40 protein-coding genes (2 of these 40 cut by a window edge) are annotated in these 57671 nt (G+C 72.5%); 26 read left to right on the top strand and 14 right to left on the bottom strand.

Features of this window, described 5'->3' with window-relative positions:
• The 3 genes in view from ACIQCH_RS20655 to ACIQCH_RS20645 are tightly spaced (at most 14 nt apart) and all read left to right on the top strand, a layout consistent with a single transcriptional unit that may run on beyond the window.
• Nucleotides 1-693 carry the 3' end of an SDR family NAD(P)-dependent oxidoreductase gene (locus ACIQCH_RS20655; protein WP_402582783.1) on the top strand. Its footprint begins 6399 nt before the window's first position, so 693 of the gene's 7092 nt are visible here — the last part of the coding sequence; its start codon lies off the left edge, out of view; the stop codon is at nucleotides 691-693.
• Entirely contained in the window at nucleotides 677-3439 is a 2763-nt protein-coding gene (locus ACIQCH_RS20650) for an amino acid adenylation domain-containing protein (RefSeq protein WP_402582781.1), read from the top strand. Before ACIQCH_RS20655 ends, ACIQCH_RS20650 begins: the two co-directional genes overlap by 17 nt.
• A 14-nt stretch (nucleotides 3440-3453) precedes the next feature.
• Nucleotides 3454-4290, top strand: a complete 837-nt coding sequence (locus ACIQCH_RS20645; RefSeq protein ID WP_402582780.1) for a 4'-phosphopantetheinyl transferase — start codon at nucleotides 3454-3456, stop codon at nucleotides 4288-4290.
• Between the two features lie 462 nt (nucleotides 4291-4752).
• Here the strand turns inward: ACIQCH_RS20645 and ACIQCH_RS20640 are convergent, their stop codons facing one another.
• Nucleotides 4753-6282, bottom strand: coding sequence for a helix-turn-helix domain-containing protein (locus ACIQCH_RS20640; protein ID WP_402582778.1), 1530 nt, complete (start codon nucleotides 6280-6282; stop codon nucleotides 4753-4755).
• A gap of 137 nt (nucleotides 6283-6419) precedes the next feature.
• Nucleotides 6420-8435 (bottom strand): amidohydrolase, encoded by a 2016-nt coding sequence (locus ACIQCH_RS20635; RefSeq protein WP_402582776.1) that lies wholly within the window; start codon nucleotides 8433-8435, stop codon nucleotides 6420-6422.
• A gap of 242 nt (nucleotides 8436-8677) precedes the next feature.
• On the opposite strand from ACIQCH_RS20635, the gene ACIQCH_RS20630 reads away from it, so the two are divergent.
• The 7 genes from ACIQCH_RS20630 to ACIQCH_RS20600 all read left to right on the top strand — a co-directional run bounded on the left by ACIQCH_RS20630 (nucleotide 8678) and on the right by ACIQCH_RS20600 (nucleotide 17778).
• The gene (locus ACIQCH_RS20630; RefSeq protein WP_402582774.1) at nucleotides 8678-9676 is read left to right on the top strand and encodes a LacI family DNA-binding transcriptional regulator; all 999 of its coding nucleotides are present in this window, start codon (nucleotides 8678-8680) and stop codon (nucleotides 9674-9676) included.
• Nucleotides 9677-9755: 79 nt separating this feature from the next.
• Nucleotides 9756-10622: a hypothetical protein gene (locus ACIQCH_RS20625; protein ID WP_402582773.1), complete on the top strand. Its 867-nt coding sequence runs from the start codon at nucleotides 9756-9758 to the stop codon at nucleotides 10620-10622.
• Nucleotides 10623-10687: 65 nt separating this feature from the next.
• Nucleotides 10688-10966: a hypothetical protein gene (locus tag ACIQCH_RS20620; RefSeq protein ID WP_402582771.1), complete on the top strand. Its 279-nt coding sequence runs from the start codon at nucleotides 10688-10690 to the stop codon at nucleotides 10964-10966.
• A gap of 343 nt (nucleotides 10967-11309) precedes the next feature.
• On the top strand, nucleotides 11310-14024 hold the full coding sequence (gene acnA, locus ACIQCH_RS20615) for an aconitate hydratase AcnA (RefSeq protein ID WP_402582769.1): 2715 nt from the start codon (nucleotides 11310-11312) through the stop codon (nucleotides 14022-14024).
• A 378-nt stretch (nucleotides 14025-14402) separates the two neighbouring features.
• Nucleotides 14403-15860, top strand: a complete 1458-nt coding sequence (gene ngcE / locus ACIQCH_RS20610) for an N-acetylglucosamine/diacetylchitobiose ABC transporter substrate-binding protein (RefSeq protein ID WP_402582768.1) — start codon at nucleotides 14403-14405, stop codon at nucleotides 15858-15860.
• Between the two features lie 27 nt (nucleotides 15861-15887).
• Nucleotides 15888-16832 carry a carbohydrate ABC transporter permease gene (locus tag ACIQCH_RS20605; protein WP_402582766.1) on the top strand — a complete coding sequence of 315 codons (945 nt, stop codon included), beginning with the start codon at nucleotides 15888-15890 and terminating at the stop codon, nucleotides 16830-16832.
• Between the two features lie 19 nt (nucleotides 16833-16851).
• Entirely contained in the window at nucleotides 16852-17778 is a 927-nt protein-coding gene (locus ACIQCH_RS20600) for a carbohydrate ABC transporter permease (protein WP_402582764.1), read from the top strand.
• A gap of 67 nt (nucleotides 17779-17845) precedes the next feature.
• On the opposite strand, the gene ACIQCH_RS20595 is transcribed toward ACIQCH_RS20600, so the two are convergent.
• Nucleotides 17846-18085, bottom strand: coding sequence for a hypothetical protein (locus tag ACIQCH_RS20595; RefSeq protein ID WP_402582763.1), 240 nt, complete (start codon nucleotides 18083-18085; stop codon nucleotides 17846-17848).
• Nucleotides 18086-18490: 405 nt separating this feature from the next.
• On the opposite strand from ACIQCH_RS20595, the gene ACIQCH_RS20590 reads away from it, so the two are divergent.
• The 6 genes from ACIQCH_RS20590 to ACIQCH_RS20565 all read left to right on the top strand — a co-directional run bounded on the left by ACIQCH_RS20590 (nucleotide 18491) and on the right by ACIQCH_RS20565 (nucleotide 27005).
• The gene (locus ACIQCH_RS20590; protein WP_030202444.1) at nucleotides 18491-19711 is read left to right on the top strand and encodes an ROK family transcriptional regulator; all 1221 of its coding nucleotides are present in this window, start codon (nucleotides 18491-18493) and stop codon (nucleotides 19709-19711) included.
• A 117-nt stretch (nucleotides 19712-19828) separates the two neighbouring features.
• Nucleotides 19829-20941, top strand: coding sequence for a sugar ABC transporter substrate-binding protein (locus tag ACIQCH_RS20585; protein WP_402582762.1), 1113 nt, complete (start codon nucleotides 19829-19831; stop codon nucleotides 20939-20941).
• A 258-nt stretch (nucleotides 20942-21199) separates the two neighbouring features.
• A complete protein-coding gene (locus tag ACIQCH_RS20580) occupies nucleotides 21200-21988 on the top strand; it encodes an ATP-binding cassette domain-containing protein (protein WP_402582760.1) in 789 nt (262 codons plus the stop codon).
• A gap of 20 nt (nucleotides 21989-22008) precedes the next feature.
• On the top strand, nucleotides 22009-23289 hold the full coding sequence (locus tag ACIQCH_RS20575; RefSeq protein ID WP_402582811.1) for a sugar ABC transporter permease: 1281 nt from the start codon (nucleotides 22009-22011) through the stop codon (nucleotides 23287-23289).
• Between the two features lie 109 nt (nucleotides 23290-23398).
• Complete coding sequence (gene dxs / locus ACIQCH_RS20570; protein WP_402582758.1) at nucleotides 23399-25312, top strand: 1-deoxy-D-xylulose-5-phosphate synthase; 1914 nt, start codon at nucleotides 23399-23401, stop codon at nucleotides 25310-25312.
• A gap of 175 nt (nucleotides 25313-25487) precedes the next feature.
• The gene (locus ACIQCH_RS20565; protein ID WP_402582757.1) at nucleotides 25488-27005 is read left to right on the top strand and encodes an amino acid permease; all 1518 of its coding nucleotides are present in this window, start codon (nucleotides 25488-25490) and stop codon (nucleotides 27003-27005) included.
• Between the two features lie 91 nt (nucleotides 27006-27096).
• Here ACIQCH_RS20565 and ACIQCH_RS20560 read toward each other — a convergent pair whose 3' ends face one another.
• Nucleotides 27097-28164 (bottom strand): LCP family protein, encoded by a 1068-nt coding sequence (locus ACIQCH_RS20560; RefSeq protein WP_402582755.1) that lies wholly within the window; start codon nucleotides 28162-28164, stop codon nucleotides 27097-27099.
• A 238-nt stretch (nucleotides 28165-28402) separates the two neighbouring features.
• Between ACIQCH_RS20560 and ACIQCH_RS20555 the strand changes: the two genes are divergently transcribed.
• The 6 genes from ACIQCH_RS20555 (at nucleotide 28403) to ACIQCH_RS20530 (ending at nucleotide 37294) form a co-directional block, all read left to right on the top strand.
• Entirely contained in the window at nucleotides 28403-29977 is a 1575-nt protein-coding gene (locus tag ACIQCH_RS20555; RefSeq protein ID WP_402582753.1) for a hypothetical protein, read from the top strand.
• 245 nt (nucleotides 29978-30222) lie between these two features.
• On the top strand, nucleotides 30223-32331 hold the full coding sequence (locus ACIQCH_RS20550; protein ID WP_402582751.1) for a hypothetical protein: 2109 nt from the start codon (nucleotides 30223-30225) through the stop codon (nucleotides 32329-32331).
• Nucleotides 32332-32405: 74 nt separating this feature from the next.
• A complete protein-coding gene (locus ACIQCH_RS20545; RefSeq protein WP_402582749.1) occupies nucleotides 32406-33890 on the top strand; it encodes an SDR family NAD(P)-dependent oxidoreductase in 1485 nt (494 codons plus the stop codon).
• Nucleotides 33891-33906: 16 nt separating this feature from the next.
• On the top strand, nucleotides 33907-34746 hold the full coding sequence (locus ACIQCH_RS20540; RefSeq protein WP_402582747.1) for a rhamnogalacturonan acetylesterase: 840 nt from the start codon (nucleotides 33907-33909) through the stop codon (nucleotides 34744-34746).
• A complete protein-coding gene (locus ACIQCH_RS20535) occupies nucleotides 34743-35567 on the top strand; it encodes an Ig-like domain-containing protein (RefSeq protein ID WP_402582745.1) in 825 nt (274 codons plus the stop codon). The genes ACIQCH_RS20540 and ACIQCH_RS20535 overlap by 4 nt, the downstream gene beginning before the upstream one ends.
• Nucleotides 35568-35689: 122 nt before the next feature.
• Nucleotides 35690-37294: a glycosyltransferase family 2 protein gene (locus ACIQCH_RS20530; protein ID WP_402582743.1), complete on the top strand. Its 1605-nt coding sequence runs from the start codon at nucleotides 35690-35692 to the stop codon at nucleotides 37292-37294.
• 10 nt (nucleotides 37295-37304) lie between these two features.
• Here the strand turns inward: ACIQCH_RS20530 and ACIQCH_RS20525 are convergent, their stop codons facing one another.
• The 4 genes from ACIQCH_RS20525 to ACIQCH_RS20510 form a co-directional block, all read right to left on the bottom strand.
• Nucleotides 37305-38906, bottom strand: a complete 1602-nt coding sequence (locus ACIQCH_RS20525; RefSeq protein ID WP_402582741.1) for a protein kinase — start codon at nucleotides 38904-38906, stop codon at nucleotides 37305-37307.
• Nucleotides 38907-39039: 133 nt separating this feature from the next.
• On the bottom strand, nucleotides 39040-40086 hold the full coding sequence (locus tag ACIQCH_RS20520; protein WP_402582739.1) for a signaling protein: 1047 nt from the start codon (nucleotides 40084-40086) through the stop codon (nucleotides 39040-39042).
• A 143-nt stretch (nucleotides 40087-40229) separates the two neighbouring features.
• Complete coding sequence (locus tag ACIQCH_RS20515; RefSeq protein WP_402582737.1) at nucleotides 40230-42368, bottom strand: 3-hydroxyacyl-CoA dehydrogenase NAD-binding domain-containing protein; 2139 nt, start codon at nucleotides 42366-42368, stop codon at nucleotides 40230-40232.
• Nucleotides 42365-43585: a thiolase family protein gene (locus tag ACIQCH_RS20510; RefSeq protein ID WP_402582735.1), complete on the bottom strand. Its 1221-nt coding sequence runs from the start codon at nucleotides 43583-43585 to the stop codon at nucleotides 42365-42367. The genes ACIQCH_RS20515 and ACIQCH_RS20510 overlap by 4 nt, the downstream gene beginning before the upstream one ends.
• Nucleotides 43586-43920: 335 nt before the next feature.
• Between ACIQCH_RS20510 and ACIQCH_RS20505 the strand changes: the two genes are divergently transcribed.
• Nucleotides 43921-45096: an alpha/beta hydrolase gene (locus tag ACIQCH_RS20505; RefSeq protein ID WP_402582733.1), complete on the top strand. Its 1176-nt coding sequence runs from the start codon at nucleotides 43921-43923 to the stop codon at nucleotides 45094-45096.
• 29 nt (nucleotides 45097-45125) lie between these two features.
• Here the strand turns inward: ACIQCH_RS20505 and ACIQCH_RS20500 are convergent, their stop codons facing one another.
• The 3 genes from ACIQCH_RS20500 to ACIQCH_RS20490 form a co-directional block, all read right to left on the bottom strand.
• Complete coding sequence (locus ACIQCH_RS20500) at nucleotides 45126-46406, bottom strand: HRDC domain-containing protein (protein ID WP_402582732.1); 1281 nt, start codon at nucleotides 46404-46406, stop codon at nucleotides 45126-45128.
• Between the two features lie 175 nt (nucleotides 46407-46581).
• Nucleotides 46582-47244 carry a response regulator transcription factor gene (locus tag ACIQCH_RS20495; RefSeq protein ID WP_030202492.1) on the bottom strand — a complete coding sequence of 221 codons (663 nt, stop codon included), beginning with the start codon at nucleotides 47242-47244 and terminating at the stop codon, nucleotides 46582-46584.
• A gap of 312 nt (nucleotides 47245-47556) precedes the next feature.
• Nucleotides 47557-48216 (bottom strand): DUF3000 domain-containing protein, encoded by a 660-nt coding sequence (locus tag ACIQCH_RS20490; RefSeq protein ID WP_402582729.1) that lies wholly within the window; start codon nucleotides 48214-48216, stop codon nucleotides 47557-47559.
• A 91-nt stretch (nucleotides 48217-48307) separates the two neighbouring features.
• Between ACIQCH_RS20490 and hemE the strand changes: the two genes are divergently transcribed.
• A complete protein-coding gene (hemE, locus tag ACIQCH_RS20485; protein WP_402582727.1) occupies nucleotides 48308-49372 on the top strand; it encodes a uroporphyrinogen decarboxylase in 1065 nt (354 codons plus the stop codon).
• A gap of 39 nt (nucleotides 49373-49411) precedes the next feature.
• Here hemE and ACIQCH_RS20480 read toward each other — a convergent pair whose 3' ends face one another.
• The 3 genes from ACIQCH_RS20480 to ACIQCH_RS20470 form a co-directional block, all read right to left on the bottom strand.
• The gene (locus tag ACIQCH_RS20480) at nucleotides 49412-52891 is read right to left on the bottom strand and encodes an NACHT domain-containing protein (protein ID WP_402582725.1); all 3480 of its coding nucleotides are present in this window, start codon (nucleotides 52889-52891) and stop codon (nucleotides 49412-49414) included.
• Nucleotides 52892-52969: 78 nt separating this feature from the next.
• Nucleotides 52970-54352: an FAD-dependent oxidoreductase gene (locus tag ACIQCH_RS20475; RefSeq protein ID WP_402582723.1), complete on the bottom strand. Its 1383-nt coding sequence runs from the start codon at nucleotides 54350-54352 to the stop codon at nucleotides 52970-52972.
• Nucleotides 54353-54413: 61 nt separating this feature from the next.
• Complete coding sequence (locus ACIQCH_RS20470; protein WP_402582721.1) at nucleotides 54414-55556, bottom strand: DUF4349 domain-containing protein; 1143 nt, start codon at nucleotides 55554-55556, stop codon at nucleotides 54414-54416.
• Nucleotides 55557-55728: 172 nt separating this feature from the next.
• On the opposite strand from ACIQCH_RS20470, the gene hemG reads away from it, so the two are divergent.
• Both hemG and hemQ read left to right on the top strand, forming a co-directional pair.
• The gene (hemG, locus tag ACIQCH_RS20465) at nucleotides 55729-57219 is read left to right on the top strand and encodes a protoporphyrinogen oxidase (protein WP_402582719.1); all 1491 of its coding nucleotides are present in this window, start codon (nucleotides 55729-55731) and stop codon (nucleotides 57217-57219) included.
• Nucleotides 57220-57288: 69 nt separating this feature from the next.
• Nucleotides 57289-57671, top strand: partial view of a hydrogen peroxide-dependent heme synthase gene (hemQ, locus tag ACIQCH_RS20460; RefSeq protein ID WP_030202513.1) — the 5' portion only. 331 nt of this gene lie beyond the right edge of the window; 383 of the gene's 714 nt are visible here — the first part of the coding sequence; it begins with the start codon at nucleotides 57289-57291; its stop codon lies beyond the right edge, outside the window.

Here is a 57671-nt window from a genome sequence, read left to right as displayed (position 1 = left end):
GCACCGCTGTGCGACGTCGGCCGGCCCGTCTTCGGCAACCGGTTCATCCGGGTCGAGGCACCCCAGTGGCAGCGCTTCAAGAAGAACGCGGCGGCCGCCGGGCTGACCGCCTCCGGCGCCGTGCTCGCCGCCTACTGCCAGGTCCTCGCCCGCTGGTCCAAGTGCCCGGACTTCACGCTCACCGTCCTGGTCTCCCAGCGCTCCGCCTTCGCCGGGGAGGACATGTCCACGGTGGTCGGCAACTTCTCCTCCACCACCCTGCTCGAGGTGCACGTCGACGAGGCGGCCCCGTTCCGCGCGGTCGCCGCGGGCATCCAGCGGCAGCTGATCCAGGACATGGAGCACGTCGCGTACACCGGCCTCGACGTCCTGCGCGACCTGAGCCGGCTGGACGGGGAGGCGGGCCGGGCCCGGCTGCCCGTCGTGTTCAACAGCACCATCGGCGGCGGCGCACCCGCACCCGACGCCCCGCGCACGGCCGGCCCGGTGGGCGCGCTGTGCCTGCTCGGCGACTCGGGCACCCCCGTGTGGAGCGGGGTCCGCACGCCCCAGGTCGTCCTGGACCACCAGGCGTTCGAGGAGGACGGCGCGCTCGTCCTCAACTGGGACGTGGTCGAAGAGGTGTTTCCCGAGGGTGTCGTGGACGCCATGCTCGCCGCTTACGAAGGACTGATCCGTGAACTCTGTGCCTGAGTCCGCCTGGACCCTGCCCCCGTGGACCGGGACCGTCGCCGACCTCCCGGCCACGGCCGGCGACCCGGACCCCGTCGCCGCCCTCCCGGCCGACGCCCTGCTGCACCTGGCCTTCCTCGACCGGGCCGCGGAGACCCCGGACGCCGTGGCCGTCATCGCCGCCGACCGCACCCTCACCTACGCCGAACTCGCCGACGAGTCGGCCCGGATCGCGGTGCTCCTCGCGGCCCGCGGCGTGGGCCGCGAGTCGCTCGTCGCCGTCGTCATGGACAAGGGCTGGGAACAGGTCGTGGGCTGCCTCGGCATCCTGCGCGCCGGCGCCGCGTACGTCCCCCTGGACCCGCACTGGCCGGCCCGCCGCCTGGCCGACGTGCTCGGCTCCGCCGGCATCACCGAGGCGCTCACCCGGCCCGGCCCCGCCGACGGCGTGACCTGGCCCGAAGGGGTCACGGTCACCCCCGTCGTCCCGCCGGCGGCCGACGCCCCGGCAGCCCCCGACGCGCCGGCCGTCGACACCGCGCCCGGCGACCTCGCGTACGTCATCTACACCTCCGGCTCCACCGGCGTGCCCAAGGGCGTGATGATCGAGCACGGGCCCGCCGTCAACACGGTCCGGGACGTGAACCGGGAGCTCGGCTGCACGGCCGCCGACCGGGTCCTGGGCCTCTCGGCGCTCAACTTCGACCTCTCGGTCTACGACCTCTTCGGCCCCCTGTCGGTCGGCGGCGCCCTGGTGCTCCCGGCCCCCGGCGACGCCCGCGAACCCGGCGCCTGGCTACGCCTCATGACGGAGGCCGGCGTCACCGTCTGGAACAGCGTGCCGGCCCTGATGGCCATGCTCACCGAGTACGCCAGGAGCGCCCCGCCGGCGCCGCTGCCGCCGCTGCGCGCGGTCCTGATGAGCGGTGACTGGATCCCGGTGGGCCTGCCGGGCGAGGTGCGGGAGCTGTTCGCCGACGCCCGCCAGTGGTCGCTCGGCGGCGCCACGGAGGCCTCCATCTGGTCCGTCTGGCACCCCATCACGCCGGCGGACGCCGAGCTCCCCTCCGTCCCGTACGGCCGTTCGATGAGCGGCCAGCACGTCTACGTCGGCGACGGGCTGATGCGGCCCCGGCCGTGCTGGGTGCCCGGCGAGATCTACATCGCCGGCGTGGGCCTGGCCCGCGGCTACCTCGGCGACGCCGAGCGCACGGCGCGCAGCTTCGTCACCGACCCGGCCACCGGCGCCCGCCGCTACCGGACCGGCGACTGGGGGCGGCTGCTGCCGAGCGGCGAGATCGAGTTCCTGGGCCGGGAGGACATGCAGGTCAAGGTCGGCGGCCACCGCATCGAACTCGGCGACGTCGAGGCCGCGTTGCTGGCCTGCCCCGGCGTACGGGGCGCGGTGGCCGGCGTGCAGGGCGGCCGCCACCGCACCCGGCTCACGGCCCAGGTGCTGCTGGAGCCGGGCGCCGGCCACGCGGCCGAGGACGTGCGGGCGCTGCTGGCCGAGCGCGTGCCGGCGTACATGGTGCCCACGGCCGTCGCGGTCCTGGACGAGTTCCCGCTCACCCCGAACGGCAAGGTCGACCGCAAGGCGCTCGCCGCCCTCGCCGACGACCTGGCCGCCGCGCACGTCGTCGAGCACCCCGCGGACGCCGAGGAGGAGCTCCTCCTCACCATCTGGCGCGGCTTCTTCGCCGACCATCGCCCCGGCCCCGGGCCGGAGGCCGGTGACGGGGCGGCGGACGGGGTCGCCGACGGGCAGCCGGTGCCCGGCGTGGCGGACCTCTCCGTCACGGACAACTTCTTCGAACTGGGCGGTGACTCGCTGCGCGCCGTGCGCCTGATGTCCGTCCTGCGGCGCGAGACCGGAGTGGAGCTGCCGGTGTCCGCCCTCTTCGGGGCGCCCACCGTGCGCGCCCTGGCGCAGCGGCTGCGCGAGGCCCGGGACTCGGCCCGGGACGGCGTCGGCCGGCCGGTCGTGGTCCCCGTCCGCACCACGGGCGAGGCGGTCCCCCTGGTGTTCGCCCACCCGGTGGGCGGCGACGTCCTGTGCTACTCGGAGCTCGCCCGGGCGCTCGGCGACGACCAGCCGTTCTACGCCCTCCAGTCGCCCTGCCACGACGGCACGGCGCCGGGGTTCCTCGACCTCGTCGGCACGTACGCGCAGGCCGTCCTCGACGAGGTGCCGGGCCGCCGGTACCGGCTCGGCGGCTGGTCGATGGGCGGAGTGCTGGCCCTCGAACTGGCCCGGGAGCTGACCGCCCGCGGCTGCACGGTGGACCTGGTCGCGGCGGTCGACGTCCTCGAGACGCCGCAGGACCTGGCCCGTGCCGAGATCAGCCGCGACCGCCTGCTCGGCTGGCTGGCCCGCGACCTCGCGGGCCTGACCGGCAGCTCCTGGCCCGAGCCGCCGGGACCGTTCGAGACCCTGGAGGAGCTGTACGAGGCGGTGCGCGGAGCCGGGATCCTGCCCGCCGACATCGCGTTCGCCGAGTTCGCGGCGGTCTACGAGCGCTTCGAGGTGAACGCGCGGGCGCTGTGCGGCTACCGGCCCGCCGAGCCGCTGACCGGCACGGCCGTGCACTTCCTGCAGGCAGGGGCGGGCGGCGGCCCGGCGGCCGCCGAGGGCTGGCGCCCCCTGTGCGCGGGCGGGTTCACCCACACGGAGGTCCCCGGCGACCACTACACCGTCCTCAAGGGCACCGGCGCCGAAGCCGTGGCCACCCACCTGCACGGCCTCCTGACGGCCACGACGCACTGACCGGCCCCCACCCCGTGCCCACCACCCCCACCCCGCCCACGGCCGGCGCGGAAGCCTCCTCCCCGGAGGGGCCCCGCCCGGCTCCCGGGACCGGCCACCCGGCCGGACCCTTCCCGGCCCCGGCCCGCGCCACGGGGCTGTTCGCGGGGCTCCTGCCCGCCGGGGTCGCCGTGGCCGAGTTCGCCGGGGAGGCACCGTACGCGGAACTCGCGGCCGGGCTCTTCCCGGCGGAGCGGGCGGCGGTGGCGCGCGCGTACCCGTCGCGGCGGCGGGAGTTCGCCGCCGTCCGGGCCTGCGCCCGGGCGGCCATGGCCCGGCTCGGTGTGCCGCCCCTCCCCGTGCTCCCCCACGGGGAGGGGCCCACCTGGGCGCGCAACGCCCCCCGCTGGCCCGAGGGCCTGACCGGCAGCATGACCCACTGCACCGGCTACCGGGCCGCGGCCCTGACCCGCACCGGCCCTGGCCATCCGCTGCTCTCCCTCGGCATCGACGCCGAGCCGAACGCCCCGCTCCCCGACGGCGTACGCTCCCTGGCCCTGCGCCCCGAGGAGGAGAGCGCCCTGCCCGCCCTCACGGCCGGCCGGCCCGGCGTGGCCTGGGACCGCGTCGTCTTCAGCGCCAAGGAGAGCGTCTTCAAGGCCTGGTACCCCCTGACCGGCCGCTGGCTGGGCTTCGAGGACTGCCACATCACCCTCACCCCCGACACCACCACGTTCACGGCCCACCTCCACACCGAGCCCCCACCCCCCTTCCCCACCACCCCCCTCACGGGCCACTGGCGCCTCCACCCCGACCCCCGAACACCCCTGCTCGCCACCGCCGTGACGGTCGCCCGGCCTCCGCGCCCGTAGCGGCCCGGCCCTTCGGTACGCGAACGCCGAGGCGCCCCACCTCCGGGGGGAAGCTCCGGCCAGCTACCGCTGACCTCGGGCCCCCGCGCGCACGCCTCCGGAGCTGCAGGCCGTGCGGCCGGGATCATGCGGTCGCCTCCACGAGCAGCGTGCCGATCGTGAACCACACGGCTCCGAAGACGGAGTACACGGAGTCGAATTCCGCCTCGTGCTCCGCCAGGTACTCCTCCGACCGGCCCACGTGGATGTCGAGCAGGCCGCCGAACCGTGTCCTGGCCCGCTCCGCCTGGACGGCCGCAGCATGCCGGACGGCCCGCGTCCGAGCCAGAACGCCGCAGCCGAGGGGCTCGCCCCGGTCACAGCCCTGTTTTGGGCCTTTCCGGACGAACCCGCATGAAAGACTGAGGCCCCGCCACTCTCCGTGAAGAGCGACGGGGCCTCGGTCCCGGTGTGTCTGCTGTCCTAGATGTCGCGGAAGATCTCGATCTGGGCGCCGACCGAGTTGAGGCGCTCGGCGAGTTCCTCGTAGCCGCGGTTGATGACGTAGACGTTGCGGAGCACCGAGGTGCCCTCGGCGGCCATCATCGCGAGGAGGACGACCACGGCCGGGCGCAGGGCCGGCGGGCACATCATCTCGGCCGCGCGCCAGCGGGTCGGGCCCTCGACCAGGACGCGGTGCGGGTCCAGGAGCTGGAGGCGGCCGCCGAGGCGGTTGAGGTCGGTGAGGTAGATGGCCCGGTTGTCGTACACCCAGTCGTGGATCAGGGTCTTGCCCTGGGCGACCGCGGCGATGGCCGCGAAGAAGGGCACGTTGTCGATGTTCAGGCCCGGGAAGGGCATCGGGTGGATCTTGTCGATCGGGGCCTCGAGCTTGGACGGGCGGACCGTGAGGTCGACCAGCCGGGTACGGCCGTTGTCGGCCACGTACTCCGCCGAGCGGTCGTGGTCGAGGCCCATCTCCTCGAGCACCGCGAGCTCGATCTCCATGAACTCGATCGGCACCCGGCGGATCGTCAGCTCCGACTCCGTCACGACCGCCGCGGCGAGCAGGCTCATCGCCTCGACCGGGTCCTCGGAGGGGGAGTAGTCCACGTCCACGTCGATGTTCGGCACGCCGTGCACCGTCAGGGTCGTGGTGCCGATGCCCTCGACCCGCACGCCCAGCGCCTCGAGGAAGAAGCACAGGTCCTGGACCATGTAGTTCGAGGAGGCGTTGCGGATGACGGTCACGCCGTCGTGGCGGGCGGCCGCGAGGAGCGCGTTCTCGGTGACGGTGTCCCCGCGCTCGGTCAGGACGATGGGCCGCTCGGGGGAGACCCCGGCCTCGACCTGCGCGTGGTACAGGCCCTCGGTGGCCGTGATGTCCAGGCCGAACCGGCGCAGCGCGATCATGTGCGGTTCGATGGTGCGGGTGCCGAGGTCGCAGCCGCCGGCGTACGGCAGCCGGAAGCGGTCCATGCGGTGCAGCAGCGGGCCGAGGAACATGATGATGCTGCGGGTGCGGCGGGCCGCGTCCGCGTCGATGGCGTCCATGTCGAGCTGGGTCGGCGGTACGAGCTCCAGGTCGACGCCGCCGTTGATCCAGCGGGAGCGCACGCCGATGGAGTTGAGCACCTCGAGCAGGCGGTAGACCTCCTCGATGCGGGCCACCCGGCGCAGCACCGTGCGGCCCTTGTTGAGCAGGGTGGCGCACAGCAGTGCGACACAGGCGTTCTTGCTGGTCTTGACGTCGATGGCGCCGGAGAGCCGACGGCCGCCGACCACGCGCAGGTGCATCGGGCCGGCGTAGCCGAGGGACACGATCTCGCTGTCGAGCGCCTCGCCGATCCGGGCGATCATCTCAAGGCTGATGTTCTGGTTGCCGCGCTCGATGCGGTTGACGGCGCTCTGGCTGGTGCCGAGCGCATCGGCGAGCTGACTCTGCGTCCAGCCGCGGTGCTGCCGGGCGTCACGAATGAGCTTGCCGATGCGTACGAGGTAATCGTCTGCCATGGGGGAACGTTATCTCAGATATGAGATGTCGCTCGCGCTGGGCGTGTCATTCGGGTGGTCCCCGGTCGGCGACGGTCCGGCACCGACTCCTCCCGGCGCCGGTGCCGGACCGTCAACTCCGTTGCCGGCCCCCGGCCTCAGCTCCCGCAGCCGCAGGCCCCGTGCCGGCCGCCGTGCAGGGCCGCGTACGCGTCCGGACGCGGGGCGGAGGTGCCGCGCGACAGGCGTGCGGCAGCCCCCCGACCCGTGGCGGAATGTACATCATGCACCGTTTTGCCCCCGACGAGGGTGAGTTCCACCCGCGTGTCGCTGATGTCCCTGACCGGGCACCGCGTCACATCCCGGTCCAGCAGGACCAGATCGGCCGCCTTGCCCTTCTCCAGGGTGCCGGTGAGGTGGTCCTGGCGGAGCTGCCACGCCGTGCCCGAGGTGTGCATGAGCAGGGACGACGTACGGCTGAGGCCCTCCAGCTCCCGGTGCAGCGGCCCGTCCCCGTACGCACCCTGACGGTCGATGGCCGTGCGGACCTGGTTCCAGACCTGCAGGGCGTCCACCGGCCAGTCCGAACCGGCGGTCAGGCGCGCCCCGGCCTTCTCGAGGCTGCGTGCCGGATACATCCAGCGGTGCCGCTCCTTCCCGATGTACGGCAGCAGCGCGTCCATCGTCCAGGTGTCCTCGGCGGCCCACTGGAGCTGGAGGCAGGCGGCCACCCCGAGTTGCGCGAAACGCCGCAGATCGGACGGATCGACCAGCTGGAGGTGCGCGACGGTGTTGCGAAGGTCACGCAGCCCGGTCGTCCGGCGGGCGTACGCGTACCCGTCCAACGCGGTGCGCACCGCCCGGTCGCCCAGCCCGTGCGCGTGCATCTGCCAGCCGGCCTTGTTGAACGCGGCCGTGAGCCGGCCGTAGTCGTGCGCGGAGACGTACAGCTCCCCGCGGTTGTCGGTCGGCCGGCCGTGCCCGTCCAGGTACGGCTTCAACAGGGCCGCCGTCTGCGCCGGGTACTCGATGACCCCGTCGAGGAACACCTTGACGGTGCCGAACCGCAGCCCCCGTACGCCCTCGAACTCGCGCCGCAGCCCCTTCGCGAACGCCAGTGCCGCGGCCGGGTCCTTCGCCTGCACCGCGTCCACCCGGACGGCGGGCACGATGCGCTGCGGGAGCTTGTGCGCCGCCGAGAGGGCCTTGTACAGCACGAGCTCGTCGCGGGTCGCCCAGGCGTCCATCATCGTCGTCACGCCGGAGGCGGCCGCGGTGGCCAGCACCTGCGCGCAGGCGGTCACCAGTTCGGCCCGGGTGGGCTCCGGTACGTGCCGGGTGACCAGCACCTGGGCGTCGTCCTTCAGCACGCCGGTGGGCCGGCCGTCCGAGCCCTTGACGATCTGCCCGCCCACCGGGTCGGGGGTGCCGGCCGTGATGCCCGCGACGTCCAGTGCGCGCTGGTTCGCCCACAGGTTGTGCCCGTCGCCCCCCACCAGGGCGATCGGCCGCCGGGTGGGCAGCGCGTCCAGCATGGTGTGGTGCGGGAGGGTGCCGTGCGGCAGCAGGCCGACCGGGTTCCAGTCCTCGACCACCAGCCAGCGGTCCGGCTCCGCCGCCGCGCCGCCGGTGTCGGCCAGGAAGCCCTTGAGGATCTCCAGCAGCTCGTCGAGGGTGGTCTCGGCGCCGGCGAGGGAGGGCTTGAGGGAGCGGCGGCCGGCGCCCAGCGGGTGCACGTGCCCGTCGTGGATGCCGCTCATCACCGTGTTGCCGCGGGCGTTGACCACCTCGGTGTCCCGGCCGATCAGCCGGCGCAGGGCGCGGTCCGTGCCGGTGGCCAGGATCCGGCCGTCGCGGCCGACCGCCACGGCCTCGACCGGCCGGGCCCCCGGCACTCCGGTGAACACCCGGGCGTTGTGCACGATCAGCGCCGCGGACGAGGCGGTACGGGAGCCCGTCGCCCCGGCCGCACCCGGCGCGACGGGCGCTTCGGCCGCACCGGCCGGCCCGGCCGCCGCAACGCCGAGCGCGCCGGCCGCGCCGGCGACCCCCACGGCGGTGAGCAGGCCCCGCCGGGACAGGCCGCCCGCCGGCACCACGCCGCCGGCGGCGCCGTCGACCGCGGCGGAGCTCCCGGCCCCGCGGGCCGCACCGGACTCATCAGAACGCGTCATGACCACGTGACCACTCCAAGTACGTTGGCTGTGGCCGGGACACTCACTGATTAACGGCTTAACCAGAACCCTGACCGGACGACGGATTCCGTACGGGGCCGCCCGCAGGGCCTCCTCCTCCGCCCGGGGCCCGCCGCCCGCACGCCCGCCCCGCCGCCCCGCTGCCCCGCCGCCCACGCCCGCCGTCCGTCCGCCGTCCGCACGCCGCCGGCCCCGCTGCCGGGCATCCGTACGATGGCCCGGTGCCCGGACCCACCATCGCCGACATCGCGCGCGCCGCCGAGGTCTCCACCGCGACCGTCTCGCACGCCCTCAACGGCACGGGCCGGCTCGGCGGGTCCACCCGCGCCCGCGTGCGCGAGGTGGCCGCCGCCCTCGGCTACGCCGCGCCCCGGGCCCCGCGCACCCGTACCCTCGGGCTCGCCGTGACGACGTACGCCGGGCACGCCTGGGACTTCCTCGCGGTCGCCTACTACGCCCGCTGGATCACCGCCGCCACCTCGGCCGCGCACGCCCGCGGGTACGCCCTGACGACGCTGCCCGCCGTCCGGGGCGCCGAGGCGCTCTGGCACACCCTGGCCGTCGACGGGATGCTGCTCCTCGACAGCCCCGAGGGGGACCGGGTGCTGCGGGCCCTGCGCGCCCGGGGCATGCCGGTGGTCTTCGACGGCCGCCCCACCGAACCGCGCCCCGGGGACGTCTGGGTGGACAACGACCACCGGGCCACCGTGCACGAGGTCCTCGACCACCTCGAGGCCGCCGGCGCCCGCCGGACAGCCCTGCACGCCGGCTACGGGCGGGAGTACTACACGGCCGCGGTGACGGCGGCGTACGAACGGTGGTGCGGCGAGCACGGTCAGGACCCGCTGGTCGTCACCTTCGACCCGATCGACTCGGTCGGCCACGCCTTCGACACCGTCTTCGCCACGGGCGCGGCCGACGCCGTGTACGCCGTCTACGACCCCGGGGGCCGCCAGGTGCTGGCCGCGGCCCGGCGCCACGGGCTGCGCGTGCCGCAGGACCTGATGCTGGTGTGCGCGAGCGAGGACCCCGGGTACGGGGCCGGGGACCCCGCGGTCAGCACGGTGACCTTCCAGCCGGAGGTCATCGCGGAGACCGCCGTCGCCGCCCTGGTCGACCTCATCGAGACCGACCCCGCCACCTACCCGGCCGCCGACCCCGCCCCGCGCACGGTCCCGGCGCTCCTGCGCCCCCGCGCTTCTTCGCGCCCCCGGCGCTGAGCAGGGACCCCTCGCCCGGAGCGGTGGAATCCGACCGATCCCGGCCCGGCGGGCCGGGCGGGGCGCTAGCGTCCCGGTCGTGGACTTCCAGACGGGACGGGACAGCGGTGCGCCGGGCGCGTCCCCGTCCGTCTTCGTGTCCTACGACTCGTCCGACTCCTTCCTGGCCGTGGTGGTGGCGGGCCACGGCACCCTCGACCCCGCTGCGGGCGGGTGGTCCGCGGGTGGTGTGTCGGGCGGGCCGCTCCTGATCCCGCGGCACCCGGCGATGTCCGCGGGGCCGTCGCGGCTGACGGACCTGACGCGGCGCGTCCTCGCGCTGACGGTTTTCGACGACCTTCTCGCGCACGCCCTCGACGGCGGCCGCACGGAGCCGCCCCGCACCGCTCTCGCGGAGCTCTTCGAAGCCGGCCTCGGACTGGACCCGGACACCGCCGCATCCGCCGCCCGGGTTCCCGGCCTCGCCGTCCCGCACGGGTCACTGCCGGAGCCCTGGGCCGTCCCGGCGCCCCCCGCCTTCGCCACCGCGCCCCGACCCGCCGGAGCCGCCGCCCGGACCGCCGGAACCGGCCGCGCTCCCGCCGAAGCCGCCGAAGTCCACGGCGCGCTGGTCCTGTCCGCGGGCTCCGCCGCCCCCGCCCGGGCGGCCGAAGCCGTCGCGCAGCTCCTGCACCGGTTCCGCCCGCGGGCCGACCTCGCGCCCCCCTTGGACCGCACCCTGACGCTCGCCGCGCTCGCCGAGGCCGCCGCGGCCCTCCGCGCGGAGCTCACGCGGTGCCTCCAGCTGCTGCTCCGCCCGGCGGCGTACGAGTACGAGGACCACGTGCCGCCGAACGGGTGCTCGCCCTGCGGGGTGATCAGGATGGCCGCGACCGCGGTCCCGCGCGGCCCGCAGCCGGCTCTGCACGCCCGCGCCGCCATCCCCCGCCGGGCCCCGGCCGCCTGACCCCACGTACCCCGTACCTCCGACGGGGCGGGCGGGCCGGCGCCCGCACACCCCATGGAGAGACCGTGCAGAAGTCCACCCTGCTCCCGGCGCAGCTCGCGGAGCACCCCTGGGCGTCGACCACCACCGGTGCCGTCGCCCTCGTCCTGGCCCTCGTCTTCGGGCCCCCGGTCGCCAAGCGGCTCCGGGAGCTGACGGCCGCCTACTGGCAGCCGAAGATCACGCAGCTCCGCGCGGGCGCCGCCCGCCGCCTCGACCCGGGGCGCGCCGCGGGACCCGACAGCAGGCCGCCGGCCGGGGCCGCCGCCCGGCACCCCGGGGACTCCACGCGGTCCGGGCGCTGAGGCCCGGCCCGGCAGCCGTCCCCCCGGTGCCCGTCGACGGCGGCGCGGTCTCCGCCCACCTCTTCTCCTGCCGGCCCTGCGCCGGGGCGGCCGTCCTCCGGCGATGCTGAACTGTGACGGAGGGATGTCGTACGTCACACAGCGAACTCGCACCTGCCGTGCATGACCAGGAGGCGGTGATGCACTAGAGTTATCTCGACATCGAGATATCTGCCGAAGGCGTCCCGCAGCCGCACCCCTGGTAAGGGTTACCTAACTTAGCCTTACCTTAGCGGATTGGCCAGAGTGTCGAGCGGCAGGATGCGGTGGAACGCGCGAATTTCATGCAATGAAGGAGACTGTCGTGTCGGCGAACAGCTTCGACGCCCGCAGCACCCTGAAGGTGGGCGACGAGTCGTACGAGATCTTCCGGCTGGACAAGGTGGAGGGCTCCGCCCGGCTGCCGTACAGCCTGAAGGTGCTGCTGGAGAACCTGCTCCGCACCGAGGACGGCGCGAACATCACCGCCGACCACATCCGCGCGCTCGGCGACTGGGACTCCCAGGCCCAGCCGAGCCAGGAGATCCAGTTCACGCCGGCCCGCGTGATCATGCAGGACTTCACCGGTGTGCCGTGTGTCGTCGACCTCGCCACCATGCGCGAGGCCGTCGCCGCCCTCGGCGGCGACCCGGCGAAGATCAACCCGCTCTCTCCGGCCGAGATGGTCATCGACCACTCCGTCATCGCCGACAAGTTCGGCACCAACGACGCCTTCGCGCAGAACGTCGAGCTGGAGTACGGCCGCAACAAGGAGCGCTACCAGTTCCTGCGCTGGGGCCAGACCGCCTTCGACGACTTCAAGGTCGTCCCCCCGGGCACCGGCATCGTCCACCAGGTCAACATCGAGCACCTGGCCCGCACGGTCATGGTCCGGGGCGGCCAGGCCTACCCCGACACCCTCGTCGGCACCGACTCCCACACCACCATGGTCAACGGCCTCGGTGTGCTCGGCTGGGGCGTCGGCGGCATCGAGGCCGAGGCCGCGATGCTCGGCCAGCCGGTCTCCATGCTGATCCCGCGCGTGGTCGGCTTCAAGCTCACCGGCGAGCTGCCCACCGGCACCACCGCCACCGACCTGGTGCTCACCATCACCGAGATGCTGCGCAAGCACGGCGTCGTCGGCAAGTTCGTCGAGTTCTACGGTGAGGGCGTCGCCGCCACCTCGCTCGCGAACCGCGCCACCATCGGCAACATGTCGCCGGAGTTCGGTTCCACCGCCGCGGTCTTCCCGATCGACGGCGAGACCCTGAACTACCTGCGCCTGACCGGCCGCTCCGCGCAGCAGGTCGCGCTCGTCGAGGCGTACGCCAAGGAGCAGGGCCTCTGGCTGGACCCGGCCGCCGAGCCCGACTTCTCCGAGAAGCTGGAGCTCGACCTCTCCACGGTCGTCCCCTCCATCGCCGGCCCGAAGCGCCCGCAGGACCGCATCGTCCTCGCGAACGCCGCCGCGCAGTTCGCCCAGGACGTCCGCAACTACGTCACCACCGCCGACGAGGCGGGCGAGGAGTCCTTCCCGGCCTCCGACGCCCCGGCCGTCAGCAACGGCGTCCCGTCGAACCCGGTCCAGGTGACCGCCCCCGACGGCACCACCTACACGATCGACCACGGCGCCGTCACCGTCGCCGCGATCACCTCCTGCACCAACACCTCGAACCCGTACGTCATGGTCGCCGCCGCGCTCGTGGCGAAGAAGGCCGTGGAGAAGGGCCTGACCCGCAAGCCGTGGGTCAAGACCACCCTCGCCCCGGGCTCGAAGGTCGTCACCGACTACTTCGACAAGGCCGGTCTGACCCCGTACCTCGACAAGGTCGGCTTCAACCTCGTCGGCTACGGCTGCACCACCTGCATCGGCAACTCCGGCCCGCTGCCGGAGGAGGTCTCCAAGGCCGTCAACGACCACGACCTCGCGGTCACCTCGGTCCTCTCGGGCAACCGCAACTTCGAGGGCCGGATCAACCCCGACGTCAAGATGAACTACCTGGCCTCCCCGCCGCTGGTCGTCGCGTACGCCCTCGCCGGCTCCATGAAGGTGGACATCACCAAGGACGCGCTGGGCACCGACACCGAGGGCAACCCGGTCTTCCTCAAGGACATCTGGCCGTCGGAGGCCGAGGTCAACGACGTCGTCGCCAACGCCATCGGCGAGGACATGTTCTCCAAGTCCTACCAGGACGTCTTCGCGGGCGACGCCCAGTGGCAGGCCCTGTCGATCCCGACCGGCAACACCTTCGAGTGGGACGCCGAGTCCACCTACGTGCGCAAGCCCCCGTACTTCGAGGGCATGACCATGGAGACCACCCCGGTCACCGACATCACCGGCGCCCGCGTGCTGGCCAAGCTGGGCGACTCGGTCACCACCGACCACATCTCCCCGGCCGGTGCGATCAAGGCCGACACGCCGGCCGGCAAGTACCTCACCGAGCACGGCGTCGAGCGCCGCGACTTCAACTCGTACGGTTCCCGCCGCGGCAACCACGAGGTCATGATCCGCGGTACGTTCGCCAACATCCGCCTGCGCAACCAGATCGCGCCGGGCACCGAGGGCGGCTTCACCCGCGACTTCACCGTCGAGGGCGCCCCGGTCTCCTTCATCTACGACGCCTCGCAGAACTACCAGGCCGCCGGCACCCCGCTGGTCATCCTGGGCGGCAAGGAGTACGGCTCCGGCTCGTCCCGCGACTGGGCCGCCAAGGGCACCGCGCTCCTCGGCGTCAAGGCCGTCATCACCGAGTCGTACGAGCGCATCCACCGCTCGAACCTCATCGGCATGGGCGTCCTGCCCCTGCAGTTCCCGGCCGGCCAGTCGGCCGACTCGCTCGGCCTGACCGGCGAGGAGACCTTCTCCATCGCGGGCATCACGGAGCTGAACGAGGGCACCACCCCGCGCACCGTCAAGGTCACCACCGACACCGGTGTCGAGTTCGACGCGGTCGTCCGCATCGACACCCCCGGTGAGGCGGACTACTACCGCAACGGCGGCATCATGCAGTACGTGCTGCGCAACCTCATCCGCGGCTGAGACCGTCCGGACGGCGGCCGAGGCTGCCACCGGCGCGCGCAACCGACACGCCGGGAGCGCGCGACCGATTGAGGCATAAGGGTGCCTGACGGCACCAAAGGGCCGCATCCCCCGTTAGGGGGGTGCGGCCCTTCCCCTTTTCCGGGGAAGGGATGCCGTGTGACGGACAGGTCTCAACTCGGAAAAGCCCGGAGTCATCCTTGCGCTCGATCTTGCTCAGCCGAGCGGAAGTGGACTATACCTGTGCGCGTCCGGGTCACCGCGTCTCCTGCGGCCCCGGGCCGGGGGACGGCGGGCGACCTGCGGTGATGCCCGTTTTTCGCAACTGCCTGGTTTTTCGGCGTCCTTCACACATCTGACGAAGGCGAGGACTTGAGCATGGGATCCACCTCCGCCCACGGCGAGCGCAGCACCGGTGCGGGCCTCGGCCGCCGCGACCTGATCAAGCGGTCCGCGGCCCTCGGTCTGATCACGGTGCCCACGATGAGCTTCCTGTCCGCGTGCGCCTCCGGCGGCGGGGAGGACAACCCGACCGGCGGCAACTCCGCGACGAAGGCCACCAAGGAGAACCCCTTCGGCGTGGCCAAGGGCAGCAAGCTCGACGTCGTCGTCTTCAAGGGCGGCTACGGCGACGACTACGCCAAGGCCTGGGAAGCCTCCTTCGACAAGAAGTGGGGCACCAAGACCGCCCACCTGGGCACCCAGGAGATCGCGGCCAAGCTCCAGCCGCGGTTCAACGGCGGCAACCCGCCGGACGTGATCGACGACTCCGGCGCCCAGCAGATCAAGCTGGACGTGCTCAACAAGGGCGGACAGCTCGCCGACCTCACCCCGGTCCTCGACGCCCCCTCGCTCGACGACCCCACCAAGAAGGTCCGGGACATGCTGATCCCCGGCACCGTCGAACAGGGCATGCTGGACGGCAAGTTCGTCTACGTGAACTACGTCTACACCGTCTGGGGCCTGTGGTACTCGGGCAAGCTCTTCAAGGAGAAGGGCTGGAACCCCCCGAAGACCTGGGCCGAGTTCATGGACGTCTGTACGAAGGCCAAGGCGGCCGGCCTCGGCGGCCTCGCCCACCAGGGCAAGTACCCGTACTACATCAACGTCGCCATCATGGACCTGATCGCCAAGAAGGGCGGCCTGGACGCCATGAAGGCGATCGACAACCTCGAGCCCAAGGCCTTCGCGGACAACCCGGTGGCCCTGGAGGCCGTCGAGGCCGTCTACGAGCTGGTCGAGAAGGGCCTGCTCATGCCGGGCACCAACGGCCTGACCCACACCGAGTCCCAGACCCGCTGGAACCAGTACAAGGCCGCCTTCATCACCTGCGGCTCCTGGCTGGAGAACGAGCAGCTCAAGCAGACCCCGGCCGACTTCGACATGCGCTTCCTGCCCATGCCGGTGCTGCCCGGCAGCAAGCTGCCCTTCGAAGCCATCCGGGCCGGCGCCGGCGAGCCCTTCATCGTCCCCGCGAAGGCCGGCAACAAGGCCGGGGGCATGGAGTTCATCCGCATGATGCTCTCCCGCGAGTGGTCCACCCTCTTCGCCCAGCAGGCGAACTCCCTGACCATCGTCAAGGACGGCGTCGACCCGAGCGTCCAGCTGCGTCCCGGCACCAAGTCGGCCGTCGACGCCCTCAAGGCCGCGGGCGACGGCAACACGTTCAACTACCGCTACCCCGACTGGTACAGCCAGATGGACCTGGACATCCAGGACGCCTCCAACGCCCTGATGGCCAAGCGCATCCAGCCGAAGGAGTGGATCAAGCGGGCCCAGGCGGCCGTCGACAAGGCCGCCAAGGACCCGAACGCGAAGAAGAACCACCGCGACTGACGGCCGCCAGGACCAGGGACGGACACCATGAGCAAGGTAGCCAGGAGCAGGGGACGGGCCGGCTTCATCACCGGGTTCCTCGTCGTGCCGCTCGCGCTGTACGTGACATTCGTGATCTGGCCGTACGTCCAGACGTTCGGCTATTCGTTCACCAACTGGACCGGTGCCTCACCGACCTTCGACTTCGTCGGACTGGACAACTACCGGGCCCTGGTGCAGGACGAGGTCTTCCTCGGCGCGATCTGGCACAACCTGCTGCTCCTGGTGTTCGTCCCGGCGGTCACCATCCTGCTCGCCCTGTTCTTCGCCTTCATGCTCAACGCGGGCGGCCGCAGCGGGGCGGGCGGGGTCCAGGGCGTCGCCGGGTCGAAGTTCTACAAGATCGTCTACTTCTTCCCGCAGGTCCTCTCGCTCGCGATCCTCGCCGTGCTCTTCGGCGCCGTCTACCGCAGCGACGAGGGCGGCCTGCTCAACGGCGTCCTGATGAAGCTCGGCCTGGTCGACGCGCAGGCGCCCGTCGAATGGCTCAACGAACCCAAGTTCGTCCTCTGGTGCCTGCTGCTGGTCGTGGTCTGGCACGGCGTCGGCTTCTACCTCGTCCTCTTCTCGGCCGCCATGCAGTCCGTACCGAAGGACATCTACGAGGCCGCCCTGCTCGACGGCGCGAGCCGCGCCCAGACCTTCTTCCGGGTCACCCTGCCGCTGCTGTGGGACTCGGTGCAGACCTCCGCGGTCTACCTCGGCATCGCCGCGATGGACATGTTCGTCCTCGTCTCCACGATGACCTCCGGACAGTTCGGCGGCGGCCCCGACCACCACAGCGAGGTCATGGCCACCGTCCTGATGCGCAACTTCCTCTACTTCGGCAAGAGCGGGTACGCCTGCGCCATGGGCGTGGTCATGCTCGCCCTGACCATGATCCTCTCGGTCGTCACGCTGCGCGCCACCCGCCGCGAGCGCATCGAGTTCTGAGCGGGGACGGGAGACCACCATGACCACAGTGATCAAGGCCCCCGGCGAGGCGGCGTCCGAGCGCGCCGGCGGGTCCGGCCGCACCGGCGAGCGGGAGTCCCGCCGCTCGGACGGCACGGTCCTCAACGTCTTCTCGCACGGCTTCCTCGCCCTGTGGGCCGTACTGATCGTGCTGCCGCTGCTCTGGCTCGTGCTCGGCGCCTTCAAGACGGACGCCCAGATCGGCGGCTCCGCCCTGAGCTGGCCCACCAACTGGCACTTCGACGCCTTCGGGCGGGCCTGGGACAAGGGCATCGGCGACTACTTCGCCAACACCTTCATCGTCCTGGTCTTCTCGGTGCCGCTGACGATGCTCTTCGGCTCCATGGCCGCGTACGTGCTGGCCCGCTACCCCTTCCGCGGCAACCGGCTCGTCTACTACTTCTTCGTCGGCGGGGCGATGTTCCCGGTCTTCCTCGCCCTCGTTCCGCTGTTCTTCATGGTCAAGCGGTTCGACATGCTGAACACGTACCACGGGCTGGTCCTCGTGTACGTGGCCTACTCGATGCCCTTCACCGTCTTCTTCATGCACAGCTTCTTCCGCACGCTGCCCACCGCGGTGCACGAGGCGGCGGTCATCGACGGGGCCTCGCACACCCGGATCTTCTTCCAGGTGATGCTGCCGATGGCCAAGCCGGGCCTGATCAGCGTGGGCATCTTCAACACCCTGGGCCAGTGGAACCAGTACATCCTGCCCGCGGTCCTCATGCAGCCCGCCACCAGCAGCGACCCCGAGCGCTACCTGCTCACCCAGGGCCTCATCCAGCTCCAGCAGCAGCAGGGCTACGCCACCGACCTCCCCGTCCTGTTCGCCGGCGTTGCCATCGCGATGGTCCCGATGCTGGTCGTGTACCTCTCCTTCCAGCGCCAGATCCAGGCCGGCCTCACCTCGGCCACCCTCAAGTAGCCCCGCGGGCGGCTCCCGACGGGGGCCGCCCGCCCGGCGCGGGCTCAGCGCCCGGCTCGGCGCGGGCTCAGTGCCCGGCGAGGACCGCCCGCGCGTCGGCCAGGCCCTGCGAGAGCACCGCACGGTCGGATTCCAGGCGCGTCCCGTGGCGCGCGATCGCAGTGCGCTGCTGTGCGACGTCCGCGTCGAACCAGGCCTTCGCCACGTCGTGCTCCTCCCGGCGGGAGATGTCCGCCAGGGCCGTGGCGACCTCACGCCGGCCGACCTGGGCGCGGCCGATCGTCCGCGCCTGGTCGTGCGTGGGCACCGCACCTGACCGCACGCTGCCGGTGCCCTGTCCCTCAGGCCCGTACGGGGTGGGTGCAGCCCTTCGGGGGCGGTCGGGGGGACCTTCGGGCCGGAGTCGAGCCGACCGGAGCCGGGCCGGGCCGGAGGCGAGTCCTTGCCCCGCGCGGTCGCATCGCGGCGCCGTCCGGTCCCGGGGGACCGCTGAAGATCGGCACCTTGGCGACCCTGACACGAACTCTCACGGTCGTTCTCTCATACTTATGGCTGTAGTGCCCTATTTGCCCTGTCTCTGCCTCTTGACGGGTCGGGGGCAGAGGGCTCGACTTAGGTGTTCACAAGTTGGAGACGCCGGTGTCTCCCTCCGGAGGCCCGGCTTGGGGGGCGGTGGCCGTGTTCGCCGCTTATGGGCAGGAGTGGATGAGTCGTGGAGACTCCGGGTTCGCAGTCGTCACTGCACCGGGCGAATCTCGAGCGGGTCGTACGGGCGGTACGGCTGGCGGGATCGCTCACCCAGGCCGAGATCGCCCGCGCCACGGGACTGTCGGCGGCGACGGTCTCCAACATCGTCCGGGAGTTGAAGGACGGTGGGACGGTCGAGGTCACGCCGACCTCCGCGGGCGGTCGGCGGGCGCGCAGCGTCTCCCTCAGCGGTGACGCGGGCATCGTCATAGGTGTCGACTTCGGCCACACGCACCTGCGGGTGGCGGTGGGCAACCTGGCCCACGAGGTGGTGGCCGAGGAGTCCGAGCCGCTGGACGTGGACGCGTCCTGGGTCGACGGGTTCGACCGGGCGGAAGCCCTGGTCGGACGGCTGATCGAGACGGTGGGGGTGAGCCGGGACAAGATCATCGGGGTGGGTCTGGGCGTCCCCGGGCCGATCGACGTGGAGTCCGGCACGCTGGGCTCGACCGCCATCCTGCCGGGCTGGACCGGCATCAACCCGCGCCAGGAGCTCTCGCAGCGCCTGGGTGTGCCGGTGTACGTGGACAACGACGCGAACCTCGGTGCGCTGGGCGAGCTGGTCTGGGGCAGCGGCCGTGGGGTCAAGGACCTCGCGTACATCAAGGTGGCCAGCGGCGTCGGCGCCGGCCTGGTCATCAACGGCCAGATCTACCGCGGCCCGGGCGGCACGGCAGGGGAGATCGGGCACATCACCCTGGACGAGTCCGGGCCGGTGTGTCGCTGCGGGAACCGCGGCTGCCTGGAGACCTTCGCCGCCGCGCGGTACGTGCTCCCGCTGCTGCAGGGCACCCACGGACCGGACCTGACGATGGAGCGGGTGGTCCAGCTGGGCCGGGAGGGTGATCCCGGCTGCCGCCGGGTAATCGCGGACGTGGGCCGCCACATCGGCAGCGGCGTGGCCCACCTGTGCAACCTGCTCAACCCCAGCCGGGTGGTGCTGGGCGGCAGTCTGGCCGAGGCCGGGGAGCTGGTGCTGGCGCCCATCAGGGACTCGGTGTCCCGGTACGCCATCCCGAGCGCCGCGCGGCAGTTGTCTGTGCTGACCGGGGCACTGGGCGGGCGTGCCGAAGTGCTGGGCGCGCTGGCACTCGTACTGTCGGAGATGGGTGATTCGACGGTTCTAGACGGTTCGTCCAGCTCTGTGGGCTCTCTCGGTGGCGTGGCTCTGTCTTCAAGCAGATAACGAGTGGCACCGTTGTCATCTCGTTAAGCATTCACTCCTTGACGACAACCGTGCGGCCGAGTTGACTCACGTCCACCTCGGCCGCACGGACGCGGCCTCGTCAGGGAGGTTCACAAGATGAACACGCGTATCCGCCGTTCCGCCGTAGCCGTGGCGGCCGCGGCGATGGCCGTGTCCCTCGCCGCCTGCGGCAGCGCCAAGGAGTCGGGCGGCAAGACGTCCGAGTCCGCGTCGGGCACCGCCAAGGGTGACGCCATCAAGGTCGGTCTGCTCCTGCCCGAGAACCAGACCGCCCGCTACGAGAAGTTCGACCAGCCCCTGATCGAGAAGGAGATCAAGGCGCTGACGAACGGCAAGGGCGAGGTCATCTACGCCAACGCCAAGCAGGACGCGACGGTTCAGAACTCGCAGATCGACACGATGCTCACCAACAAGGTGGACGTGCTGATCGTCGACGCCGTCGACGCCAAGGCCATCGCGGGCTCCATCAAGAAGGCGAAGGACGCCGGCATCCCGGTCGTAGCCTACGACCGCCTGGCCGAGGGCCCGATCGACGCCTACACCTCCTTCGACAACGAAGAGGTCGGCAAGGTCCAGGGCAAGGCCCTGCTGGACGCCCTGGGCGACAAGGCCAAGGCCGGCCAGGTCGTGATGATGAACGGCTCCATCACCGACCCGAACGCGGCCCTGTTCAAGAAGGGCGCGCACTCCGTCCTCGACGGCAAGGTGAACGTCGGCAAGGAGTACGACACCAAGGAGTGGAAGCCGGAGAACGCCAACGCCAACATGGAGGCGGCGATCTCCGCGCTCGGCAAGGACAAGATCGTCGGCGTCTACTCCGCGAACGACGGCATGGCGGGCGGCATCATCACCGCCCTGAAGTCCGCCGGCGTCTCCCCGCTGCCCCCCGTCACCGGCCAGGACGCCGAGCTCGCCGGCGTGCAGCGCATCGTCGCGGGCGACCAGTACATGAGCGTCTACAAGCCGTACGCCCCCGAGGCCCAGGCCGCCGCGAAGATGGCCGTCGCCCTGGCCAAGGGCGAGAAGCCGGCCACCACCTCCACGGTCGACAGCCCCACCACCAAGGGCGTCGCCTCGGTCCTGATCCCCGTCGTGTCGCTCACCAAGGGCAACATCAAGGACACTGTGGTCAAGGACGGTGTCTACACCGTCGACGAGATCTGCGCGGGCAAGTACGCCGACGCCTGCGCCAAGGCCGGTCTGAAGTAGGCCCCGGCCCCCGCGGCCGCCGCCCGACCAGGCCGGCAAGGCCTGGTCAGGAACCCTGGATCCTGCCCGGTGTCCCGCCCACTCATCCCGCCACCCGCGGGACACCGGGCAGAAACGATCCCTCATTCGGCCCAAGAGGGGAAAAACGATTCTGTGGGGCAGGTGCCCCGGCAGAAACGATCCTCCCCCTCCGAAGCCCCTCCCCAGATCTTCCGTACGACTCTGTACGACATCCCCGCCGGTCAGGCGGCGAAGGAGATGGTTGATGTGTCCGCTGCGCCCGTGCTGGCGTTGCGAGGCGTCTCGAAGCGATTCGGTGCCGTCCAGGCGCTCACCGACGTAGAGCTCGAGATCCACGCCGGCGAGGTGGTCGCCCTGGTCGGCGACAACGGTGCCGGCAAGTCCACGCTGGTCAAGACGATCGCCGGAGTGCACCCCATCGATGACGGCGTCATCGAGTGGGAGGGCAGGCCCGTGCAGGTCAACAAGCCCCACGACGCCCAGAACCTCGGCATCGCGACGGTCTACCAGGACCTCGCGCTGTGCGACAACATCGACGTCGTCGGCAACCTCTTCCTCGGCCGCGAGCTGCGCCGCCGCGGAATGCTGGACGAGGTGGAGATGGAGCGCCGCGCCCGCGAGCTGCTCACCACCCTGTCCATCCGGATCCCGAGTGTCCGGATTCCCATCGCCTCGCTCTCCGGCGGTCAGCGCCAGACCGTGGCGATCGCCCGCTCCATGCTGGGCGAGCCCAAGCTCGTCATCCTCGACGAGCCCACCGCCGCCCTCGGCGTCGAGCAGACCGCCCAGGTCCTCGACCTCGTCGAGCGGCTGCGCGAGCGCGGCCACGCCGTCATCCTCATCAGCCACAACATGGCCGACGTCAAGGCCGTCGCCGACCGGGTCGCCGTCCTGCGCCTCGGGCGCAACAACGGCGTCTTCAAGGTCGCCGACACCTCGCAGGAAGAGATCATCTCCGCCATCACGGGAGCCACGGACAACGCCGTGACCCGCCGTGCGGCGCGCACCGGGGAGGCTCAGAAGTGAGCACCGACAACCAGCCCGCCCTGGACGACGCCGAGGTACCCGGCCCCCACACGCGGGCGGACGAGATCCCCGCACAGGCGGTACCCGCCGTCGATCCCCGCCTGCTCGTGCGCGAGCAGGGCCTGGCCGGCTACGTGGGCGAGTTCAAGCGCAAGATGCGCGCCGGTGACCTGGGCTCGCTGCCCGTGATCATCGGCCTCGTGATCATCTGCGCCGTCTTCCAGAGCCTGAACGAGAACTTCCTCTCGGCCGAGAACCTCAGCAACATCGCGGTGACCATGGTCGCCACCGGCATGATCGCGGTCGGCATCATCTTCGTGCTGCTGCTCGGCGAGATCGACCTCTCCGTCGGCTCCGTGTCCGGCGTCTCCGGGGCGATCTTCGCGGTGATGGCGGTCACCCACGGCATGAACGAGTGGCTCGCCGTCATCGTCGCGATAGTCGCCGGCGCCGTCATCGGTGCCATCCACGGCTTCTTCTTCGCCAGGATCGGCGCACCGGCCTTCGCCGTCACCCTGTCCGGCCTGCTGTTCTGGTCCGGCTTCATGCTCCAGCTGCTCGGCAGCAACGGCACGATCAACATCGACCCCGACGGCCTGGTCGGCAAGCTCACCACGTACTACTTCTCGGACGTCGCCGCGGCCTACGGGCTCGCGATCGTGGCGGTCGCCCTGTACTTCCTGGGTTCCTTCTTCGACGCGCGCCGCCGCTCGGCCGCGAACGTCCCGTTCCGCCCGGTCGGCGAGATCGTCCTGCGTACGGTCCTGCTCGCGGTCGTCGCCTTCGGCGCCGCCGCGATCTTCAACCAGTACAAGGGCCTGCCGCTGGCCATGCTGCTCTTCCTGGTGGTCCTGGTCGGCACGGACTTCGTCCTGCGCCGCACCTCGTTCGGCCGCAAGGTCTTCGCCCTCGGCGGCAGCGTCGAGGCCTCCCGCCGCGCCGGCATCAACGTCACGGCGGTCCGGATCGCGGTCTTCTCGATCGCGGGCACCTTCGCGGCCATCGGCGGCCTGTTCTGGGCCTCCAAGATCGCCGCGGCGAACCAGAGCGCCGGCTCCGGTGACCTGCTGATGAACGTCATCGCCGCGGCCGTCATCGGCGGCACCAGCCTCTTCGGCGGACGCGGTCGGACCTGGAACGCCCTCCTCGGCGTCATGGTCATCACGTCCATCCAGTACGGTCTCGCACTGGAGGGGATCGCCACCCCGATCCAGTACATGATCACCGGAGCGGTGCTGCTGGCCACCGTGGTGATCGACTCCGTCACCCGCAAGACCCAGAAGACCGCCGGCCGCGCCTAGCGGCCACAGGTCACACCGTCGAGTGCCCGGTACCGCGGACGCGGTACCGGGCACTTCGACGTGGAACATTAGACTCGTCAGACCAGCAAGCAACTGCAAGGAGGCACGGGTGCTGCTGACCCGCATCACGGGACCGCGCGATCTGGACCGGCTCGGCCCGGAGCAGCTGGACCAGCTGGCCGTGGAGATCAGGTCGTTCCTGGTCGACGCGGTCTCGAAGACCGGCGGGCACCTCGGCCCCAACCTCGGTGTCGTCGAACTGACGATCGCCCTGCACCGTGTCTTCGAGTCCCCGAAGGACAAGGTCCTCTGGGACACCGGCCACCAGTCCTACGTGCACAAGCTGCTCACCGGCCGGCAGGACTTCTCCAAGCTGAAGATGAAGGGCGGCCTGTCCGGCTACCCCTCGCAGGCCGAGTCCGAGCACGACGTCATCGAGAACTCGCACGCCTCGACCGTGCTGGGCTGGGCCGACGGCCTCGCCAAGGCCAACGAGGTGCAGGGCCGCAAGGACCGCGCCGTGGTCGCCGTCATCGGCGACGGCGCCCTGACCGGCGGCATGGCCTGGGAGGCCCTCAACAACATCGCCGACGCCAAGGACCGCCCGCTGGTCATCGTCGTCAACGACAACGAGCGCTCGTACGCGCCCACCATCGGCGGCCTGGCCAACCACCTCGCCACCCTGCGCACCACCGACGGCTACGAGCGCTTCCTCGCCCGCGGCAAGGACATCCTCGAGCGCACCCCGGTCGTCGGGAAGCCGCTGTACGAGACCCTGCACGGCGCCAAGAAGGGCCTGAAGGACTTCATCGCCCCGCAGGGCATGTTCGAGGACCTGGGCCTGAAGTACGTCGGCCCCATCGACGGCCACGACATCGCCGCGCTGGAGTCCGCGCTCACCCGCGCCAAGCGCTTCGGCGGCCCGGTCATCGTCCACTGCCTCACCGAGAAGGGCCGCGGCTACCAGCCCGCCCTCCAGGACGAGGCGGACCGCTTCCACGCCGTCGGCAAGATCCACCCGGACACCGGTCTGCCGATCGCCTCCTCGGGCGCCGACTGGACCTCGGTCTTCGGCGAGGAGATGGTCAAGCTCGGCCAGGAGCGCGAGGACATCGTCGCCATCACCGCGGCCATGCTCCAGCCCGTGGGCCTCGACAAGTTCGCCAAGGCCTTCCCCGAGCGCGTGTACGACGTCGGCATCGCCGAGCAGCACGGCGCGGTCTCCGCGGCGGGCCTGGCCACCGGCGGCGTGCACCCGGTCTTCGCCGTCTACGCCACCTTCCTCAACCGCGCCTTCGACCAGGTCCTGATGGACGTGGCGCTGCACAAGTGCGGCGTGACCTTCGTCCTGGACCGGGCCGGCGTCACCGGCACCGACGGCGCCTCCCACAACGGCATGTGGGACATGTCGATCCTCCAGGTCGTCCCGGGCCTGCGGCTCGCGGCACCGCGCGACGCCGACCAGGTCCGTGCCCAGCTGCGCGAGGCCGTCGAGGTCACCGACGCCCCCACCGTCGTCCGCTTCTCCAAGGGCGCGGTCGGCCCGGCCGTCCCGGCCGTGGGCACGGTCGGCGGCATGGACGTGCTGCGCGAGGCGGGCACCGACCGCCCCGACGTGCTGCTCGTCTCCATCGGCGCGTTGGCCCCGATGTGCCTGGAGATCGCCGGCCTGCTGGAGAAGCAGGGCATCTCCACCACCGTGGTCGACCCCCGCTGGGTCAAGCCGGTCGACGAGGCCATGGCCCCGCTGGCCGAGCGCCACCGGGTCGTGGTGACCGTCGAGGACAACAGCCGCGTCGGCGGTGTCGGCTCCGCGATCGCCCAGGCCCTGCGCGACGCCGACGTGGACGTCCCGCTGCGCGACTTCGGCATCCCGCCCCGGTTCCTGGACCACGCCTCGCGCGCCGAGGTCATGGCCGAGATCGGGCTCACCGCGCCGGACATCGCGCGCCAGGTCACCGGTCTGGTCGCACGGCTCGACGGCCGCTTCGACAGCGAGTCGGTCGAGGCCGCCGCGGACTGACCGCGGACGGGGGTGGCCCGAACGGCCCACCTCCGGTTGTACCTCCCGGGCCGGTCGGGTCACGCTGAACAGGTGGACCGACCGGCCCGTTCGCGTGACATGGCGCCCTGCCGACCCCTGCCGGTGCGGCCCCTCACCGAATCATGGCCGTCACGCCGAATGCCGTGGAGGTAGCGTGAGCACACAGCAGGACCTGGGGCCGGACCGGCCCGGCGGGGTGTTCAGGACCAAGACGGTCGAGCAGTCCATCCGCGACACCGAAGAGCCAGAGCACGCACTCAAGAAGTCGCTGTCGGCCTGGGACCTCACGGTCTTCGGCGTCGGCGTCATCATCGGCACCGGCATCTTCGTCCTCACCGGCAAGGTGGCCAAGGAGACCGCCGGACCCGCCACGGCACTGGCCTTCGTGGCCGCCGGTGTGGTCTGCGCCCTGGCCGCCCTCTGCTACGCGGAGTTCGCCTCCACCGTCCCGGTGGCCGGCTCCGCGTACACCTTCTCGTACGCCTCGATCGGCGAGTTGCCCGCCTGGATCATCGGCTGGGACCTCGTCCTGGAGTTCGCCCTCGGCACCGCGGTGGTCGCGGTCGGCTGGTCGGGGTACGTCCGCTCCCTGATGGACAACGCCGGCTGGCACCTGCCCGCGGCGCTCGAGGGCCCGGACGTACCGGGCGGAACCTTCGACCTGTTGGCCTTCCTGCTGGTGCTGTTGCTCACGCTGATCCTGGTCATCGGCGTGAAGCTGTCGGCCCGGATCACGGCGGTGGTGGTGGCCATCAAGGTGGCGGTGGTCCTCATCGTCATCATCGCGGGCGCGTTCTTCATCAACTCCGACAACTACAGCCCCTTCATCCCGCCCGCGGTGGCGCAGGAGGGCGGCTCGGGCCTCGACGCGCCGATGGTCCAGCTGATGTTCGGCTACGAGCCCACGAACTTCGGCGTCATGGGCATCTTCACGGCCGCGTCCGTGGTGTTCTTCGCCTTCATCGGCTTCGACGTGGTCGCCACCGCGGCCGAGGAGACCAAGCGCCCGCAGCGGGACATGCCGCGCGGCATCCTCGGCTCGCTGCTCATCTGCACCGTCCTCTACGTCGCCGTGTCGATCGTCGTCACGGGCATGGAGCACTACACCAAGCTGTCCACCAGCGCCCCGCTCGCGGACGCGTTCAAGTCCGCCGGGCACCCCTGGTACGCCGGCGTCATCAGCTTCGGCGCGGCCGTCGGCCTGACCACCGTCTGCATGATCCTGCTGCTGGGCCAGACCCGGGTGTTCTTCGCGATGAGCCGCGACGGACTGCTGCCGCGGTTCTTCTCGGTCACCCACCCGAAGTTCCGCACCCCCTACCGGCCCACCATCCTGCTCGGTGTGGTCATCGCCATCGTGGCCGGCTTCACCAGCATCAACGAGCTGGCGACGCTGGTGAACATCGGCACCCTGTTCGCCTTCGTGGTGGTCGCGCTCGGCGTCATCGTCCTCCGGCGCTCCCGGCCCGACCTGCACCGCGCCTTCCGCACCCCCTGGGTGCCGTTCCTCCCCATCGTGTCGATCGCGGCCTCGGTGTGGCTGATGCTGAACCTGCCGGCCGAGACCTGGCTGCGGTTCTTCATCTGGATGGTCATCGGCTTCGTCGTGTACTTCCTGTACGGACGCTCGCACAGCCGACTCGGCAAGCTGGGGCGCGAGGCCCCGTTCTGACCGTGGCCCCGTAGGGGCGTACCGAAGCCGAAAGGGGCTCGCGGCACAGGCCGCGAGCCCCTTCGTGCGCGCCCGTACCGGGCGGTGGTGCTCAGCCGCCGTGGGCCGGGGACTTCTTCGCGGAGGCGGGGACCTTCTTGTCCTCGCGCAGCGCGCTCCACAGGTCGGTGGCCTGCGGCTCGGCGACGACCACGCGGTTGGGGTCGACCTTGTCGTAGGCCACCGGCAGCATGATGGTCTCCATCGTGTTCGCGTCCACGCCCTTCATGCTCTTGGCGAAGTCGGCGAGCGCGGTGAGGGAGGCCAGGTCGGAGTCGGTGGTCAGCGACTTCGTACCGGCGTCGGCGAGCTGGTACAGGCGGGCCGGGTTGCCGAAGGCGTCCTGCTTCTTGATCTCGGTCAGCATGGCGAGCATGAACTGCTGCTGCAGGCCGATGCGGCCGAGGTCGCTGCCGTCGCCGTGGCCGTAGCGGGTGCGGACGAACTTGAGGGACTGGGTGCCGTCGAGCTTGTGGGTGCCCGGCTCCAGCGTGAAGCCGCCCTTGGTGTCGTGGATCCGCTCGGTGGTGGTGACGGTGACGCCGCCGAGGGCGTCCACCAGGCCCTTGAAGCCGGCGAAGTCGACCTCGACGAAGTGGTCGATGCGGACGCCGGACATCTGCTCCACCGTGTTCACGACGCAGGCCGGGCCGGCCACCGTGTAGATGGAGTTGAACATGACGCGCTTCTTCGACGGCAGGGTCTCGCCGTCCTTCTTCCTGCACTCGGGCCGGGTCACGAGGGTGTCGCGCGGGATGCTGACGGCGGTCACCCTCGAGTGGCCCTCGGGTATGTGCATCAGCATCGCGGTGTCGGAACGGGCGGTGCCGCCGACGTCGCCGTGGTCGAGGTCGCCGTTCGCGCCGCTGCGCGAGTCGGAGCCGAGCACCAGGACGTTCTGGGCCCCCGCCACCACCTTCTGCGGGCGGTTGTCCCCGATGGCCTTGTCCAGGTCGACGCTGTCGATGTTGCCGTTGAGGTGGCTGTAGAGCCACCACAGCCCGCCGCCCGCGAGGAGCACCAGCACCAGCAGGACCAGCAGGATGACGCGGACCGCGCGGCCCTTCCTGCGACGGGGGGCCCTGCGGGAACGCGGCGGTGCTTCGGTTGCCTGAGTCATGCCAAAGGTGTCCTTCGATCCCGGTGATCGGTCGTCTGGGAGGGTGACCGCCACCTCGCGGGGGACCGGGCGGTCGGTCGCTCCGGCAGCGCCAGGCGGGGGTCTTCGCGCTGCGACGGTGGAGCGATACCCGAGAACTATAGGCAAACGTGCACGTCGAACGGGAGTGCCCTTATCGTGCTCGCGGGTACCGAGAGGAGAACCCGCGGTGTCGGGTCAGGGAACCGAGAGGGGCAAGATGCGTTCAGTCGACCGCCGTTCTGAGGGGCGCGGGAGCGCTGAACCGCAGCTCAACCGGGATGCGGCGGCTGCCGCGGGGGCGCCGCTGCTGATCGTGGCGACCACGCCGGGGGCTGCTGCCGTGCTGCTGGCGGAGGAGGCCGGCCCGGCCCGCGCGAGCATCCTGTGCCTGGAGGGCGGGAGTTCCGAGGACCAGGCGGCCTTCGCCCGGGCGGCCGCCGAGGCCGCCGGGCGCGGCTGCCCGGCCGACGGTGCGCCGCGTCCGCTGCCGACCGAGCGTCTGGTCGACGCACTGCTGCGTGAGTTGTACGCCGTACGGCCGGCCCGCGTGCTCACCCTCGACCCGCACGCCGGGCGGGAGGGCTCGCCGGCCGGACGGCGCGAGGCGGACCTCGTCCTGGCCGTCCTCGACGCGGTGGAGGAGTACCAGCGCGACACCGGACGCCCGGTGTTCACCGACTGCCGGGTCATCGACGCCGAGGCCTGGCCCGCGCCGGCGTCCCGGCCGCGCTACCCCGCGCCGCTGCACTGGGCGGTGCGCGGCACCGACGGCCGGCTGTCGGCCTACCTGCCCGTGCCGGGCGGGGTGGCCCGCTGGACCGAGGAGCCGGACGGCCGGTGGAGCGGGCCCGAGCTCCTCGACGTGCCGGGCCTGCTGCCGGGGCTGACGGTGGTGCAGGGGCCGGACGGGTACACCAAGCTCATCGGCCTGCGCCGGACCCGGCCGGCGTCGGGGGAGTGGAACATCGAGGTGGTCTGCGCGCTGCAGTACCAGAGCGGCCGCCCGCTCGGCCCCTGGCACGCGCAGCCCAACCCGCACCGCGCGGAGCCCCTGCGCGGGCGTTACCTCGGGTACCCCTCGGCGGCCTGCGACGCCGACGGCACCCTGCACGTGTTCGTCCGCAACGACGGGCACGGGGTGAACACCTGCCACCAGCGCGCCGACGGTGCCTGGTCCGGCTGGACGCACCTGGCCGGCGCCAAGACGGCCGACGAGAACGTCGCACTGCCCGTCCCGGACGGCACGGTGGAGATGTACGCACGGCTGCGCGACCGGCCCGGGACGGTGCGTTGGCACCGTGGCGGCCCGGGCGGCAAGTGGGCCGAGGACCGCCGCGGAGCTCCCGTGTACGCCGCGCCCGGTTCGCTGGCCGCCGCCCCGGAGGGCGCCGCCCTGCGCTTCCGGTACGCCGAGACCGGCGAGCCCTGCGAGTGGCGCTGGGGCGCGCAGGGGCCGGTGAGCCTCAACGCTCCCCGGATCGCGGGCCGGGTGGTCGGCGCGGCCGGGGTCCCGGTCGGCGGCTGGAGCTGCACCGTGCTGGCGGCCGTGGACGAGCAGGGCTGCTGCGCCATCGGTACGTACGTGGACAACAGCCCCGAGTCGGGCGTGTGGTGGTCCCCGACGGGGCGTCGAACTCTCGTGCCACCCGCGGTCGTACGCGACCGGACGGGTCGGGTGATCATCGCCACACTGGATCCGGCCGGCCGGCTCTCGGTTGCGCGCCAGATGCCTGGTCAGGCCCTTGACTTCGGACCTTGGGACTGCGTCGCCGGACCTGCTGACGGCGGGTAAGGTCAGCCGAGGGTGACGGTGCCCCGTCCGAATTTTCTTACTGGTTACTTATTCGTGACCTGAAGGCGGGTAGTATCCTCACTCCAGGTAAAGCTGAGGTGAAGACTTCACGTCGACGCGGGGAACTCAGCCAGACCGTCACGGAGGGCTGGTTTCCACCCTGTTGATGTGGCCTCAGCCGTTCCCCCTTCTTTCCTCGTCTGTGCCTGGTCGTCACGCACGGTAGTGAGAGGAAGAGGACGAGAGTGATCGCCGCGCTGATCCGCCATGCGGAGATCAGCAAGGACAAGAACGTACTTGTCCTTCTTTCGCTGCTGGGCAGTTACCTCGGCATGCTGGTCTCGGCCGTCACGGGGCACTTCTGGGTGTTCCTGGCCGCCATCGTCGTCAGCTACGCCGCGGACCTGCACCTCCACAAGCACGAGCCGGACCTCATCAAGTTCCTCGGCAAGCTCAAGTGGGGTCTGTCCATCCGCGTCCTGGTCCGCGAGCTCGCCGTCATGGTGATGCTGCGCGGCCTGACCGGAGTCGGCGGCGACGCGTTCGTCGTGGTCTTCCTCGGCTTCGTGGCCGTGCACTCGCTGCGCCTCATGTACACGTTCCTGTGCATGTTCATCAAGAGGCGCCGCGCGCTGCCGGTCCGCGTCCGCAACCTGGACCTGTCGAAGCTGAGCATGCCCGAGCCGCCGCCCCCGCTCGCGTTCAAGAGCCACGAGCGCAAGCTCCTGTACCTGGACACCGCGGTCATCGTCGGCGGCCTCGCCTCGCAGTACACCAAGGTCATCGGCTTCGGCGTGCTCGGCGTCGCGGTCGCCGTCGCCCTGGCCGTCACCGGCATGGTCATGCTGCTGCCCACGGTCAGCCGCTGCCGCAAGGTGCCCAGCCACGAGCGCACCTTCAAGATCCTCAACCAGCAGGTGGCGAAGTACCAGCCCGAGGTGGTCCTGTACTTCAGCTACGCGGCCGGCGCGCGCGACTCCGCGTACCAGGTCAACATGTGGCTGGACACCCTCGCCCGGCTCGGCCGCCGCCCGCTGATCGTGCTCCGCGAGGTCACCACCCTGCGCTTCCTCGCGTACACCCCGCTGCCGGTCGTCTGCATCCCCAAGGCCGACGACCTGTCGCTGCTGGAGCTGCCCGACGCGCGCGTCGTCCTCTACCCGGCCAACGCGGGCAAGAACGTGCACATGCTCCGCATCGCCGAGGCCAAGCACGTCTTCATCGGCCACGGCGACAGCGACAAGCTCGCCAGCTCCAACCGCGTCAGCAAGGTCTACGACGAGATCTGGACCGCCGGCGAGGCGGGCGACGACCGCTACCAGCGCCTGCGCGGCACCATCCCGTCCACGGACCTCGTACGTGTCGGACGCCCCCAGCTCAGCGCCGTCGAGCGGGTCGGCCGCCGGGCCGCGGGCCACGTGACCACCATCATGTACGCGCCCACCTGGGAAGGCTGGACGGCGGACCCGTACCACACCTCGCTCATCCTCATGGGCGAGAAGATGATCCGGATGCTGCTCAACATGGACCGGCCGGTCCGCATCATCTACAAGCCCCACCCCCTCACCGGCAAGCGCTCCATCCAGGCCACCCGCGCCCACCGCCGCATCATCGCGATGCTGGAAGCCGACAACGCCCGCCGCGAGAAGGCCGCCAAGGGCATGGCCCAGGGCGAGAAGCGGCTGGCCGAGCTCGAGGCCCGCATGGGCAAGCTCAAGGCCTGGACCGTCGTCGGCGTCTACGGCATCTGGGACAAGGACCGCGCGGCGCTCGCCAAGCCCCCGAAGGAGTCCTGGGAGCAGCTGCAGGCCGAGTGGCACGAGACCTTCTGGCAGCTGCACGGCCCGGCCAGGCACCAGGTCGTCACCACCCAGCTGCCGTCCCTGTACAGCTGCTTCAACGAGTCCGACATGATGATCAGCGACATCTCCAGCGTCGTGTCCGACTTCGTGCAGAGCGAGAAGCCGTACGTCGTCTGCAACCCCGCCGACATGGACCCCGAGCTGTTCAAGCAGCTCAACCCGGCCTCCTCGGCCGCGTACATCATGGGCCCGTCCTGCGAGGAGATGCAGACCTGCGTCGAGGCCGCCGCGTCCGGCGGCATGGACCGGCTGGCCGACCACCGCGCCATCCTCAAGCGTTACCTGCTCGGTGACGGCGACTCGATGGTCCGCTTCAACGACGCCGTCAACGCCCTGTTCGCCAAGGCCAGCCAGAAGTTCCCGCCCGGCGAGATCGCCGAACCGATCCTGGCCAACCCCTTCACCCGCGGCCAGACGGTCATGCACGACGCCACCATGCCGATCCGCGTGATCCGGCAACACCACCAGAACTCCATGCAGCAGTACTTCTAGGCCCCGGCCCCGAAGTGCCGCTCGGGCCCTCGCCGGCGGCCCACCGTCCCTGTCAGCCGATTCGAGGAGTCGACTTGTCCCGCAGTGCCCGTACCATCGCCGTCGTCCTCGCCGGCGGTACCGGTCAGAGGGTCGGCCTGGCCATCCCGAAGCAGCTCGTCAAGATCGCCGGCCGCACCATCCTGGAACACACCCTCGCGGTGTTCGAGGGCGCGGCCTCCGTCGACGAGGTGCTGGTCGTCATGCACCCCGACTGGGTCGCCGAGGTCGAGAAGATCGTCGGCGCGGCCGGCCTGAAGAAGGTCAGCCGCGTCATCGCCGGCGGTTCCACCCGCAACGAGACCACCTGCCGCGCCATCGACGCCATCACCGCCGGCCTCGAAGACGGCGAGCCCGACCCCAAGGTGCTCTTCCACGACGCGGTCCGCCCGCTGCTCTCGCAGCGCGTCATCGACGACTGCGTCGCCGCCCTCGACAACTTCGAGGCCGTGGACGTCGCCATCCCGTCCGCCGACACCATCATCGTCACCCGCACCCACGGCGAGGACGGCGAGTTCATCACGGACATCCCGGACCGCTCCCGGCTGCGCCGCGGCCAGACCCCGCAGGCCTTCCTGCTCGCCACCATCCGCCGCGCGTACGCCGTCGCCGCCGGCGACCCGAACTTCGAGGCCACCGACGACTGCTCCGTCGTCCTGCGCTACCTGCCCGACGTGCCCGTGCACGTCGTCGAGGGCGAGGAGCACAACATGAAGGTGACCCACCCGGTCGACATCTTCATCGCCGACAAGTTCTTCCAGCTCGCCCACCAGGCCGCCCCCGCGCACGGCGACGACGCCACCTACCGGGCCGCCCTGGAGGGCAAGGCCCTCGTCGTCTTCGGCGCCAGCTACGGCATAGGCTCCGACATAGCCGACTTCGCCGAGTCCTACGGCGCCACCGTCTTCCGCTTCAGCCGCTCCGGCACCGGCACCTTCGTCGAGGACCCCACCCACGTGGAGAAGGCCCTCGCCGAGGCGTACGAGCAGGCCGGCCGCATCGACTTCGTCGTCAACACCGCCGGCGTGCTGCGCACCGGCAAGCTGGCCGAGACCGACCACGAGACCATCGAGAGCGCCACGCTCGTCAACTACCTCGCCCCGGTCCACATCGCCCGCGCCTCCCACCAGTACCTGGCGAAGACCCGCGGCCAGCTGCTGCTCTACACCTCCAGCAGCTACACCCGCGGCCGGGCCGGCTACAGCCTCTACTCCTCCGCCAAGGCCGCCACCGTCAACCTGACCCAGGCCCTGGCCGACGAGTGGGCCGTCGACGGCATCCGCGTCAACTGCGTCAACCCCGAGCGCACCCGCACCCCGATGCGCACCAAGGCCTTCGGCGAGGAGCCCGCGGACTCGCTGCTGACCTCCGAGTCGGTGGCCCGCACCTCGGTCGACGTCCTCATCTCGGAGCTGACCGGCCACGTCATCGACGTACGCCGCCAGGACCCCTTCAAGACGGTGTCCGTGCCCGAGGGCGACCTCGCGGACGCCTTCGCCAAGACGGACGACGAGCTCTGACGGGGACGACGGCACGATGACGATGTACGGGCACGACACCCCCCGCCGGCGGATGTTCGTCACCGGCGACTCCACCGTGGTCACGCGCTCGGTCGACTACCTCCCGATGGCGGGCTGGGGACAGTGCATGCACCTGTTCCTCACCCCCGACGTGGAGATCGTCAACTGCGCGCGGGCCCGGGCCAGCTCCAAGAGCTACTACGACCGCGGCCGCTTCCAGTGGATCCTGAACCAGGTCCGGCCCGGCGACTACATCGTCATCTGCTTCGGGCAGGTCGACTGGGAGACCGAGAAGGGTCTGCACACCGAGCCCTTCGAGGACTACCAGGAGTACCTGCGCACCATGGTGCGCCAGGCCCGCGAGGCCCAGGCGCACCCGATCCTGGTCCTCTCCCACGAGCGCCGCAAGCACGACAAGCACGACAACCTGCTGCGCTTCCTCACGCTCTACCCGATGGCGATGCGCGAGATCGCGGAGGAGACCGCCACCCCGCTGGTCGACCTGTACGCGCAGAGCCTGGAGTGGTGGGAGGAGATCGGCCCCGCCGCCACCAAGGAGCTGTTCGCCTACCTGAAGCCGTACGAGAACCCGCTGGCCAACCTCAAGGGCGCCGACGACACCCACTGCCGCGCCGAGGCCGCCGTCGAGTTCGCCCGGTTCGTGGTCCGCGCGATGCGCGACCAGGGCCTGGTCCCGGCCCACTGGGTCCAGGGCCTGGACCGCATGGAGTTCACCACCGACGAGATCGGCTGGCTGGACACCGACACGTTCAACAGGGTCACCAAGGAGCGGGTGGCCCCGCTGCCCGAGGGCACGCTCCCGATCGGCACCGACGCGAAGGGAGCGGCCCGGTGAACTACCTGCTCAGCGTCGTGAAGGTCGTGGAGCCCGGACGCCCGGACAACGCGGCCCGGGTGGCCGTGCACTCCGAGGCCCACCCCAGGACCTCCGTCGCCCCCGGCCAGACCGTACGCCTGGCCCTGACCGTCCAGGCCGCCCGCGGCGCCCGGTACGCCTACGGCTACCTCGCCGAGGACTCCCTCGCCGGGGCCGCCGACGTGCTCGACGCCCAGGGCGCCGAGTACCTGCCCGACCGCGGCTCGTACCGGGTCCGCACCCAGGCGGGCGGATCCGAGACGGCCGTCCTCACCCTGCGGGTGCGCCCCGGCACCACCGAGCCCGCGCTGCGCCCGGCCGTGGCCGCCGCCGTGCCCGGCCAGGAGTCCCGCAAGCTGCTCCGGGCCGACCCGCACGCCGACGACGGCGTTCGCATCCGCGGCTTCTCCGCCCCCGGCCGGTCCCTGAACGTCCCGCCGCACGCCGCCCACCTGCCGGTCCTGCTCGACGTGCGCCAGGGCATGCCCCCGGGTACCGCGCTCATCGGCCACTCCCAGGCCCGCTCCGGCCAGGTCACCGTCACCCACGAGGGCGCCCTCGCCTACCAGGCCGCCCCGGGCAGCCAGGGCTACGACCGGTTCACGTACGCCGTCCAGGGCCCCGCCGGCGAGCGCGCCGAGGGCACCGTGGTGGTGTACGTCGGCGACCTGTCCGCCACCCCGGGCCTGCTGACCCCGCCCGGCTTCAACGGCGTCGGCACCACCGCCCACGCCCCCTGGCGACAGGCCCGGATCAGCGGCGAACTGCCCTGGCCGGCCGCCTCGCTCGCCGGGCCCTGACCGCCGGGCCACCGACCGCCGGGGCGCCCGGTGTTCCCGGGCCCGCCCCGGCGGCCCCGCCCGCACCGGCGCTCCAGAGACCTCCCGTATCCCCGTAGGCAACGAAGTCTGGTGACCTCCGAGTGAACCCCCACCCCAAGGACCGGCCCGACGTCAGCGTGATCGTCGACGCCGCGAACGCCATGAGCCACCTCGGCGAGTGCCTCAACTCGGTGCTGGCGCAGGTCGAGGAGGGGTTCCGCGTCGAGGTCCTCGCCTTCGACCGGGGCTCCCAGGACGGCTCCCGGGAGCTGCTCCAGCAGTTCGCCGCGCAGTACCCCACCCTGGTGCGGTGCGCGGCCCTGCCGCCCTCGGAGACCCCCGCGGACGCCCGGAACGCGGGGATCGACCAGTCCACCGGCCGCCACCTGTTCTTCCTCTCCGGCACCGACCGGCTCACGCCCGGCGCCCTGAAGCGCATGGTGGCCACCGCCGACGAGCACGAGGCCGACGTCGTGCTCGGCAAGGTGGCGGGCCTGGACGGGCAGAAGGTGGCCGCGTCCATGTTCGCGCGCAGTGCGGCGGACGCCGACCCGTACGCCTCCCGCGTCTACTGGTCGCTCAGCCCCGACAAGCTCTTCCGCCGCTCCCTCGTCGAACGCGCGTACCTGCGCTTCCCGACCGACTGGCGGATGGGCGAGGACCAGATCTTCACGGCCCTCGCCTACCTGAACGCCGACCGGGTGAGCGTCGTCGCCGACATGGTCTGCGTCCAGCAGGCGAAGCGGGTGGGCGGGGTCAACACCTCCCGTTTCAACGGTTCGCTGACGGACCGCATGGTGCTGACCCGCCAGATGATCGGCATGGTCGCCGAGCGGGTCCCGCCCGGCCCCGCCCGCGACCACCTCATGGCCCGCCACTTCGAGCTGGAGCTCGGCAAGGCCACCGGCGCGCCCTACCGCGCCTGCGACGACGCGCAACTGCGCTGGAACGTGGTCTCCGAGTGCCGCGAGCTGCTGGAGACGTACGGCACCCCGGGGGTCTTCGAGAAGCTGCCGCGCCCGCTGTCGGTGCGCCTGGAGCTGATCCGGCAGGGCCGGTTCGCGGAGGCCGACCGGCTGATCGCGTTCGAGCTCGACCGCGAGAAGCCCGAGCAGCTGATCGAGGGCGGCCGCGTCTACCGCGTGTACCCGTTCTTCCGGGACCAGGACGTGCGGGTCCCGGACGAGATGTACGAGATCACCCGCACGCTCAAGGCCAAGCACCGCCTGAACAAGGTCTGGTGGGCCGGCTCCGTGCTCCGGCTGTCCGGCCACGGCTACATCGAGCAGCTGCCCACCAAGGCGCCGAACAGCAAGGTGATCCTGCGCGAGCGGCGCACCGGCGCGGAGTACCGCTTCCGGGTGTTCACCACGCCCTCCCCGAAGCTGCGGGCGGCCTCGCCGCGCGTCGAGCGGGGCGCGGCGGGCTTCGAGGCCCGGCTGGACCTCGCGGCCGCCGACGGGTACCGGCCGATCGCCGGGGGCCTGTGGGACCTGTTCCTGGCGGTCTCGTTCCAGGGCGTGGTCAAGGAGGTCCGGCTGGGTGCCGTACGGGCCGACGCCGTGCAGGACCGGACCGCGCAGGGCGTGGTCGTGGCGCCCGCCGACCACTCCGGGCTGGAGACCGTCTGCCACCTCTACTGGACCAAGGGCGCCGGGAACCTCACCGTCGAGGCCTCCCAGCGCCGCCCGCTGCCGGGGGCCTGAGCCCCCGCGGTCAGTGGCCGTCGGCGGCGCCGCGCGGCGCGACCTCGCCGCAGTCGGGGACGTTCGAGCCGTCGGCGGCCTCGGCGCGGTCGTCGCCGTTGAGGTAGTAGGCGGACACCCAGCCCTTCCGGTCGGTGTCGCCCACCGCGGTCCACAGCCACCACGAGTTGTAGACGCCGTTCTCGGTCACCGTCGCGCCCTGGGCGCGGCAGAACACCTCGTGGTGGCCGGCCCTCAGGGTGCCCAGCTGTGCGGAGTTCCGGGACGGGCTGCTGCGGATGGGGCCGTCCTTGAAGGTGACCACCCGTACCGTGGCCGGCTCCGGCTCGGGCGAGGGCGACGGGGAGGAAGAGGCGGAGGCGGGGGCCGAGGACGCGGGGGACGCCGGCCCGGACCCGCCCGCCGCGCCGCCGTTCCGGTCCTCCCGCTGCCCGTTCGCGTAGACGACGGCCGAGACGACCAGGGCCGCGACCGAGACCAGTGCGCTGAACCCGAGGACGGACCGCCGCAGCCACGGAGAGGTCGCCGCGCCCGTACCCCCGCCCGTACCCCCGTCCGGGCGGGGGAGGGTACGGGGCTCGGGATCCGGCCCGGACCCGGGCCCGGACCCGGGCGCGGACCCGGGCGTGGACCCGGACCCGGCCCCGGACGCGGACTCGGACCCGGACGCGGACCCGGAGGACGGCGCGGGCTCCGCGAGGCCGGTCTCCGTACGGGCCCGCGCCGTGGACGTGCGGACGGCGCCGGCCACCGGGGCGGGCAACCACCGCTCGGGGAGGGTGAGCTCGGCCGGCCGGTGGCCGAGCGCGGCCGTGACCCGCTCCAGCACCTCCGCCACCCCGGGCCGCCGGTCGGGGTCCTTGGCCAGGCAGTCCCGCACCAGGGCGTGCAGCCCGGCGGGCAGGGCCGAGAGGTCGGGTTCCTCGTACACGGCGCGGAAGTTCACCGCGAGCGGCGTCCCGGACCCGAAGGGCGACCTCCCCGTCGCGGTCCACGCCAGCACCGCGCCGAGCGAGAACACGTCGCAGGCCGGCCCCGCCTGCTGCCCCCGCACCTGCTCGGGCGCCATGAAACCGGGGGTCCCGAAGGTGAGTCCGGTGCCGGTCAGCGCGCTGGCGTCGCCGGCGACCGAGATCCCGAAGTCGATCACGCGCGGACCGTCCGCCGACAGCATCACGTTCGCCGGCTTGAGGTCCCGGTGCACCACCCCGGCCGCGTGGATCGCCTCCAGCGCCTCCGCCAGTCCTGCGCCCAGCGCGAGCACCGGAGCGAGCGCCCACGGGCCGTGCAGGGCCACCGCCTTGTCCAGGGACACGCCGGGTACGTACGCGGTCGCCAGCCACGGGGGTCTGGCCTCCGGATCGGCGTCCACCACGGCCGCCGTGAACACGCCGTTCACCCGGCGGGCGGCCGCCACCTCCCGCGCGAACCGGCGTCGGAACTGCTCGTCGTCCGCCAGGTCCGGACGCACGACCTTGATCGCCATGGCCCGGCCGCCGGGGGACCGTCCCAGGTACACCCGTCCCATGCCGCCCGCGCCGAGCCGAGCCACGATCTCGTACCGCCCCGCCCGACGCGGATCGCCCGCCTCCAGGGCCTCGCCCACCTGCACGAACCCGTCCCCCCACCACGCCCCGACACACTCGGGCGGGAGACTACCCAGCGGTGCCGGCCGCCGCCATACGCGGGGCCGGCCGGACGGTCGCCCACCGGGAACCGCGCGGGCCGGCGGGCCGGCGGGTCGCTTACAGCGGGGCGAAGGAGTGGACGGTGAAGCGGCGGCCGCCGGCGGCCCCGGTGGCGAAGCCGACGCACAGCCGGGGACGGTCCGTCACCAGGACCGCCAGGCCCTCCGGCTCCCGGTACGGCAGGTCCGCGGCCGCCGTCACGGGGGCCCGGCCGGCCACCTTGCCGGTGCGCAGGTCCACCGCCGAGAGCAGGGCGTTGCCGCCCGAGGCCGCCGGGTTGTCCCCGTCGGCGTCCGTGTACTCGTTGCCGGTCAGCTGGTAGACGTGGTCGCCGTACAGCGCGCAGCCCTGGAAGGTCTCGTCCGAGGTGCGGCCGGCCGCCCGGACGGCGTACAGCTCGTCGTACCGCCCGGCGGCGAAGTCGTCCGCCCGGTACACGGCGTACCACTGCGCGCCGGTGCCGCTCCCGGTCCGGTACGCGACCATCAGCCGTCGGGTCACCGCGTCGTACACCGGCTGGTTCGCGAACGAGCCGGGGACGGGCCGGTGGTGGCGCACCGAGGGGTGGCCGCTGTCCAGGGTCGTGCCGGCCCGGAACGCCACCCGCGTCACGGCCCGCCCGTACCCGGTCTTCGGATCGGCGTCCGACTCGACCCACAGCAAGGCCCCGGACCGGGTGGGCTGGACGCCCATCGAGACGCCGTGGCCGAAGCCGCGCAGGTACATCGACGTGGGTGCCGTACGGTCCGCGGGGATCCGCGTGACGCACAGGTCGCCGAGCAGGCCGCGTTCGTCGGCCGGGACCCGGTCCGGCTCGTCCGCGAGCCGCAGGCCGCCCTGGACGATCTGGACGGCGTACAGGTCGCCGCGCTCGGAGTCGAACGCGAACGACTGGGCGACGGTGGTGTTGGCGAGCGCGGTGGGGGCCACCACCTCGCGGGTGGCGGCCGCGTCGAAGGCGCCCACCACGGTGGAGGGGGCCGGGTCGGCGCCGCCGAGCAGGCTCCGGCCGGCGAGCAGGCCGCCGGAGAGGGCGACCGCGGCGGAGCCTCCGGTCAGCAGCAGGGTGCGCCGGGACAGGCGCTTCGGCTTCGTCGCGGCCACGGTGCGTCCCCTCCCCGTCCGCGTGGCGTGCGCCCGCGGCGGTCTTGCGTCGTGCAGTCGATCATAGGAAAAGACGGCTGCCCGCCCGTGGTCGGTTCCACGGGCGGGCAGCCGGTGATCTTCGTCCCAGGGGGACCGGGGGCTTACGCGGGGACGCTCGCCAGGCCCGGGGCCAGGAACTTCTTGCCGTTGACGCGCTCCGAGACGCCCTCACGGTCCAGGTACGGCGTGATGCCGCCCAGGTGGAAGGGCCAGCCGGCGCCGGTGATGAGGCAGAGGTCGATGTCCTGGGCCTCGGCCACGACACCCTCCTCCAGCATCAGGCCGATCTCCTGGGCGACGGCGTCCAGGACGCGGTCGCGGACCTGCTCCTCCGTCAGGACGGTGTCGCCCTGCTTGAGGAGGGCGGCGACCTCGGGGTCCAGCTCCGGCTTGAAGCCGTTCTCCGCCTTGTAGACGTAGAAGCCGCGCTTGCCGGCCTCGACGACCGCCTTCAGGTTGGGGGAGACCGTGAACCGCTCCGGGAAGGCGCGGTTGAGGGTCTCGGAGACGTGCAGGCCGATGGCCGGGCCGACCAGCTCCAGCAGGACCAGCGGCGACATCGGCAGGCCGAGCGGCTCGATCGCCTTCTCGGCGGTGACGACCGGGGTGCCCTCGTCGATGACGTTCTGGATCTCGCCCATGAAGCGGGTCAGGATGCGGTTCACGACGAACGCCGGGGCGTCCTTGGTGAGGACCGCGGTCTTCTTCAGCTTCTTGGCGACGCCGAAGGCCGTGGCCAGCGAGGCGTCGTCGGTCCGCTCGCCGCGGACGATCTCCAGCAGCGGCAGGATCGCGACCGGGTTGAAGAAGTGGAAGCCGACCACGCGCTCCGGGTGCTGGAGCTTGGAGGCCATCTCCGACACCGACAGCGAGGAGGTGTTGGTGGCGAGGATCGCGTGCGCCGGGGCGACCGCCTCGACCTCCGCGAACACCTTCTGCTTGACCGACATCTCCTCGAACACGGCCTCGATGATGAAGTCCGCGTCCGCGAAGCCCTCGGCCTTGTCCAGGACGCCGGTGACCAGGGCCTTGAGGCGGTTGGCCTTGTCCTGGTTGATGCGGCCCTTGCCGAGCAGCTTCTCGATCTCGGCGTGGACGTAGCCCACGCCCTTGTCGACGCGCTCCTGGTCGATGTCGGTGAGGACCACCGGCACCTCCAGGCGGCGCAGGAAGAGCAGCGCCAGCTGGGAGGCCATCAGACCGGCGCCGACGACGCCGACCTTGGTGACCGGGCGGGCCAGCGACTTGTCCGGGGCACCGGCCGGGCGCTTGGCGCGCTTCTGCACCAGGTTGAAGGCGTAGATGCCGGAGCGCAGCTCGCCGCCCATGATGAGGTCGGCCAGGGCCTGGTCCTCGGCGTCGAAGCCCTTCTGCAGGTCGCCGTCCTTGGCCGCCTCGATGATCTCCAGGGCGCGGTACGCGGCCGGGGCCGCACCGTGCACCTTGGAGTCGGCGATGGCCCGGCCCTTGGCGACGGCCTGGTCCCAGGCCTCGCCGCGGTCGACCTCGGGGCGCTCGACGGTGACGTCACCGGTGAGGACCTTGGCGGTCCACAGCAGGGACTGCTCCAGGAAGTCGGCGCCCTCGAACAGCGCGTCGGCGATGCCGAGCTCGAAGACCTGCTTGCCCCCCAGCTGCTTGTTCTGGTTCAGCGAGTTCTCGATGATCACCGAGATCGCCTTCTCCGCGCCGATCAGGTTCGGCAGGATCGCGCAGCCGCCCCAGCCCGGGACCAGGCCCAGGAAGACCTCGGGGAGGGAGAACGCCGGCAGCGCCTTGGAGACGGTGCGGTAGGTGCAGTGCAGACCGACCTCGACGCCGCCGCCCATGGCCGCGCCGTTGTAGTACGCGAAGGTCGGCACGGCCAGGCCCGCCAGACGCTTGAAGACGTCGTGGCCGCCCTTGCCGATGGCCAGCGCCTCGTCGTGCGCCTTCAGCAGCTCGACGCCCTTGAGGTCGGCGCCGACCGCGAAGATGAACGGCTTGCCGGTCAGGCCGACGCCGGTGATCGCGCCCTCGGCGGCCTCCTTCTCGACCTGGTCGACGGCGGCGTTCAGGTTCGCCAGCGACTGCGGGCCGAAGGTGGTCGGCTTGGTGTGGTCGAAGCCGTTGTCCAGCGTGATGAGCGCGAAGCGCCCGGCGCCGTACGGCAGGTCGAGGTGGCGGACGTGCGCCTGGGTGACGACCTCGTCCGGGAACAGCTCGGCCGCGCCCTTCAGGAGCTCAGCGGTGGTGCTCACTTGTCGTCTCCCTCGAAGTGCGGGTTCTCCCAGATGACCGTCGCGCCCATGCCGAAGCCGACGCACATGGTGGTCAGGCCGTAGCGGACGTGCGGCTGCTCCTCGAACTGGCGGGCCAGCTGCGTCATCAGGCGGACGCCGGAGGAGGCGAGCGGGTGGCCGAACGCGATCGCGCCGCCGTACTGGTTCACGCGGGCGTCGTCGTCGGCGATGCCGTAGTGCTCCAGGAAGGCCAGCACCTGCACGGCGAAGGCCTCGTTGACCTCGAACAGGCCGATGTCGGAGATCGACAGGCCGGCCTGGGCCAGGGCCTTCTCGGTGGCCGGGATCGGGCCGTAGCCCATGACCTCGGGCTCGACGCCGGCGAAGGCGTAGGAGACCAGGCGCATCTTGACCGGGAGGTCGTTCTCCCGGGCGAAGTCCTCGGAGGCGATCAGCGAGGCGGTGGCGCCGTCGTTCAGACCGGCGGCGTTGCCCGCGGTGACGCGGCCGTGCACGCGGAACGGCGTCTTGAGGTTCGCCAGCGACTCCAGGGTGGTGCCCGGGCGCATCGGCTCGTCGGAGGTCACCAGGCCCCAGCCGGTCTCGCCGGCCTCGGCGTTGGTGCGGCGCACCGAGATCGGGACCAGGTCCTGCTGGATCTTGCCGTCGGCGTACGCCTTGGCGGCCTTCTCCTGCGAGCGCACGGCGTACTCGTCGGCGCGCTGCTTGGTGATGGTCGGGTAGCGGTCGTGCAGGTTCTCCGCGGTCATGCCCATGAACAGGGCCGACTCGTCGACGAGCTTCTCCGACACGAAGCGCGGGTTCGGGTCGACGCCCTCGCCCATGGGGTGGCGGCCCATGTGCTCGACACCACCGGCGACGGCGACGTCGTACGCACCGAAGGCCACGCCGCCCGCGACCGCGGTCACGGCGGTGAGCGCACCGGCGCACATGCGGTCGATGGAGTAGCCCGGGACGGACTGCGGCAGGCCCGCGAGGATGCCCGCGGTGCGGCCCAGGGTCAGGCCCTGGTCACCGATCTGCGTGGTCGCGGCGATGGCGACCTCGTCGATCTTCTTGGGGTCGAGGCCGGGGTTGCGGCGCAGCAGCTCCCGGATCGCCTTCACGACGAGGTCGTCGGCGCGGGTCTCGTGGTAGATGCCCTTCGGGCCCGCCTTGCCGAACGGGGTGCGGACGCCGTCGACGAAGACGACGTCCCTGACGGTACGAGGCACGTTGGCTCTCCTCCAGGTGCGGGATGGCACTGCTGCGCGGGAACGCACGCCCTCAGCCGACGCGGCTGAGCGAGCGCTCACCCCGCCATGCTACTTGCGGGTAACCAATGTGCACAGTCCCTGCCCCCGGAGCGGCGAAGGTCACACCCCCGCCCCGTCCCGCGACCCCCGCGCGCCCCCGGCGCGCGCCCGCCCGATCGGCCGGGCGGAGCGCCCCGAAGGGGTCGGATCGACCGGCCGGGACCTGCCGGTCACCGCGGTCCGGGGCGCGCCGGGCGGATCGTGTGCCGGAGGGCCGGAGCCCGCCGGCCCCGAGCCGCAGCGAAGGAGCCAGCATGCCCGTCCAGACCACCGACCACCCCGTGCAGCACAGGTCGTCCGTCCCCGCCAACAAGGACCAGTGGGTGAACCTGTTCGTGCGCGAGCACGACGGAACGCCGGCCGGCACCCCGCCGCACAAGCGCCGCTGCGTGCTGATGCTGCACGGGCGGACCATCCCGGTCCTGGCGATCTACGACACCGGCGCCGGCGACCGCAGCTGGGCGCAGGAGCTGGCGAAGACCGGCTACGACGTCTTCCTCATGGACCTCCAGGGCATGGGCCGCTCACCCCGCCCCGAGATGCACACCCCGTGCAACGCCAACCCGGCCCACCACGTCCGCGCGCTGACCCCCAACCTGCCGCTGACCGCGGACTGCGCGGTGCAGTACCCGCACCAGCTGGGCAACTCGCAGAGCGACTGGGACGAGGTCCACACCGTCGTCGAGTTCATCAAGAACCGCCACGGCGTGGACGCCGTGGACATGATCGGCAACTCCGCCGCCGCCATGGCCCTGGGGCCGTACTCGATCCAGTACCCGGACAACGTGCGCAGCCTCATGCTCCAGGGACCGGTCTTCAAGCCGGACGGCCCGAACAGCGCTCCCGGAACGGACTTCGGCGCCCCGTCCCCGCTGCCCCTGTCCACCCCGGCGGCCCAGTGGGGCTACCCGATGAGCCTCGGGACGAAGGACGGGGTGCAGAAGGCCTGGGACAACGAGACGGACCCGACCTGTCCCGACCAGCAGGACCCGCACGCGGTCGACCTCGTCTGGCAGGTGATGATGGACAGCGACGACAAGGGTCGCGACTGGGGCAAGGTGCTGCCCGACGGCAAGCCGGAAGGGCTGAGCCGCCAGCGCAATACCTTCTGGTGGGGCTGGAACAAGAAGACCGCGCCCCTGCACGGGGTGCTCGGAGGATCGGTCCCCGTGTGCCTCGTCGTCGGCGAGCTCGACAAGACCGTGACCACCAACGGCCTGTCGGTCATCGAGCTCTACAAGGCCGTCGCGGGCCCGGACAAGCTGCTGTTCAAGGTGGCGTGCGCCAGCCACCAGTGGCCCTGGGAGGCCCAGCGCACCACGCTGCACAAGATGTCGCACCAGTGGCTGAAGCAGAACGCCGTGTTCGGGCGCACCAGCGGCAGCTGGTACGTGGACAAGGGCGGCAGCGTCTCGCCCTGGCCCGTGTAGCGGGCGGACGGGGCGAGACGCTGCCGCGCTCAGGCCGTGGTCAGGGCCGTGACCAGAACCGGGGTCACCTGCTCGACCTGCCACGGGCGGGCACCGTAGCCGGTGAGCGCCTCGGCCACCGTGTCGGCGGCCACCCGCTGCGGCGGCTCCCAGCACAGCCGGCGCACGGTGTCGGGAGTGATCAGGTTCTCCTGGGGCAGCTTGAGCTGCTCCGCGAGCGCCGACACGGCGGCCCGGGCCGCGGACAGCCGGGCCGCGGCCTCCGGGTCCTTCTCCGCCCACGAGCGCGGCGGCGGCGGGCCGCTCGGGGTCTGCCCGGGCTGCGGGAGCTCCGAGTCCGGCAGGGCCTTGGCCCGGTCGACGGCCGCCATCCACTGCTCCAGCTGGCGCCGGCCCATCCGCTGCCCGTACCCGGGCAGCGCGGACAGCGCGTGGACGTTCACGGGGAGGGCGAGCGCCGCCTCGACGATGGCGGCGTCCCCGAGCACCTTGCCCGGGGAGACGTCGCGCCGCTGGGCGATGCGGTCACGGGTGGTCCACAGCTCCCGCACCACCGCCATCTGCCGGCGGCGGCGCACCTTGTGCATCCCGGAGGTCCGCCGCCACGGGTCCTTGCGGGGCGGTGCGGGCGGGGCGGCGGCGATGGCGTCGAACTCCTGGTGGGCCCACTCCAGCTTGCCCTGCCGGTCCAGCTCCTTCTCCAGCGCGTCGCGCAGGTCCACCAGCAGCTCGACGTCGAGCGCGGCGTACCGCAGCCACGGCTCGGGCAGCGGCCGGGTGGACCAGTCGACGGCGGAGTGCCCCTTCTCCAGCGCGTAGCCGAGCACGCTCTCGACCATCGCGCCGAGTCCGACGCGGGGGAACCCGGCCAGCCGGCCGGCGAGCTCCGTGTCGAACAGGGTGGTGGGCAGCATGCCTATCTCGCGCAGGCAGGGCAGGTCCTGGGTGGCGGCGTGCAGGATCCACTCGGTCCCGGCGAGCACCTCGCCCAGCCCGGACAGGTCGGGGCAGCCGACCGGGTCGATCAGCGCGGAGCCGGCCCCCTCGCGGCGCAGCTGCACGAGGTACGCGCGCTGGCCGTAGCGGTAGCCGGAGGCGCGCTCGGCGTCGACGGCGACCGGTCCGGTGCCGGCGGCGAAGGCCGCGATCACCTGGGCCAGGCCCGCTTCGTCCGCCACGACCGGGGGGATCCCCTCGCGTGGCTCCAACAAGGGAATCGGCAGCCCGTCGGAGGAGACTCCGTCGTCCGGGGGGCCGCCCCCGGTGGTGGTGCGCAGTGCCGCTGCTGCGGTCTCTTGGGCGTCGGTCACCCGTCAAGGGTATCCGGGCAGACGACGCGCCCGTCGCCGGAACGTTCCGTCGACGGGCGCGTGCTGTTCGTACGGCGTTGGTACGGCATTGGCGGGGCCGTGCCGGAGGGTCGGTGCGCAACGGTGCGGACCCCCGCCGCGGGAGGTCCCGGCCGCCGTATGACGGCCCCCGCCGTCAGTGGATGATCCCGGTCCGCAGGGCCACCGCGACCATGCCGGCGCGGTCGCCGGTGCCCAGCTTGCGGGCGATGCGGGCGAGGTGGGACTTGACGGTCAGGGCGGACAGCCCCATCGAGACGCCGATGGCCTTGTTGGACTGGCCCTCGGCGACCAGGCGCAGCACCTCGACCTCGCGGCCGGAGAGCTCGCGGTAGCCGCCCGGGTGGCTCGGGGCACCCGGGGGGCGGCGGTGCATCCGGGCTGCGGCGGAGCCGATGGGGGCGGCCCCGGGCCGGGTGGGCAGCCCGATGTTGGTGCGCGTACCGGTGACGACGTAGCCCTTCACGCCGCCGGCGAGGGCGTTGCGCACAGCGCCGATGTCGTCGGCGGCGGACAGGGCCAGGCCGTTCGGCCAGCCCGCGGCGCGGGTCTCGGAGAGCAGGGTGAGACCGGAGCCGTCGGGGAGGTGGACGTCGGCCACGCAGATGTCGCGCGGGCTGCCGACCCGGGGGCGGGCCTCGGCGATCGACGAGGCCTCGATGACGTCACGTACTCCGAGGGCCCACAGGTGACGGGTCACGGTGGAGCGGACGCGCGGGTCGGCCACGACGACCATGGCCGTCGGCTTGTTCGGACGGTAGGCGACCAGGCTTGCGGGCTGCTCGAGAAGAACGGACACCAGGCCTCCTGGGGGAGTGGCGGGACGGCGCCGGCTCGGGGAAGAAGCCGGTGCGAACCGTGCGGATGGTCACTGGTTCCTCCTTCGGCACGTCACCCGCCCGGCTTTAGGGAATGATCACGATTTGGTGAGTAACAATTCGGGCAATTCGGACGAGCGATCGATCACCGGGCGATCAGAAGGCCGCAGCGGGTGCGCCGATTTGACGCTTCATGGGTATTTCGCTCGGGTTCGCGGTCACCGCTACGGGTGGTCCGGCGCGCACCGTTACGGGTGGCCGCGTACGACGTGCGGCCGACCCGAGGTGTACCCCTACGGGTGGTGCGGACCGCGCCGCTGCGGTAGGGACACCACGGCCGTGTCCGCGGGCCCCGCCGGCGGCAGCCCCGCCACCTGGCACAGCAGTTCGCACCACGCCGACAGGTGGGCCGCCGTGTCCGGCACGCCGCCCACGCCCTCGCGCGGCGTCCACGACGCCCGGATCTCGATCTGCGTCGCCGGCCGGCGCTCCGCCAGCCCGCCGAAGTAGTGCGAGCTGGCCCGGGTCACGGTCCCGCCCGCCTCCCCGTACGTCAGCCCGCGGGCGTCCAGCGCGCCGGTCAGCCAGGACCAGCACACCTCCGGCAACAGCGGGTCCGCCGCCATCTCCGGCTCCAGCTCCGCCCGGACCAGGGTCACCAGGCGGAAGGTGCCGTGCCAGGCCTCGTGCCCGACCGGGTCGTGCAGCAGGATCAGCCGCCCGTCGGCCAGGTCGTCCTCGCCCTCCACGACCGCCGCCTCCAGGGCGTACGCGTGCGGGGCGAGCCGCTGCGGCGGCCGGGCCGGGTCGATCTCGATCCCGGGGCGCAGACGCGCCCTGCGCAAGCCGTCGACCGCCCGCCGGAACGGGAGCGGAACCGAGCCCTCCGTCGCGCCGCCCATGCCGCCGGCTCCCTCCGCGCCATCTGAAAATCGTCCCTGAGCCGCAGCCATGCGGGGAAGACTAGGCGGAGAGCGGGCCCGTTCAGCGCAAGGACACCCGCCCCGGGGCGGCCACTTCTTCATACGTGCGAAGATTTGGACCGTGAGCGCCATTGACAGGCCCGCGGGCCAGCCGAGCCAGACGTACGATTCCGCCTTCCTCAAGGCGTGCCGACGCGAACCCGTGCCGCACACCCCCGTGTGGTTCATGCGCCAGGCCGGCCGCTCGCTCCCGGAGTACCGCCAGGTCCGCGAGGGCACCGCGATGCTCGAGTCCTGCATGCGCCCCGACCTCGTCACCGAGATCACGCTGCAGCCGGTCCGCCGCCACAAGGTCGACGCGGCGATCTTCTTCAGCGACATCGTCGTCCCGCTGAAGGCCATCGGCATCGACCTCGACATCAAGCCCGGTGTCGGCCCGGTCGTCGCCCAGCCGATCCGCACCCGCGCCGACCTCGCACAGCTGCGCGACCTCACCCCGGACGACGTCCCGTACGTCACCGAGGCGATCGGCATGCTCACGGGTGAACTCGGCAGCACGCCGTTGATCGGCTTCGCCGGCGCTCCCTTCACCCTCGCGAGCTACCTCGTCGAGGGCGGCCCGTCCCGCAACCACGAGCACACCAAGGCGCTCATGTACGGGGACCCGCAGCTCTGGGCCGACCTCGTCGACCGCCTCGCCGAGATCACCTCCGCCTTCCTGAAGGTGCAGATCGAGGCCGGCGCCTCCGCGGTCCAGCTCTTCGACTCCTGGGTCGGCGCCCTGGCCCCGGCCGACTACCGCCGCTCGGTGATGCCGGCCTCGGCGAAGGTCCTGGAGTCCGTCGCCTCGTACGGCGTCCCGCGGATCCACTTCGGCGTGGGCACCGGCGAGCTCCTGGGCCTGATGGGCGAGGCCGGCGCGGACGTCGTGGGCGTCGACTACCGGGTCTCGCTGGACGAGGCCGCCCGCCGCGTCGGCCCCGGCAAGGCCCTCCAGGGCAACCTGGACCCGGCCGTCCTCTTCTCCACGCCCGAGGCGGTGCGCGCCAAGACCGACGAGGTCCTCGCCGCCGCGTCCGGCCTCGAGGGCCACGTCTTCAACCTGGGCCACGGCGTCCTGCCCACCACCGACCCGGACGCCCTGACGCGCCTGGTGGACTACGTCCACACCAAGACGCAGCGCTGACCGCGCCCTTCTGCTTCCGCCACGTCCGCTCCGCAAGGGTCACGCCCCGGCGGGGCGGACGTCCGCGTTCGGGCGGGGGACGGCGTCCTCGTCGCGGACGATCAGGAGGATCTGGTTCCGAGGGACCCGGCCGTCCGAGGTGGACTGGTCGTGCGCGATCAGACTCTGCCAGGTCCGGCGCAGCAGGCCGCTCACCTCGTGGTCCGTGTGACCCGCTCGGTGCAGGTCCGCCACGGCGGCGAGCAGCGCGAAGCGGGCGCAGGCGAAGGCCAGGGGGGCGTCGGGCGTCTCCCGGTCGCGGATCGCCGTGACGAGTCGTAGGACGCGGTCCACCGCATGCCGGACCAGGTCGGACGACTCCGGCGGCGGCGTGACGGTGTCGAGCAGGTCCTGCGCCCGGCGCAGCGTCGCGACCGGATCCTCTGGAGCGCGGGACGACTGCGCAGGGCGTGCGTTCGCGACGGCCATCAGCCAGGTGTCGAAGGCCTCGCGCAGGTCGGGCTCCTCTGCACCGACTGGTGGTTCCAGCGAGGCCGAGAGCAGGCGGCAACCCGTCACGGCGAGCTCCAGGGTGTGGCCGTGGGCGCCGAGAGCGAGGTCGATGACGGCGTCGAGGGCGCCGCCGAGTTCGGAGCCGGGGTCCGCTGCGAGTCCCAGCTCCTCGGTCAGGGACTGGGCGCGAGCGAGGTGCAGCGGCAGGTCGGGCTCCAGGGCCGGAAGCAGCTCCTCACGGGAGTCGGAGAGCACCCGGTCGAGAGCGGACGCCAGGGTCTCCTCGTGCGTCCGGGCGGAAGTGACGTCGAGGACGCCGCGTCCGAGAGTTGGGCCGAGCACCCGGCCCAGGGAGGCCGCGCGGGCGAGGTCTTCGGAGAGGCCGCCGATGACGCGTCCGGCTCGTTCGAGGGCGAAGATGCGGGTGACGTCGTGACCAGTGTGGATGGAGCGGGTGACGGCGCGACTACGGTCGGCGGCGAGTTCAGCGGCACGAGTGAGAACACGGACCGGGTCGCCCGAGCGGTCGGGGACGAGCGCCGCGATGATGTCCTCGACGTAACGGAGAGCGGGGTCGCCCGCCAGCTCGCCGCAGCGGTCGCGGGCCCGGCCCACGGAGTGCGCGACGGCCAAGGGGAGCAGTGACGCCAGCTGCGCGTGGGCGGGGTCGCCGGGCAGCTCGCCCGCGCGGGCGAGGGCGGTACGCAGCACCCTGACCCACCCCTCGATCAGGGTGCCCTGGCGGGGCGGTCTGATCAGGAGTCCCAGGTGGCGTGTCGCCACCCGGCGATCGGCTGCGGGAGTGAGTAGGAGCGTCGCCGTGTCGGAGACATAGGGCCAGGGGACGTCCGGTGGCTGGTACAGGGCCGGCCGGCCGCGGTCGCCGACCCAGACCGTGTGCCGGTTCAGGAGCGCGGCCGTCTCCGCCGCCGGGTCGGTCAGCTCTCCGGACCCCGTCAGCGCCGTCGGTGAGGGCAGTTCCCCCGGCCGCGGCAGCCGGTGGACGGCGTTTCCCGTCACCGTGTTGAGCCAGTCGACGAAGCGCTCGGTGTCTCCGGCGTGCATGCCCACGGCCGCCGTGCCGGCGGGCGGAGCACCGGGCTCTCCGTCGGCAGGGTCCGGGAGGCGGGGCCGGTGGCGCCCTGCCGCTTCCTCGTCGGCGGCGAAGTAGGCGTACAGGTCGCGCGAGACGGGACGCGCGCACAGGGCCGCGGAGCCGTCCACCGGAATGGTCTCGCGCAGGAGGCGGGTGGCCTGGATGCCGGCCAGAAGGCGCTCCCGGGCGGGGTCGTAGGGCTGGTCGGGGGCGGGCGGGGCCAGCTGGGCCTCGAGGCGGTCGCGGGCGGCGGGGTCGACCGTCCTGGCCTGGTCGGCGCAGTCGGCGGCCAGGGCCAGGGCCGGGACCGTGCCGGAGTCCAGGCAGGTGGTGATGACGTCGGTGGCGTCGTTGCCGGCGGCCCAGAGGAGGAGGGTCTCGCGCCACCACGGGTCGTCGGTGTTCGCGGTCAGCAGGCCGGTTTCGGCGCGGGGGGTGCTGAGCAGGGCGGCCGCGAGGTACTCCTGGAGGGTCAGGTGGGCGAAGCCGTACAGGCCGTGGTCGCGTTCGACCAGCAGGCCGCTCTTGCGGGCCTCCTCGAGGAACACTTCCGGGGTGACGGTGCCGGGGACCTGGCGCAATGGGCGGCGGATCGCCCGGGCGGCGTCGGCCGCGGGCCAGTCCCGGACCCGGGCCCGCATCATGGCCAGGGCGAGGTGCTGGACGACGTGCTGCTTGTGCGGACCGGTCAGGCCGGTGGCGTCGCGCAGGCCGCGCACCTCGTAGCGGCGGTGCAGCAGGACCTCGCACATCTCCTCGTACAGCTCGGCCCGGCTGCCGGGAAGCTGGCCGCCGTAGCGGTGCACGTTGGAGATCATCGTCAGCAGCAGCGGGTTGGAGGCCAGGTCGTACAGCGCCGACTGGGCCCTGAGGCGGGCCAGCAGGTCCCGCGCGCTGCGGTCCGCGGCCGCTCGTACACGGCGGTCGGTGTCGGCCCTGGTCCGCAGGCGGGCCAGCGGGCCGTCGGTGGCAGCGGTCGCCTCGCGCCGGGTCAGCGCCCGGGCACGGGTCTCCATCGCGTAGTGCCACTGGTGCAGGTAGCGGGAGATCTGCTCGCCGGTGAAGCGCCGCACCTGCAGCACCTCCGCCCGCGGCAGCGGGTTGGAGTGGTAGCCGTGCGGACGCGAGGTCACCACGTAGACGTTGTGGGGGTGGCTCTGCGTCTGCCGCACCACCCAGGCCACCACTCGGCTTCGGTCGGCCGGGTCGGCGACCTCGTCCAGGCCGTCCAGCAGCACCAGGCACCGGCCGGCGTCGAGTCTGCGGGCCAGCCAGCCGGCGGACACCTTCCCCTCGAGCCAGCCGGCGGAGACGGCGACCTCCGCCAGGGACGGCGGCTCGTCGGCCAGCAGCGCCGCGGCGTGGTCCCGCAGGTAGAGCAGCACCGGCAGCCGCCGAGCCCACGGCCGCCGGCCGTGTTCGCACAGCGCGAGCGCCGTGCTGCGGGCCAGGGTGGTCTTGCCCGACCCGGGGCCGCCGATCACCGCCAGGATCCGTGTGGCGTCCGCGTCCTCGGCGTCCTGGAGGACCGAAGCGAGGCTGCGGCGCCTGCCCGCGGCCGCTGCTTCCTCGTCTGGCACCGTTCCCAGGTACGGAGCCGCGGCGGTCCCCTGCACCGTCCCCGGGGCCAGGCTGACGTCCACGTACACCTGGTGCATGCGCAGCACGAATTCGCCGTGCGTGGCGATCCCCACCGTCTCCATGTCCCGCACGCTCGCCCGCAGCTGCCGCAGGTAGACCCGGCGGCCGCCGCGTGCGCCTCCGCCGGCCCGGGCGGCGGCGGTCGGCCCCTCCGAGTAGAGGAACGCCAGGACCGCCACCGCCAGCGAGACGTACAGCCACGGCCCGCTGAGCTCCCCGTCGTTGAGGATCTGGTTCACCGCCACGCCGACCGCGACCGTCAGCGCCGCACTGCCCAGGATCCGGATCACCCGCCGCACCCTCGCCCACCCCCTCGTCCGCACCCCACCCCACGCGTACGAGGCTGTCTTCCCGCACCCGCGGCCGGCTCACACCCCCGCGGAGCGGACCGCGTGGACGGCCTTGCGGGCGGCGACCAGGATCGGGTCCCAGACGGGGGAGAAGGGCGGGGCGTAGCCGAGGTCGAGGGAGACGACCTGGTCGACCGTCATGCCGGCCGTCAGGGCCACCGCGGCGATGTCCACGCGCTTGGCGGAGCCGGCGCCGCCGACGATCTGGACGCCGAGGAGGCGGCCGGTGCGCCGCTCGGCCAGCATCTTGACCGTCATGTCGGTGGCCCCCGGGTAGTAGCCGGCGGTGGTGGTGGAGCTGATGGTGGCGGTCACGAAGCGCAGCCCCACCGCGAGCGCGTCCTTCTCCCGCAGCCCGGTGCGGGCGATCTCCAGGTCGCAGACCTTGCTGACCGCGGTGCCGACCACGCCCGGGAAGGTGGCGTAGCCGCCGCCCACGCCCGAGCCGATGACCTGGCCGTGCTTGTTGGCGTGGGTGCCGAGCGGGATGTGCCGGTGCCGGCCGGAGACCAGGTCCAGGACCTCCACGCAGTCCCCGCCCGCCCACACGTTCCCGTACCCGCGCACCCGCATCGACAGGTCCGTGAGCAGCCCGCCCGACTCGCCCAGCGGCAGGCCCGCCGCGCGGGCCAGGGCGGTGCGCGGTTCGACGCCGATGCCGAGGACCACCACGTCCGCCGGGTACTCCTCGCCCGCCGCGGTGGTCACCGCCCGGGCCCGGCCGTCGGCGTCGGTCAGCACGCCGGTGACCTCGGCGCCGGCCACCGTGCGGATGCCCATGGCGTTCATCGCCGTGTGCACCAGCCCGCCCATGTCCGGGTCGAGGGTGGCCATGGGCTGGGGTCCCCGGTGCAGCACCGTGACGTCGTAGCCCCGGTTCACCAGCGCCTCGGCCATCTCCACGCCGATGTACCCGGCGCCGACGACGACCGCGCGGCGGCCCTCCGTACGGTCCAGCGTCCGCAGCAGCGACTGCCCGTCGTCGAGGGTCTGCACCCCGTGCACCCCGGCCGCCGAGAGCCCCGGCAGCCGGGGGCGGACCGGGCGGGCGCCGGTGGCCAGCACCAGCTTGTCGAAGCCGGTCCACTCCTCGTGCCCGTCCTCCAGGTCCCGTGACCGCACCCGCCCGCCGGCCAGGTCCAGCTCGGTGACCTCGGTCCGCATGCGCAGGTCGATGCCGCGGTCCCGGTGCTCCTTGGGGGTACGGGCGACCAGCGCGTCCCGCTCGGGCACCTGGCCGCCGATCCAGTACGGGATCCCGCACGCGGAGTACGAGGTGAAGTGCGACCGCTCGAAGGCCACGATCTCCAGGTCCCCGGGCCCCCTGAGCCGGCGGGCCTGCGACGCGGCGGACATCCCCGCCGCGTCGCCCCCGACGACCACCAGCCGTTCCGCCGCCATCGCGCCGCTCCTTCCGCCCGTCCGTGTCCCGTCCGGGAACACGCTACGTCCGCAAGGGCGTTCAGTCGCGCGGCGGCTCGGGGGAGCGGGGCTCCGGAATGTCGGCGCGGTCGCCGGCCCGGGGCTCGGGAACGGACTTCGGCGTCGTCGGACCCGCCGTGCCCGCCGTGCCCGTCGGCCCGGACGGCGCGTCGGGCCCGGCGTCTCCGGACCCCGCGTCAGGCCCGCCGCCGACCCGGCCGCGCCGCACGCGCCGTACGCCCACCGCCACGGCCGCGATCAGCGCCGCGGTGAGCAGGAACGGCAGTACGGCGCCCAGCACCAGCACGATCCACCGCACCACCGCGGTGAAGGCCGCCCAGCCGCCGGCCAGCGCGTCGGTGAAGCCCGGCTCGTCGTCCCGCTCCGGCGCGGGCGACTCGGAACCGGGCTGCGAGAGCGTCAGCGTGATGGTGGCCAGCGAGGTCTGGTCCTTGAGCGCGTCCCGCTGCGCCAGCAGGGACTCCAGCTCCGCCTGACGGCGGCTCAGCTCGCCCTCCAGCATGACGACGTCGCTCAGCTGCGAGGCCCGGTCCATCATCTCCCGCACCCGCGCCACGCTCGCCTGCTGCGACTTGACCCGGCTCTCGACGTCCACCACCTGCTGCGTGACGTCCTGCGCGTCGACCTTGCGGTTCAGCAGCCGGCCGCCGCCCTCCAGGGAGGCCAGTACCGCGTCGAAGCGGTCGACCGGCACCCGGAGCGTGACGTCGGAGAAGATCGCCCCGCGCGGCGGCCCGCCCTCCTTGCCGTAATCCTCGCGGCGCGTGGACTCGTTGCCCACGTAGCCGCCCGCGTCCACCGCCGCCGCCCGGGCCGCGGCCAGTGCCCGCTGGACGTCCTTGACCTCGATCGACACCCGCGCGGTACGGATGATCCGGGCCCGCACGGCGGGGGCCCTGGCGCCCTTGTCGGAGGACCCCGAGGAGCCGCCCGAGGACCCGGACGCCCCGGACGACCCCGAGGCCCCCGACGACCCCGAGGCGCCCGCCCCGCCCGGCGCCGGGGCGGCGTTCTCGGCGCCCTGCCGTCCCGCGTACCCGTCCTTGGCCGAGCCGGCCGCGGAGTCGTTCGCCGCGCACCCGGTCAGCGCCAGGGCCCCTGCCAGGGACAGGGCCGCCACCGCCGTGCCGGTACGTCGTCCTCCCGTACGGACTGCCCGCATCGGGCCACCCCCAAGGTTCGTGTGCCGTCCGGACCGTGGTGTCCGGATCACGTCGTCGCCGGTTCGACGTACCGGCGGACGGCCCGGGTTGCGTCCCGCCCGTTCCGAACCGGTCACGGAACGGCCTCGGTACGGGAACCGGGCCCCGAGCGGCGGATGAGACGATGGGCCCATGCACGAAGCGGACACGGGTACGAGCACGGACGGGAACGGCGCCGCGCACGTCGTCGTCATCGGCGGCGGCATCGCCGGACTCGCCGCCGCGCACCGGCTGGTCGGCACCGGCGCACGGGTGACGCTGCTGGAGGCCTCCGACCGGCTCGGCGGCAAGCTGCACGCCGGGGAACTCGCCGGCGTCCCCGTCGACCTGGGCGCCGAGTCCCTGCTCGCCCGCCGCCCCGAGGCCGTCGGCCTGGCCCGTGAGGTCGGCCTCGGCGACGCCCTCCAGCCGCCCGCCACCGCCAGTGCCGCCCTGTGGACCCGCGGCGCGCTGCGGCCGCTGCCGCGCGGCAGCGTCATGGGCGTCACCGCCGACACCGAGGTGCTGCGCGAGGCCGGGATCCTCTCCGCCGAGGGCCTGCGCCGGGTCGCCCAGGACGCCGAGCTGCCCCCGACCGAGGTCGGCGAGGACATCGCCGTCGGCGCGTACGTCGCCGCCCGGGTCGGCCACGAGCTGGTGGACCGGCTCGTCGAACCGCTGCTCGGCGGCGTGTACGCGGGCGACGCCTACCGCATCTCGCTGCGCGCCGCCGTCCCCGCCCTCTACGCGGCCGCCCGCACCCACGGCACGCTCGGCGCGGCCGTACGGGCCGCCCAGGGCGATGCCGCCGCGGCCGCCCGCACCAGCGTCATCGGCGCCGCCGCCACCGGACCGGTCTTCCAGGGCATCGCGGGCGGCATCGGCCGGCTCCCGCTGGCCGTGGCCGACGCCGTGCGCGCGGCCGGCGCCCGCGTCCTGACCGGCACCGCGGCCACCGGACTGGCCCGGACGGCCGCCGGCGGCTGGCGGGTCACCGCCGCCGCCCCGGCGGGCGCCGAGGTCCTCGACGCCGACGCCGTGGTCCTCGCCACCCCCGCTGGCCCGGCCGCCCGGCTGCTGGCCGACCAGGCCCCGGCCGCCGCGGCCGAGCTGCGCGAGGTCGAGTACGCCTCCATGGCCCTGGTCACCATGGTCCTGCGGCGCGCGGACCTGCCCGCCGACCTGGCCGGCAGCGGCTTCCTCGTCCCGCACGCGGACGGCCGCACGATCAAGGCGTCCACGTTCTCCGGCAACAAGTGGGGCTGGTCCGGCCAGGCCGACCCCGAGCTGTTCGCGCTGCGCACCTCCGTGGGCCGGTACGGCGACGAGGGAGACCTCAAGCGCGAGGACGGCGAACTGGTCGAGGCCTCCCTCGCCGACCTCCGCGCGGCGGTGGGCCTGGCCGCCCGGCCCGTGGCGGCCACCGTGACGCGCTGGGACGGCGGCCTCCCCCAGTACCCCGTCGGCCACCTCGCCCGGGTGGCCCGGATCCGCGCGGCGGTGGCCGCGCTGCCCGGTCTGGCGGTGTGCGGAGCGCCGTACGACGGGGTGGGGATCCCCGCCTGCATCGCCAGTGCCGAGGCCGCCGCACGGACCGTCACGGAGCGCCTGGCCGACCGCCCCGCTGCTCCGCGGCAGCCCTGAAACGGCCCCTCCCGCAGCTCAGGGGCACCCTGGCGCGGAGCACTGATTCGGACACGGGACAATAGGCGCATGACTGCACCAGAGAAGATCCCCAACGCGGGGAAGAAGGCCAAGGACCTCAACGAGGTCATTCGCTACACGCTGTGGTCCGTCTTCAAGCTCAAGGACGTGCTCCCCGAGGACCGCTCCGGCTTCGCCGAAGAGGTGCAGGAGCTGTTCGACCAGCTCGCCGCGAAGGACATCACCGTCCGGGGGACCTACGACGTCTCCGGCCTGCGCGCCGACGCCGACGTCATGATCTGGTGGCACGCCGAGACCGCGGACGAGCTGCAGGGCGCCTACAACCTGTTCCGCCGCACCAAGCTGGGCCGCGCCCTGGAGCCGGTGTGGTCGAACATGGCGCTGCACCGCCCCGCGGAGTTCAACAAGTCGCACATCCCGGCCTTCCTGGC

It is taken from the genome of Streptomyces sp. NPDC093225 (assembly GCF_044753805.1).
Lineage (GTDB): Bacteria > Actinomycetota > Actinomycetes > Streptomycetales > Streptomycetaceae > Streptomyces.
Note: the sequence above shows the minus strand (reverse complement) of the source record. Positions and strands in the feature narration are given on the sequence as shown.

Excerpts from the sequence above, each read along its gene's own strand:
- ACIQCH_RS20640 (WP_402582778.1), bottom strand. The coding sequence starts at position 6,282 with ATGGCAGACGATTACCTCGTACGCATCGGCAAGCTCATTCGTGACGCC.
- ACIQCH_RS20635 (WP_402582776.1), bottom strand. The coding sequence starts at position 8,435 with ATGACGCGTTCTGATGAGTCCGGTGCGGCCCGCGGGGCCGGGAGCTCC.
- ngcE (WP_402582768.1), top strand. The coding sequence starts at position 14,403 with ATGGGATCCACCTCCGCCCACGGCGAGCGCAGCACCGGTGCGGGCCTC.
- ACIQCH_RS20605 (WP_402582766.1), top strand. The coding sequence starts at position 15,888 with ATGAGCAAGGTAGCCAGGAGCAGGGGACGGGCCGGCTTCATCACCGGG.
- ACIQCH_RS20600 (WP_402582764.1), top strand. The coding sequence starts at position 16,852 with ATGACCACAGTGATCAAGGCCCCCGGCGAGGCGGCGTCCGAGCGCGCC.
- ACIQCH_RS20585 (WP_402582762.1), top strand. The coding sequence starts at position 19,829 with ATGAACACGCGTATCCGCCGTTCCGCCGTAGCCGTGGCGGCCGCGGCG.
- ACIQCH_RS20580 (WP_402582760.1), top strand. The coding sequence starts at position 21,200 with ATGGTTGATGTGTCCGCTGCGCCCGTGCTGGCGTTGCGAGGCGTCTCG.
- ACIQCH_RS20560 (WP_402582755.1), bottom strand. The coding sequence starts at position 28,164 with ATGACTCAGGCAACCGAAGCACCGCCGCGTTCCCGCAGGGCCCCCCGT.
- ACIQCH_RS20555 (WP_402582753.1), top strand. The coding sequence starts at position 28,403 with ATGCGTTCAGTCGACCGCCGTTCTGAGGGGCGCGGGAGCGCTGAACCG.
- ACIQCH_RS20540 (WP_402582747.1), top strand. The coding sequence starts at position 33,907 with ATGACGATGTACGGGCACGACACCCCCCGCCGGCGGATGTTCGTCACC.
- ACIQCH_RS20505 (WP_402582733.1), top strand. The coding sequence starts at position 43,921 with ATGCCCGTCCAGACCACCGACCACCCCGTGCAGCACAGGTCGTCCGTC.
- ACIQCH_RS20490 (WP_402582729.1), bottom strand. The coding sequence starts at position 48,216 with ATGGCTGCGGCTCAGGGACGATTTTCAGATGGCGCGGAGGGAGCCGGC.
- ACIQCH_RS20475 (WP_402582723.1), bottom strand. The coding sequence starts at position 54,352 with ATGGCGGCGGAACGGCTGGTGGTCGTCGGGGGCGACGCGGCGGGGATG.
- ACIQCH_RS20470 (WP_402582721.1), bottom strand. The coding sequence starts at position 55,556 with ATGCGGGCAGTCCGTACGGGAGGACGACGTACCGGCACGGCGGTGGCG.
- hemG (WP_402582719.1), top strand. The coding sequence starts at position 55,729 with ATGCACGAAGCGGACACGGGTACGAGCACGGACGGGAACGGCGCCGCG.